45 protein-coding genes (2 of these 45 running past the window's edge) are annotated in these 57,671 nt (G+C 65.4%); 25 read left to right on the top strand and 20 right to left on the bottom strand.

Annotated elements, in window-relative coordinates; genetic code table 11:
* Both HAP48_RS36890 and HAP48_RS36885 read left to right on the top strand, forming a co-directional pair.
* On the top strand, positions 1 to 1,237 hold the 3' portion of the coding sequence (locus HAP48_RS36890; protein WP_166204685.1) for an O-antigen ligase family protein. Its footprint begins 89 nt before the window's first position; the window shows 1,237 of its 1,326 coding nt (coding positions 90-1,326); the start codon falls outside the window, past its left edge; the stop codon is at positions 1,235 to 1,237.
* Positions 1,238 to 1,256: 19 nt separating this feature from the next.
* Positions 1,257 to 1,427: a hypothetical protein gene (locus tag HAP48_RS36885; protein ID WP_166204684.1), complete on the top strand. Its 171-nt coding sequence runs from the start codon at positions 1,257 to 1,259 to the stop codon at positions 1,425 to 1,427.
* A gap of 273 nt (positions 1,428 to 1,700) precedes the next feature.
* Here HAP48_RS36885 and HAP48_RS36880 read toward each other — a convergent pair whose 3' ends face one another.
* Complete coding sequence (locus HAP48_RS36880; protein WP_166204683.1) at positions 1,701 to 2,936, bottom strand: ABC transporter substrate-binding protein; 1,236 nt, start codon at positions 2,934 to 2,936, stop codon at positions 1,701 to 1,703.
* 161 nt (positions 2,937 to 3,097) lie between these two features.
* On the opposite strand from HAP48_RS36880, the gene HAP48_RS36875 reads away from it, so the two are divergent.
* On the top strand, positions 3,098 to 5,251 hold the full coding sequence (locus tag HAP48_RS36875; RefSeq protein WP_166204682.1) for a carbamoyltransferase C-terminal domain-containing protein: 2,154 nt from the start codon (positions 3,098 to 3,100) through the stop codon (positions 5,249 to 5,251).
* Here the strand turns inward: HAP48_RS36875 and HAP48_RS36870 are convergent.
* The 5 genes from HAP48_RS36870 to HAP48_RS36850 form a co-directional block, all read right to left on the bottom strand.
* Positions 5,211 to 6,146, bottom strand: coding sequence for a DMT family transporter (locus tag HAP48_RS36870; RefSeq protein WP_166204681.1), 936 nt, complete (start codon positions 6,144 to 6,146; stop codon positions 5,211 to 5,213). The genes HAP48_RS36875 and HAP48_RS36870 overlap by 41 nt on opposite strands.
* Before the next feature lie 84 nt (positions 6,147 to 6,230).
* Positions 6,231 to 7,100, bottom strand: a complete 870-nt coding sequence (locus HAP48_RS36865; RefSeq protein ID WP_166204680.1) for an NAD(P)-dependent oxidoreductase — start codon at positions 7,098 to 7,100, stop codon at positions 6,231 to 6,233.
* Between the two features lie 3 nt (positions 7,101 to 7,103).
* Positions 7,104 to 8,235 (bottom strand): peptide chain release factor 2 gene (gene prfB, locus HAP48_RS36860; RefSeq protein WP_166204679.1). Its coding sequence is split into 2 segments (ribosomal slippage): positions 7,104 to 8,165 and positions 8,167 to 8,235, totalling 1,131 coding nucleotides; the frame shifts between segments, so codons are not numbered across the junction.
* A 106-nt stretch (positions 8,236 to 8,341) separates the two neighbouring features.
* Positions 8,342 to 10,843 carry a penicillin-binding protein 1A gene (locus HAP48_RS36855; protein WP_166204678.1) on the bottom strand — a complete coding sequence of 834 codons (2,502 nt, stop codon included), beginning with the start codon at positions 10,841 to 10,843 and terminating at the stop codon, positions 8,342 to 8,344.
* Between the two features lie 283 nt (positions 10,844 to 11,126).
* Positions 11,127 to 12,458, bottom strand: a complete 1,332-nt coding sequence (locus tag HAP48_RS36850; protein ID WP_166204677.1) for an N-acetylmuramoyl-L-alanine amidase — start codon at positions 12,456 to 12,458, stop codon at positions 11,127 to 11,129.
* Between the two features lie 705 nt (positions 12,459 to 13,163).
* Between HAP48_RS36850 and HAP48_RS36845 the strand changes: the two genes are divergently transcribed.
* Together HAP48_RS36845 and HAP48_RS36840 are read left to right on the top strand one after the other, a co-directional pair.
* Positions 13,164 to 16,385, top strand: a complete 3,222-nt coding sequence (locus HAP48_RS36845; protein ID WP_166204676.1) for an Rne/Rng family ribonuclease — start codon at positions 13,164 to 13,166, stop codon at positions 16,383 to 16,385.
* Positions 16,386 to 16,491: 106 nt separating this feature from the next.
* A complete protein-coding gene (locus HAP48_RS36840) occupies positions 16,492 to 17,724 on the top strand; it encodes an NAD(P)/FAD-dependent oxidoreductase (RefSeq protein WP_166204675.1) in 1,233 nt (410 codons plus the stop codon).
* Between the two features lie 11 nt (positions 17,725 to 17,735).
* Here the strand turns inward: HAP48_RS36840 and dctA are convergent, their stop codons facing one another.
* Positions 17,736 to 19,067: a C4-dicarboxylate transporter DctA gene (gene dctA / locus HAP48_RS36835; RefSeq protein WP_166204674.1), complete on the bottom strand. Its 1,332-nt coding sequence runs from the start codon at positions 19,065 to 19,067 to the stop codon at positions 17,736 to 17,738.
* A gap of 194 nt (positions 19,068 to 19,261) precedes the next feature.
* On the bottom strand, positions 19,262 to 20,449 hold the full coding sequence (locus tag HAP48_RS36830) for a pyridoxal phosphate-dependent aminotransferase (RefSeq protein WP_166204673.1): 1,188 nt from the start codon (positions 20,447 to 20,449) through the stop codon (positions 19,262 to 19,264).
* Positions 20,450 to 20,688: 239 nt separating this feature from the next.
* Here HAP48_RS36830 and HAP48_RS36825 point away from each other — a divergent pair, with 239 nt between their 5' ends.
* From HAP48_RS36825 to HAP48_RS36775, 11 genes are all read left to right on the top strand, one after another.
* Positions 20,689 to 22,110 carry a M48 family metalloprotease gene (locus HAP48_RS36825; RefSeq protein ID WP_166204672.1) on the top strand — a complete coding sequence of 474 codons (1,422 nt, stop codon included), beginning with the start codon at positions 20,689 to 20,691 and terminating at the stop codon, positions 22,108 to 22,110.
* Between the two features lie 86 nt (positions 22,111 to 22,196).
* Positions 22,197 to 22,964: a DsbA family protein gene (locus tag HAP48_RS36820; protein ID WP_166204671.1), complete on the top strand. Its 768-nt coding sequence runs from the start codon at positions 22,197 to 22,199 to the stop codon at positions 22,962 to 22,964.
* A gap of 134 nt (positions 22,965 to 23,098) precedes the next feature.
* Positions 23,099 to 24,061 (top strand): hypothetical protein, encoded by a 963-nt coding sequence (locus tag HAP48_RS36815; RefSeq protein WP_166204670.1) that lies wholly within the window; start codon positions 23,099 to 23,101, stop codon positions 24,059 to 24,061.
* A 126-nt stretch (positions 24,062 to 24,187) separates the two neighbouring features.
* Positions 24,188 to 25,039 (top strand): DUF1236 domain-containing protein, encoded by an 852-nt coding sequence (locus HAP48_RS36810; RefSeq protein WP_166204669.1) that lies wholly within the window; start codon positions 24,188 to 24,190, stop codon positions 25,037 to 25,039.
* A 314-nt stretch (positions 25,040 to 25,353) separates the two neighbouring features.
* Positions 25,354 to 25,839 (top strand): type II 3-dehydroquinate dehydratase, encoded by a 486-nt coding sequence (gene aroQ, locus HAP48_RS36805; RefSeq protein ID WP_166204668.1) that lies wholly within the window; start codon positions 25,354 to 25,356, stop codon positions 25,837 to 25,839.
* A gap of 52 nt (positions 25,840 to 25,891) precedes the next feature.
* The gene (gene accB / locus HAP48_RS36800) at positions 25,892 to 26,377 is read left to right on the top strand and encodes an acetyl-CoA carboxylase biotin carboxyl carrier protein (protein ID WP_166204667.1); all 486 of its coding nucleotides are present in this window, start codon (positions 25,892 to 25,894) and stop codon (positions 26,375 to 26,377) included.
* Between the two features lie 24 nt (positions 26,378 to 26,401).
* Positions 26,402 to 27,760 carry an acetyl-CoA carboxylase biotin carboxylase subunit gene (accC, locus tag HAP48_RS36795; RefSeq protein WP_166204666.1) on the top strand — a complete coding sequence of 453 codons (1,359 nt, stop codon included), beginning with the start codon at positions 26,402 to 26,404 and terminating at the stop codon, positions 27,758 to 27,760.
* A gap of 116 nt (positions 27,761 to 27,876) precedes the next feature.
* Entirely contained in the window at positions 27,877 to 29,403 is a 1,527-nt protein-coding gene (locus HAP48_RS36790; protein WP_166204665.1) for a sensor histidine kinase, read from the top strand.
* Positions 29,400 to 29,840 carry a response regulator gene (locus HAP48_RS36785; protein WP_166204664.1) on the top strand — a complete coding sequence of 147 codons (441 nt, stop codon included), beginning with the start codon at positions 29,400 to 29,402 and terminating at the stop codon, positions 29,838 to 29,840. The genes HAP48_RS36790 and HAP48_RS36785 overlap by 4 nt, the downstream gene beginning before the upstream one ends.
* Positions 29,837 to 30,928 (top strand): sensor histidine kinase, encoded by a 1,092-nt coding sequence (locus tag HAP48_RS36780; RefSeq protein WP_166204663.1) that lies wholly within the window; start codon positions 29,837 to 29,839, stop codon positions 30,926 to 30,928. Before HAP48_RS36785 ends, HAP48_RS36780 begins: the two co-directional genes overlap by 4 nt.
* A gap of 214 nt (positions 30,929 to 31,142) precedes the next feature.
* A complete protein-coding gene (locus HAP48_RS36775; RefSeq protein ID WP_166204662.1) occupies positions 31,143 to 31,826 on the top strand; it encodes a hypothetical protein in 684 nt (227 codons plus the stop codon).
* A 12-nt stretch (positions 31,827 to 31,838) separates the two neighbouring features.
* On the opposite strand, the gene HAP48_RS36770 is transcribed toward HAP48_RS36775, so the two are convergent.
* The 7 genes from HAP48_RS36770 to HAP48_RS36740 form a co-directional block, all read right to left on the bottom strand.
* Complete coding sequence (locus HAP48_RS36770; RefSeq protein ID WP_224496756.1) at positions 31,839 to 32,165, bottom strand: BA14K family protein; 327 nt, start codon at positions 32,163 to 32,165, stop codon at positions 31,839 to 31,841.
* Between the two features lie 11 nt (positions 32,166 to 32,176).
* Positions 32,177 to 32,488 (bottom strand): hypothetical protein, encoded by a 312-nt coding sequence (locus HAP48_RS36765; protein WP_166204660.1) that lies wholly within the window; start codon positions 32,486 to 32,488, stop codon positions 32,177 to 32,179.
* An 8-nt stretch (positions 32,489 to 32,496) separates the two neighbouring features.
* A complete protein-coding gene (locus HAP48_RS36760) occupies positions 32,497 to 33,969 on the bottom strand; it encodes an efflux transporter outer membrane subunit (protein ID WP_166204659.1) in 1,473 nt (490 codons plus the stop codon).
* A complete protein-coding gene (locus tag HAP48_RS36755) occupies positions 33,970 to 37,254 on the bottom strand; it encodes an efflux RND transporter permease subunit (protein ID WP_166204658.1) in 3,285 nt (1,094 codons plus the stop codon).
* A 3-nt stretch (positions 37,255 to 37,257) separates the two neighbouring features.
* The gene (locus tag HAP48_RS36750) at positions 37,258 to 40,365 is read right to left on the bottom strand and encodes an MdtB/MuxB family multidrug efflux RND transporter permease subunit (RefSeq protein WP_166204657.1); all 3,108 of its coding nucleotides are present in this window, start codon (positions 40,363 to 40,365) and stop codon (positions 37,258 to 37,260) included.
* Positions 40,362 to 41,672, bottom strand: a complete 1,311-nt coding sequence (locus HAP48_RS36745) for an MdtA/MuxA family multidrug efflux RND transporter periplasmic adaptor subunit (RefSeq protein WP_210292729.1) — start codon at positions 41,670 to 41,672, stop codon at positions 40,362 to 40,364. Before HAP48_RS36745 ends, HAP48_RS36750 begins: the two co-directional genes overlap by 4 nt.
* A 178-nt stretch (positions 41,673 to 41,850) precedes the next feature.
* Complete coding sequence (locus HAP48_RS36740) at positions 41,851 to 43,296, bottom strand: DASS family sodium-coupled anion symporter (RefSeq protein ID WP_166204656.1); 1,446 nt, start codon at positions 43,294 to 43,296, stop codon at positions 41,851 to 41,853.
* 223 nt (positions 43,297 to 43,519) lie between these two features.
* Between HAP48_RS36740 and aat the strand changes: the two genes are divergently transcribed.
* Positions 43,520 to 44,200: a leucyl/phenylalanyl-tRNA--protein transferase gene (gene aat / locus HAP48_RS36735; protein WP_166204655.1), complete on the top strand. Its 681-nt coding sequence runs from the start codon at positions 43,520 to 43,522 to the stop codon at positions 44,198 to 44,200.
* A gap of 144 nt (positions 44,201 to 44,344) precedes the next feature.
* On the opposite strand, the gene HAP48_RS36730 is transcribed toward aat, so the two are convergent.
* Positions 44,345 to 45,370 carry a DUF2155 domain-containing protein gene (locus tag HAP48_RS36730; protein ID WP_166204654.1) on the bottom strand — a complete coding sequence of 342 codons (1,026 nt, stop codon included), beginning with the start codon at positions 45,368 to 45,370 and terminating at the stop codon, positions 44,345 to 44,347.
* Between the two features lie 258 nt (positions 45,371 to 45,628).
* Between HAP48_RS36730 and HAP48_RS36725 the strand changes: the two genes are divergently transcribed.
* The 4 genes from HAP48_RS36725 (at position 45,629) to HAP48_RS36710 (ending at position 49,431) form a co-directional block, all read left to right on the top strand.
* Positions 45,629 to 46,408 carry an SDR family NAD(P)-dependent oxidoreductase gene (locus HAP48_RS36725; RefSeq protein ID WP_166204653.1) on the top strand — a complete coding sequence of 260 codons (780 nt, stop codon included), beginning with the start codon at positions 45,629 to 45,631 and terminating at the stop codon, positions 46,406 to 46,408.
* Between the two features lie 36 nt (positions 46,409 to 46,444).
* Positions 46,445 to 47,386 carry an alpha/beta hydrolase gene (locus tag HAP48_RS36720; RefSeq protein WP_166204652.1) on the top strand — a complete coding sequence of 314 codons (942 nt, stop codon included), beginning with the start codon at positions 46,445 to 46,447 and terminating at the stop codon, positions 47,384 to 47,386.
* 175 nt (positions 47,387 to 47,561) lie between these two features.
* Positions 47,562 to 48,785, top strand: a complete 1,224-nt coding sequence (locus tag HAP48_RS36715; protein WP_166204651.1) for an SLC13 family permease — start codon at positions 47,562 to 47,564, stop codon at positions 48,783 to 48,785.
* A gap of 202 nt (positions 48,786 to 48,987) precedes the next feature.
* Positions 48,988 to 49,431: a hypothetical protein gene (locus HAP48_RS36710; RefSeq protein WP_224496755.1), complete on the top strand. Its 444-nt coding sequence runs from the start codon at positions 48,988 to 48,990 to the stop codon at positions 49,429 to 49,431.
* Positions 49,432 to 50,041: 610 nt separating this feature from the next.
* Here the strand turns inward: HAP48_RS36710 and HAP48_RS36705 are convergent.
* A complete protein-coding gene (locus HAP48_RS36705) occupies positions 50,042 to 50,980 on the bottom strand; it encodes a GlxA family transcriptional regulator (protein WP_166204650.1) in 939 nt (312 codons plus the stop codon).
* A gap of 128 nt (positions 50,981 to 51,108) precedes the next feature.
* Between HAP48_RS36705 and HAP48_RS36700 the strand changes: the two genes are divergently transcribed.
* Positions 51,109 to 51,804 carry a DJ-1/PfpI family protein gene (locus HAP48_RS36700; protein ID WP_166204649.1) on the top strand — a complete coding sequence of 232 codons (696 nt, stop codon included), beginning with the start codon at positions 51,109 to 51,111 and terminating at the stop codon, positions 51,802 to 51,804.
* 45 nt (positions 51,805 to 51,849) lie between these two features.
* On the opposite strand, the gene HAP48_RS36695 is transcribed toward HAP48_RS36700, so the two are convergent.
* Both HAP48_RS36695 and HAP48_RS36690 read right to left on the bottom strand, forming a co-directional pair.
* Entirely contained in the window at positions 51,850 to 53,505 is a 1,656-nt protein-coding gene (locus HAP48_RS36695; protein WP_166204648.1) for a phospholipase D-like domain-containing protein, read from the bottom strand.
* Positions 53,506 to 54,059: 554 nt separating this feature from the next.
* Positions 54,060 to 54,470 carry an NADH:ubiquinone oxidoreductase subunit NDUFA12 gene (locus tag HAP48_RS36690; protein WP_166204647.1) on the bottom strand — a complete coding sequence of 137 codons (411 nt, stop codon included), beginning with the start codon at positions 54,468 to 54,470 and terminating at the stop codon, positions 54,060 to 54,062.
* A 267-nt stretch (positions 54,471 to 54,737) separates the two neighbouring features.
* On the opposite strand from HAP48_RS36690, the gene HAP48_RS36685 reads away from it, so the two are divergent.
* Positions 54,738 to 55,358 (top strand): BA14K family protein, encoded by a 621-nt coding sequence (locus tag HAP48_RS36685; RefSeq protein ID WP_166204646.1) that lies wholly within the window; start codon positions 54,738 to 54,740, stop codon positions 55,356 to 55,358.
* A gap of 65 nt (positions 55,359 to 55,423) precedes the next feature.
* Here HAP48_RS36685 and HAP48_RS36680 read toward each other — a convergent pair whose 3' ends face one another.
* Positions 55,424 to 56,320: a DMT family transporter gene (locus HAP48_RS36680; protein ID WP_166204645.1), complete on the bottom strand. Its 897-nt coding sequence runs from the start codon at positions 56,318 to 56,320 to the stop codon at positions 55,424 to 55,426.
* 179 nt (positions 56,321 to 56,499) lie between these two features.
* Here HAP48_RS36680 and HAP48_RS36675 point away from each other — a divergent pair, with 179 nt between their 5' ends.
* Both HAP48_RS36675 and HAP48_RS36670 read left to right on the top strand, forming a co-directional pair.
* Positions 56,500 to 56,904: a response regulator gene (locus HAP48_RS36675; protein ID WP_166204644.1), complete on the top strand. Its 405-nt coding sequence runs from the start codon at positions 56,500 to 56,502 to the stop codon at positions 56,902 to 56,904.
* Positions 56,905 to 56,923: 19 nt separating this feature from the next.
* Positions 56,924 to 57,671, top strand: partial view of a CHASE3 domain-containing protein gene (locus HAP48_RS36670; RefSeq protein WP_166204643.1) — the 5' portion only. 1,490 nt of this gene lie beyond the right edge of the window; 748 of the gene's 2,238 nt are visible here — the first part of the coding sequence; it begins with the start codon at positions 56,924 to 56,926; its stop codon lies off the right edge, out of view.

The following is a 57,671-nucleotide window of genomic DNA, read 5'->3' as shown; positions in this document are numbered from 1 at the left end:
CTATCTCCGCGCCACCGATACAATGATCGCGCTGGCCGCGGCGTCGCTGCCCTGGTCGACCACCGCGCTCGCCGTCTTCATGCTGCTGTGGCTTGTCGCGGTGCTCCCGACCGTCGACTGGGAACAATTCGTTCTCGATCTTGCGCGGCCGTCCCATGCGTTGCCGATCGCATTGGTCGCGCTCGCGCTGGTCGGCCTGGCCTGGTCGGAGGCGGACTGGACCGAACGGCTGCACGGCATCAAGCCGCTCAGCAAGCTGCTGCTGCTGCCGTTCCTGCTCGGCTACTTCCAGCGCTCGCAGCGCGGGCTCTGGGTTTTCATTGCCTTTCTGGCCTCGTGCACGCTGATGATGATCCTGTCCTGGGTCGTGCTGGCGCTGCCGCAGCTCAAGCTCGCGCACACCGCGTCCGCCGGCGTGCCGGTCAAGAACTATGTCGACCAGAGCCAGGAATTCGCGCTGTGCGCCTTCGCGCTAGCGCTGCCGGCTTTGACCGCGCTGCAGGCCCGGCAATGGCGCATCGCGGCAGGCTGCATCGCGCTGATCCTGCTGTTCCTCGCCAACATGTTCTATGTCGTCTCGGCGCGGACCGCGCTGGTCTACATGCCGGTGCTCCTGATCCTGTTCGCCTCGCTGCACCTGTCCCGGCGCGCCACGCGGCTATTGTTCGCCGCTGTCGCCGCAGCGAGCCTCGTGGTCTGGACCACCTCCCCCTATCTGCGTCAGCGCATCGCCGACGTCGGCATCGAGTATCGCGCGCACGACACCTCTGGCATCGCCTCCACCGCGCAGCGGCTGACCTATTGGCGGAAATCGTTGAAATTCATCGCCGGGGCGCCCTGGCTCGGGCACGGCACCGGCGCGATCAAGCACATGTTCACGCAGGATGCCGCCGGACAGACCGGCCTGCAGGCCGAGGTGATCAACAATCCGCACAACCAGACCTTCAATGTCGCGATCCAGTGGGGCCTTGCCGGCATCTTGTTGCTCTATGCGATGTGGACCAGCCACATCCGCCTGTTCACCGGCCGCGATCTCGTGAACCGCGATCTCGTGAGCTGGATCGGGCTTGCCGTCGTCGTGCAGAACATCACGAGCTCGCTGCTCAACTCGCATCTGTCCGATTTTCACGAAGGCTGGATGTATGTAATCGGCGTCGGCGTCGCCGGCGGCATGGCGCTGCGCGCCCGCCGACCGAAGAAGATTTTGGCGGGCAGCGCCACGGCACGCGGGCGATGAGTGCACGAGGCGCGACAACGTGAACGTGCGTACATCTTGCCGCAGCGCTTGCGGCGCTGCTCGCGCAACCGGCAAACGCTGCGGCGACAAAACCGGCCAGCAGGTCCCGGCAATCGAGGCCGCGTGGGGCGTCAACGGCGTGCAAGGCAGCGCCTGGCTGAACCTGATCCTGTCGGGATATTGCGAATAGCGCGAACGAGCCGGACGACACGGATCACCGAGTTGCCCGACGGCGCAAGCCCCCGCAGCAAAAATATTCGTGACTCACAGGCCGTCAACATATTCGGTGTCGTCCCGGGCAAGCGTAGCGCGACCCGGGACCCATAACCACAAATGCCGATTGTTGTGCGACGCTGGAACGACGAGTCCCTCAACTACATCCGCTGCGGATATGGGTCCCGGCTTTCGCCGGGACGACAGTGGTGTTTGCCGAGCCAGCGCCGGCTTCATAGCGATCAACCGCCTACCGCGTCGCCTCGTGCCCGACCTCGCCCGTGATCACGTCGCCGAACAGCTCCCACGCCTCGCCATTGAAGCGCATCAGCTGCATCTGCTCGATCGGGAAGTAGTCGTCGGGCGAGGTGTTGACCATGACGCCAGGCAGCATCAGGTCGGAGTGGAAGTTCTTCAGATTGGCGGCCTGCTTCATGACGTTCTCGCGCGTGAGATTGTCACCGCATTGCTTCAGCACCTGCGCCATGGCCTCGGCCTGCACATAGCCATAGAGGTTGTTGGCATTGCCCTTGTCGCCATCGGGATAATACTTGTCCATGAAGGCGCGCCAGTTCTGCACGGGGGGATCCTTGTCCCAGGTCGGATCGGTCGGGTCCTTCAGATAGGACGTCGAGATGATGCCCTTGGAGAATTCGAGACCGGCGGGCTTCAGCACCGAGGCGACCGAGGTCGCGGTGTTGGCGAGGAAGAACTTTGGCTTCCAGCCGAGCTCGCCGACCTTGCGGATCGCCTGCGCCGATCCCTTCGGCGCCGCCCAGGAGAAGAAGATGTCGGCGCCGGAATCGTGCAGCGCGACGATCTGCGAATCGATCGAGGGATCGGAGACCTCGTAGGACTTGTCGGCGATGATCATGCCGACCTTGTCGCCGAGTCCGTCCTTCAGGCCCTTGAACTGATCCTTGCCGGCATCGTCGTTCTGCCAGAACACTGCGATCTTGCTGTTCGGGAATTTGTCGAGGATGTATTTCGCGTAGATGCGTCCCTCGCTCTGGTAGTTGGGCTGAAAGCCCATCGTCCAGGGGAAGTTCCTGGGGTCGCCGAACTTGGTGCCGCCGGAGGCGACGAACAATTGCGGCACCTTCTTGGCATTCATGTACTTCATGATCGCCGAATTGGACGGCGTGCCGAGCGGCTGGAAGATCAGGAGCACCTCGTCGCTCTCGACCAGCTTGCGCGCCTGCTCGATCGCCTTCGGCGGCGAATAGGCATCGTCGTAGCTGATGAAGTTGATCTTGCGGCCGTTGATGCCGCCCTGGTCGTTGATCATCCGGAAGAACGCGGCCTCGGTCTTGCCGATCACGCCATAGGACGACGCCGGGCCGCTATATGGCATGATGTTGCCGATCTTGATTTCGCCATCGCTCGCACCGGGATCGTATGTCTTCTGCGCGGTGGCCGAGGTCGCGATCAGTGCGGCACTTGCGAACGCCGCGATTGCGCCAATATATCCGAGACGAGCCGGCATCGTTTTCTCCCCGATTTTTGTCGTTGGTTTTGGCGGCAAGTCTCGCAAGAGACGCATGTGCTGGCAAGCGCTGGGTTTTTCCGTTGGGCGAAACGGCATTGTTGCCTGGCGCTATTTGTGATTGAAGGTCGATCTGGGGCTCACGAGTCGAGGCGTTCTGATTGCGTAAACCGGACATTCGTACCGGTCCGCGGCATCCGCGTGTTGCGGTCGCGGGCTATGAGATCACGCGCCGCCTCGGCGAATCTGTGCTGGCGAAGCGTGGCCTGCACAAGGCCAACGGCGAGTTCGCGCAGCGCACGATCGCCTCGATCCGCGAACGGCTGCAGCGCGGCGAGACCATCTACATCGCAGGCCTCGCCTGCCCCGGCACGCACAACACCGGCGTTGCGCTGGTCGAAGTCACCCAGAAGGACGGACCGCGGCTGATCGTCAACAACGAGGAAGAGCGCTTCTCCGGCAACAAGCACACCAACGAGTTTCCGCAGCATGCGCTCGACGACATGCGCAAGGTGCTGCAGCGGATGGGCCGTGATATCGGCGACATCGCCGCCTTCGTCACGACATGGGACTATCCCGCGCTGCTGGCGACGCTGATCCGCACCTCGCTGGAGGAAGCGCCGGCGAGCCTTAAATTGCTGCGCGCCCCGATCGCGCCCGCGATCAGTCTGCGGCAGCTCGATCAGGTGCGGCGGCTGTCACGCCGGCTCGGCAGGATGTACGGGCTCGGCGAGCAATTGCCGCTGATCTGCATGCCGCATCACGACAATCACGCCTGGTACTCGTTCACGGCCTCGCCGTTCGCAGATCAGCGCGAATGCGTTGCGATCGCGGTGCTTGACGGCACCGGCGATGTTGGCTCGATCTCGCTCTATGCCGCCGAGAACGGCGAGATGAAGCAGCTCTATTGCAACGAGAGCCTGTTCGACTCGCTCGGCGCCTTCTACACGGTGATCTCGTCAAGCCAGGGCGGCTGGACCTGGCTGTCCAGCGAGGGCCGCTACATGGGCGCCGCTGCCTGGGGCGACATGAACCGCGCCACCAATCCGTATTACCAGCGCCTCAAGGCGGTGCTGCAGCTTGGGCCGGGCGGCACCGTGCGGCTCAATCGCGCGATGGCCAACTGGTATGCCGATCCCGCCGACAATCCCTATCATCAGCCGCTGATCGATATCCTGGGCCCGCCGCTGCGCCCCGACCAGCTCTGGAATCCCGACGCCGTGCTGCGCGTCGAGGACATCAATCATCGTCCCGACACCAAGGACCGGCTCGACAAGGCCGCCGCGACGCAATTGGTGTTCGAGGACGCGATGATCCACGTCATCGATCATCTCTTGCGCGTCACCGGCACCGACCGCCTGGTGCTGACCGGCGGCGTGGCGCTGAACGCGCTCGGCAACATGCGTCTGCTCGAGCATTTCGATGAAGCCTGGTTCGAGCGCGCGCAAGGGCGCAAGACGCGGCTGCACATGTGGGTGCCGCCGGTGCCCGGCGATCCCGGCGTGCCGATCGGCGCCGCCTGGCTGTTCGCCCATATGGCGGGCGCTCCGCGCGGCGCGCCGCTGTCGCACGCATTCTATTGCGGGCTGCCGCCCTCGAACGCCGATATCACGACTGCGCTCAAGAACGACGACGTCGCCTCGATGGAGATCGGCAACGTCTCGACGCCGCAAGGCCGTGACGCGATTGCCGACCTGATGGCCAGCATGGTGGCGCAAGGCGGCGTGATCGCGATCTATCAGGGCGCGGCCGAAACCGGCCCGCGCGCGCTCGGCCATCGCTCGATCCTCGCCAACCCCTGCGACCCGCATGTGCGCGAGCGGCTCAACGAGCGCGTCAAATATCGCGAGGCGATCCGGCCCTTGGCGCCGATGGCGACGCTGCAAGCCGCGCGCGATTATTTCGAGCTGGAGGACGGCGCGTCCGACGGCGACTACAACGCCTATAACTACATGGTGCTGACGGCGCATTCGAAGCCGGAGGGGCGTGCGAAGATTCCGGCGGTGGTGCATGCCGACGGCACCGGCCGCATCCAGATCGTGCGCGAGACCGACGATCCCCTCACCTATGCCTATCTGAAGGCGCTCGGCCGCCACGTTGGCGTCGAGATGTCGGTCAACACCTCGTTCAACGTCGCAGGCCCGATCGCACAGACGCCGGCGCAGGCGATCGACACGCTGCGCCGCTCCAAGGGGCTCGATGCCGTGGTGCTGGTCGCCGACGACGGCACCACCTACGCGGCCTGGCACGGCGGCGAACGCGACAGTGGCCGCTTCACGGGCTGGAATGCGGCGTGGAAGCAGGCGCGCGGCTGAACCAGCCCAGCACGCGGCCGTCGATCAGGAGCAGCGCGCTGGCGATCACGAGCGCACCGATCACCTCGCGCGGCGCGACCGGCTCGCCGAGCACGAGCGTGCCGAGCAGCATCGCGGTCACCGGGATGAGCAGCGTCACCAGCATCACATTGGTCGCGCCGGAGCGCTGCAGGATCTGAAAGAACACGATGTAAGCCAGCGTCGTCGACAACGCCGCGAGCCCGAGCACGGCAAGCCATGTGGTCGGATGCGGCATCGGCAGCAGCCACGGCCGCTCCACCACACCAGCAACGGGCGCCATCATCGCGGCCGATGCGATCATCTGGAACGTCGCCGTGCCCAGGGGCGGCACCCGCTGTGGCAGCCGCCGTCCGACCAGCGCCGCGATGCCGTAGCTGAAGGCGCCGGCGAGGCACAGCAGGATGCCGATGCCCTGCCGGCTCTCGAAGCCAAGCGCGTCGCCATGCAGGATCGCAACCCCGATCAGGCCGACCACCACGCCCGCCACGCGGCGCGCCTGCAACCGCTCCTCGCCGGCGGCCGCCATCACGATCACGGCAAACAGCGGCGTCGTCGCATTGAGGATCGAGGCGAGGCCACTCGGAATGTAGGTCTGCCCGAACACGATCAGCGAGAACGGCAGCACATTGTTGAACAGCCCCATCGCGACAAACGGCGCCCATCCGGACACGCCGCGCGGCCATTCGATCTTCGCGGCCCGCAGCAGCGGCAGCAGCAGGACGGTGCCGAGCACGACGCGGAGCAGCACCAGGGTCAGCGGCGGCAATTCGCGCAGGATCACGCTGTTGAAGAAGAACGAGCCGCCCCAGAGCACCGACAGCAGGCCCAGCAGCCCCCAGTCGCGGCTATCAATGCGGTTGTCGGCGGAAGGCATGTCGGGCACTCATCTGCACACGGACAGGTGACTAGCGCCGGCTTGCGAATATTCCCACCCGATTTCCGTGAATGGCGGCCCGGCCTATTTCGGCCGCGACACGATCTCGATCATCTGGCCTTCATCGCCATCGGGCGCGTGGGCCTTGGCCTCGCCATAGGCGGCGAGCGCGGCGCGGCTCACGGGCACGCCGGGCAACAGCGCCTCAGCGAGCCGCACCGCGTACTCCGCATCCTTGTGGCGCAGCGCCGACGTGAAGGAGGCACCGGAGAAGTTGCGGTCGATCATCCGCCTGCTATGGCGGATCACCTGCGGGCTTGCAATCGCGCCGGTCGAAAGCGCCTCGGCCACCAGCTGCATGTCGAGCCCGGCCTGCTCGGCGATCGCAACGCCCTCGGCGAGGCTCGCGATCTGCACCGCGCCGATCAGATTGTTGATCAGCTTGAACACGGTGCCGGTGCCGACCGCGCCGAAATGACGGATCGTGCTGCCGATCGGAGTGAGGAACGGTTGCGCCCGCTCGAGATCGGCGGGATCAGCCCCCACCAGCAGCGTCAGCTTGCCGGCAGCCGCCGCTTCCGGCAGGCCGGTGACGGGACAATCGATGTAGATCAGGCCGCGGCTGTGCAGCTCGCGCGCCATGTCGAGCGTGTGCTGGTAGGAGACCGTGGAGCATTCGATCGCGAGCGTGCCGGCCTTCATGGTGGCGGCGGCGCCGTCCTTGGTCAGCCAGACTGCGCGCGATGCCTCGTCGTCGGCGACCATGGTCACGACGGCATCGGCATCGATCGCGGCATCCTCCGGCGAGGTCGCCCATTGCGCGCCGCGCGCGATCAGATCCTCGGCCTTGGCCTTGCTGCGGTTCCACACCGCGACCGTGAAGCCGGCATCGAGGTAACGGCCGGCCATCCCGTGGCCCATGCGTCCCAATCCGATGAAAGCGACGCGCGGCATGGGCTAATCCACATCCTCGACGGAGCCGGGCCCGGTGCCGAAGGCACGCTGCGCCAGCGTCGCCGCCATGAATTCATCGAGATCGCCGTCGAGCACGCCGGACGTATCGGAGGTCTGCACACCCGTGCGCAAATCCTTCACCATCTGATAGGGCTGCAGCACGTAGGAGCGGATCTGGTGACCCCAGCCGATGTCGGTCTTGGCGGCCTGATCGGCGGCGGCCTGCTCCTCGCGCTTCTTCAGCTCCATTTCGTAGAGCCGCGCGCGCAACATGTCCCAGGCCTGCGCCCGGTTCTTGTGCTGGGAGCGGCCGGCCTGGCAAACCACCGCGATGCCGGTCGGGATGTGCGTCAGGCGCACCGCCGACTCGGTCTTGTTGACGTGCTGGCCGCCGGCGCCGCCCGACCGCATCGTGTCGGTGCGGACATCGGACTCCTTGATCTCGATCTTGATGCTGTCGTCGATCACGGGGAAAATCTGCACCGACGAGAACGAGGTGTGCCGCCGCGCGTTGGAATCGAACGGCGAGATCCGCACCAGGCGATGCACGCCGGCTTCCGTCTTCAGCCAGCCATAGGCGTTGTGGCCGGAGATCTGGATGGTGGCGGATTTGATGCCGGCCTCTTCGCCCTGCGACTCCTCGAGAAACTCGATCTTGAAACCGTGCTTCTCCGCCCAGCGCGTGTACATGCGCAGCAGCATCTGCGCCCAGTCCTGGCTTTCGGTGCCGCCGGCGCCGGCATGGACTTCGAGATAAGAATCGAACTTGTCGGCCTCGCCCGAGAGCAGCGCTTCCAGCTCGCGCCGGGCGACCTCTTTCTTGAGGTCCTTGAGTGCCTTCTCGGCCTCAGCAACCACGGCCGCATCGTTCTCGGCCTCGCCGAGCTCGATCATGCCGACCTGATCCTCGAGCTCGCGCTCGACCTTGCCGATGCCCGAGAGCGCGTCCTCCAATGAGGTGCGCTCCTGCATCAGCCGCTGGGCCTTCTGGGGATCGTTCCAGAGATTGGGGTCTTCAGCGAGCTTGTTCAGCTCAGCGAGGCGTGCCGTCGATTGATCGACGTCAAAGATGCCTCCTCAGCAGCCCGACTGACTGCTTGATCTCTTCAACAAGGCGTTCGATTTCCGCGCGCATGGTCTTTCAGGTGTTGGTAAAAAAGCTTGCCGGGGGTGTAGCGGCCGGCGCTGCAAAGCGCAATCGGCTTGGCCGTGCTATACCGGCGATTTGGGCAAAGAGTCCATTAATACAGCCCACCGGTTCCCGGACGCATGAAGAAGCCGCCATCCGGCTGTCCACCACTCTGCGACGGCTGGGGGCCGGGACCGGGTCCGCGGCCGTCGGCATCGGCGACACCGATGACCGAGTAATTGTCCGGCGGCGCAGTGCCCGGCTTGAAGGCCTCGAGGATGGTGTTGCCGCTATCGCCGGGACCGGCCCGCATGCCGGTCTTGGCGTCGACGCGGATCAGCTTGATGCCGGCGGGAACCTTGAACGGCGTCGGCGGCTTGTCGGCGAGCGCAAGCTTGAGGAAGTCGCGCGCGATTGGCGCTGCGACGTGGCCGCCGGTGGCGGCGCGGCCGAGATTGCGCGGCTTGTCGTAGCCCATGTAGACGCCGACCGCGAGATCCGGCGAGAAGCCGACGAACCAGACGTCCTTCTCGTCGTTGGTGGTGCCGGTCTTGCCGGCGATCGGCTTGCCGACCTCCTTCACGACGGTAGCGGTGCCGCGCTGGACCACGCCTTCCATCATTTCGGTGATCTGGTAGGCGGTCATCGGGTCGAGCACTTGCTCCCGGCGGTCGACGAGTTGCGGCTCCGGCTGGCTCTTCCAGCCGCCGGGCGCGTCGCAGCCGCGGCATTCGCGGGTGTCGTGCTTGAAGATAGTGTGACCGTAGCGGTCCTGGATGCGATCGATCAGCGTCGGCTTCACGCGACGGCCGCCATTGGCGAACATCGAATACGCGGTGACCATGCGCATGACGGTCGTTTCACCGGCACCGAGCGCATACGACAGATAGTTCGGCAATTCGTCATAGACGCCGAAACGTTTGGCGTACTCGCCGACCAGGGGCATGCCGATGTCCTGCGCGAGGCGTACCGTCACGGTGTTGAGCGAGCGCTGCAGCGCGTTGCGCAGCGTGGTCGGGCCGTAATACTTGCCGGTCGAATAGTTTTCCGGGCGCCACACGCCGGCGCCCTGCCCTTGATCGATCTCGATCGGCGCATCGATCACGGTGGTCGACGGCGTGTAGCCGTTGTCCAGCGCCGACGAGTAGACAATCGGCTTGAACGACGATCCGGGCTGCCTGTAGGCCTGCGTCGCGCGATTGAACTGGCTCTGGTCGAACGAGAAGCCGCCGACCATCGCGAGCACGCGGCCGGTCCACGGATCCATCGCCACCATCGCGCCGGAGACTTCGGGCAATTGCCGCAGGCGGTACTGGCCTTCGACCGCCGTGCCCTCCTTGGTCACCAGCGGATCGGCATAGATCACGTCGCCCGGCTGCAGCACCTGCGAAACCGCCGTCGGCGCCTTGCCCTTGGCCTTGGCCCAGCGCACGCCGTCGATCGTGATGATGCCGGTCTGCCGCTCCTTGTTGACCGCGCCGCCGAGTTCGCGGCCCGGCTGGAAGCCGATCCGCGCCGACTGGTCGCTGGTCTCCAGCACCACCGCCATGCGCCATGGCGAGATGTCGGAGAGCGATTTGACGTCGGCAAGCTTGACGCCCCAGTCGCCCGACACATCGAGCTTGTGGAGCGCGCCGCGCCAGCCCTGCGCCTCATCGTAATTGACGAGACCCGCCACCATGGTCTTGCGCGCCATCACCTGGATCTTGGGATCCAGCGTGGTGCGGACCGACAGCCCGCCCTCGTAGAGTTTCTTTTCGCCGTAGCGCTCGAAGATGTCGCGGCGAACCTCCTCGGCGAAATATTCGCCGGCGAAGATATGCGCGCCATTGGAACGGCTGGTGACGACGAGCGGGTCCTTGCGCGCCTTGTCGGCGTCGGCCTGCTTGATCCAGCCGTTCTCCAGCAGGCGGTCGATCACATAGTTGCGGCGCTCGATCGCGCGGTCGCGGTTGCGCACCGGATGCAGCGCGGCCGGCGCCTTCGGCAGCGCCGCGAGATAGGACGCCTCCGCGATCGTCAGCTCATTGACAGATTTGTCGAAATAGACCAGCGACGCGGCCGCGATGCCGTACGCACCGAGCCCGAGATAGATTTCATTCAGATAGAGTTCGAGGATGCGGTCCTTGGAATAGGCGCGCTCGATACGCATCGCCAGCAAGGCTTCCTTGATCTTGCGGGCGAACGACACTTCGTTGGTCAGCAGGAAGTTCTTCGCGACCTGCTGGGTGATGGTCGAGGCGCCCTGCGGGCGACGGTTCGAGCCGTAGTTCTGCGCATACAGGATCGCGGCTCGCGCCATGCCCTGATAGTCGATGCCGCCGTGCTCGTAGAAGCTCTTGTCTTCGGCGGCGAGGAACGCGTTGATCACGAGCTTCGGCACCGCCTGGATCGGCAGATAGAGCCGGCGCTCCTTGGAATATTCGCCGAGCAGCGCACCGTCGGTGGCGTGCACGCGGGTCATCACCGGCGGCTCGTAATCCTGGAGCTGCGAGTAGTCGGGCAGATCCTTGGAGAAATGCCAGATCGCGCCGGCGACGGCTGCGACACCAACCAGGAACACAACGGTTCCGGCGGCGAACAAGAAACCCATGAACCGCACGAGCAGGCGCATTATCGACGTTCCGTTCCTACCCTCCGGCGCTCAGTCGTCGGGAGCGCCTGTCCAAAAGTGCGAAAGCCTCACACAACAAAGCCTCGCACAACGAAGGCTCAAACAACGAGGCCTTACACAACGAAGCCTTGGCCCAGCGAGCCGCCTTGCGCACGCGAATATACAAGAGCCGCCGGACAATATCGTCGATTCTGCGGGCCTGCGGTCCATTGTCTATACCGTCGCCGCTGTGGCCAAACTAGGGCTTCCCGGCAACGCAACCGGGCTTTTCAGGCGGCCAGTTTCACTTTGCCGGTCCGGCGGTTGCCAGCCGTTTGGCGAAGAACGCGTCGATCGCCTGGGCCATCGCGCCAACCGCCTTGTTCCGCCAGGTCTCGGAGACCAGGTGCTCGAGGTCGCCCTTGTTGGAGACGTAGCCGATCTCGACCAGCACGGACGGCACGTCGGGGGCCTTCAGCACCCGGAAGCCGGCCGACTTGAGCGGATGCTTGTGCATCCGCACCGAGGTCTTCATCTCGTCCATCAGGAGACGGGCGAAGCGGTTGGAGAAGGTCTTGGTTTCGCGCTGTGCGAGGTCGATCAGGATGTCGGCGACCTCGGTCGGCTCGTCCGTCAGGTTCACGCCGGCGATAGCGTCGGCCTTGTTTTCCGCCTCGGCGAGCCGCTCGGCCTCGGCGTCGGAAGCCTTGTCCGACACCGTGTAGATCGTGGCGCCCTGGGCATCGCCCTCGCGGCGCGGGAGAGCGTCGGCATGAATCGAGACGAACAGCGCCGCCGACTGGGTTCGGGCGATCTTCACCCGGTCATTCAGCGGAATGAAGGTGTCGTCGGACCGGGTCATGACCACCCGGTACTTGCCGGACTTCTCGATCCGGTCGCGCAGGGCAAGGCCAAAGCCCAGCACCAGGTTCTTCTCCGTCTCGCCGCCGGACTGGGTGCCGTTATCGATGCCACCGTGACCGGGATCGATCACGATCAGCGGACGGGGATCGGTGACCGCGACCGGCGGCAGCGCCGCTGTCGTGACCGGCGGAACCGTGACGGTGTTGCTGCTGGTGTTGGCATCGGAAATCGCCGGCTTCAGTTCGGGCCGGCTCTCCGGAGCAGGCGGCTGCACGAACGCGGTGCGGTCGACCGCTTCGAAGTCCAGCACCAGCCGCGGCGGCTGGCCATTGGCGGCATCGAGCACGTAGGAATTGGCGATCTTCACGGGCCCGGCCAAGTCGAACACGATTCGGGAGCCGCCCGGCATCACGAGCCCATAGCGGAATGCCTTCACCAGTCCCCGCCCCGCCGAGCCGGTGCCGGCCGCGAGCTGGAAATTGACCTGCGGGATGTCGACCACGACGCGGTAAGGGTCGGCCAGCGGAAAGGCGCGAAACTCGATCTTGCGGTCGAGGTCGAGGATGAATCGGGTCTGCTTGTCGTCGCCGGCGAGCCTGGCACCGGACGCGACCGGGAAATTCGGGGCCGCGGGAGCACTGGCGGCCGGGGCAGCCGGGCCGCCCTGCGGTCCCTCGGCGGCGCTCGGAGCGCTGGCTACGGCAAACACCAATGCTGCGGCGCACAACAGCCCGCATCCCAGAAAAACAAGGTGATTTGCACGGCTCGCCACCCGATTCGGAGCCTCCTGACTGCTTCTTACCGCATTAGAACCGGACGGTTAATCGCACCCTAATGACGCCCAGGCGAAAAGAACCGAGTGTTGCGGCGGCGTGACGCTTCCCTTGCACGCGGCTGTCAATCCACGTATGTACGGGGTGCTGACGGCTAGTACTCCCGGTTGTGTCGCGTTCAGCCTCCCGGTGCAGCGGTGGAACCTTCCAGATCGAAGATCCCGCCGTGTTTTTCCGGTCCCTCCCCAGCCAGCGCCGCGCGCGGCTGACATGGAGTGGCGGAATTGAGCCCGAGCGGCGTCCGGTCCCAGGCACACTCCCTCGCCAGAGGGACGGTTTGAGACACGGCATAACCGATTATCCGGTCCCTTGGGGCCTCGATATGCGATGGCCGGCAGGCGCTTCGGCGCCAGGCGGGGTCTTCAGCAAAAGATACGGCGGTATTTCTCGCCGCCAACATGTTTAGACGGGCCGACGCTTAATGCGCCAGACTGTATTGCCGACCAGGATCCCCCGAATGATCGCGCTGAAGCGAGGTGAAAACTTCGCCCGTCGCATCATCCCGGTGGGTTCCCGTCCGGCGCTGCGCCGCGAGACGCGTTTTGGCCTTCCCCTCACCCCCGAATCAGGTGGACCGTCGCGTCACCGGGCGGCGCTACTTGCGCGCGCCATGATCCGCGCCCGCCGCCGCCAAGAGCTCCAAAATGCCCAACAAGATGTTGATCGATGCCACCCACCCGGAAGAGACCCGGGTCGTCGTGGTCCGTGGCAATCGCGTCGAAGAGTTTGATTTCGAGACCGCTCAGCGCAAGCAGCTGCGCGGCAACATTTACCTCGCCAAGGTCACGCGCGTAGAGCCGTCGCTTCAGGCCGCCTTCATCGAGTATGGCGGCAACCGGCACGGCTTCCTGGCCTTCAGCGAAATCCATCCCGACTACTACCAGATCCCGGTCGCCGACCGTCAGGCGCTGATCGAGGCCGACGAGCGCGCTCATCGCGAGGCCGAGGAAGAGCACGAGAACCGCGGCCATCGCCGCCGGTCGCGTCACCGCAACGCCCGTCGCCGCGGCCATGGCGAGCGCGTCCAGAGCGAGGTGATCGAGGGCGCTGGCGACGCGCAGGCGCAGCCGGCCAATGAGGCTCACGAACACCACGCCGATGCCGAGCATCATGACCATGATACCGGGCATCACGATCATGGCGTGATCGCCCATGAAGATCACGAGCATGATGCGCATGATCATGCCCATCACGAGGAGCATGAGCACCACGACCATGATCACGAGCATCACCATGCTCATGGTCACGACGATCACGATCATGACCGCCACGACCACGATCATGAGCACGATCACGACCACGCTCCGGCAGTGAGCGAGGCGCCGGCCGCCGACACCCAGTCCGACCCCGTGGTCGCGGCGGTCGAAGCGTCGGCTGCGTCTGCCGCGCCTGAGGTCGTCGAGACGGTCGAGGTCAATCATGAGCCTGACCGGGCCCATCAGGAACAGGTCGAAGAGAACGCCGCGCATGCCGACGACGCTCCGCATATCGCTGCGGACGAAGTTCACGCCACCGCGGATGAGCACGCGGGCGCCGAATACGCCCCGTTGACTGATGCGACCGCGTCCGAGGCCCGGCATGGCGACGAGGCCGGCGAAGATGACGACGAGGACGACGGCGAGGAAGGCGAGGAAGAGGATGTCGTCGAGTCCGTCGGCGGCGACGACGTGCTCGAGGAGGTTCCGGAGCGCGCATTCCGCCCGCGCCGCCAGTACAAGATCCAGGAAGTGATCAAGCGCCGGCAGGTGATGCTGGTGCAGGTCGTCAAGGAAGAGCGCGGCAACAAGGGCGCCGCGCTGACCACCTATCTGTCGCTCGCCGGCCGTTACGCCGTCTTGATGCCCAACACCGCGCGCGGCGGCGGCATCAGCCGCAAGATCACCTCCGCCCAGGACCGCTCGCGACTGAAGGAAGTGGTGCAGGATCTCGACGTGCCCGAGGGCATGGGGATCATCCTGCGCACCGCCGGCGCCTCCCGCAGCAAACCCGAGATCAAGCGCGACTTCGAGTACCTGATCCGGATGTGGGAAACGGTGCGCGACCTGACGCTGAAGTCGCAGGCGCCGACGCTGGTCTACGAGGAAGGCTCGCTGATCAAGCGCTCGCTGCGCGACCTCTACAACAAGGAGATCGACGAGATCCAGGTGGCGGGCGAAGCCGGCTACCGCGAAGCGCGCGATTTCATGAAGATGCTGATGCCGGCCAACGTGCGCGCGGTGAAGCAGTATCGCGACGGCCAGCCGCTGTTCTCGCGCATGGGCGTCGAAAGCCAGCTCGACGCGATGTTCTCGCCAACCGTGCAACTGCGCTCCGGCGGCTACATCGTCATCAACCAGACCGAGGCGCTGGTCTCGATCGACGTCAACTCCGGCCGCGCCACGCGCGAGCACCATATCGAGGACACCGCGCTCAAGACCAACCTGGAAGCGGCGGAAGAAGTCGCGCGTCAATTGCGTCTGCGCGATCTCGCGGGCCTGATCGTCATCGACTTCATCGACATGGACGAGAAGCGCAACAACCGCGCGGTCGAGCGCAAGCTGTCCGACTGCCTGCGCCAGGATCGCGCGCGGATCCAGGTCGGCCGCATCTCGCATTTCGGCCTGCTGGAAATGTCGCGCCAGCGCATCCGCGCCAGCGTGCTCGAAAGCTCGACCGAGCCCTGCCCGCAATGCGGCGGAAGCGGTCACGTCCGCTCGGTCTCGTCGGTGGCGCTGCAGCTGCTGCGCGGCATCGAGGAAATCCTGATGAAGGGCGCTACCCACAATCTGGTGGTCCGCACCCGCACCGACGTCGCGCTCTACGTGCTCAACCACAAGCGCGGCCATCTGCGCGACCTCGAAGACTCCTTCCGGGTCTCGCTGTCGATCGTCGCCGACGCCACGGTGCACGGCCAGCAATCCTACATCATCGATCGCGGCGAGCAGGTGCATACGCTCGAGGCCGCCAAGGCGCTGCTGGCCGCGCAGGCCGCCGCCGCGCCGGCCCAGGCGGATGAGGTCGACGACGAGGAAGAGCTGCTCGAATACGAGACCGAGACCGACGAGACCGAAGGCCTTGCCGATGAGCAGACCGCCGGCGAGGAAGCCTCTGCCGCCGAGGGCGAAGGCGACGGTCAGCGCCGCAAGCGCCGCCGCCGGCGCCGCGGCCGCGGTGGTGCCAACGAAGCGCGCGAGGGCGCTCCGCCGCCGCGCGAGGACGGCGATCTGATGCACGTCCTGCCCGAGGGCACCGAGGCGGTTGCCGCGCAGGACGCCGAGGGTGACGAGGACGAAGGCGACGAAGCGCAGGGCGCAGCCCGCGATGACCAGTCCGCAAGTGAGGCCGGCAACGGCGATCGCCGCCCGCGCCGCCGCGGACGTCGTGGCGGCCGCCGCCGGCGCGGCAGCGGACCGGATGACGGTCTCGCTGGATCGATCGCCGACGAGCTGAGCCCTGCCGCAGCGCCGGAGGCCGCCGACGCGGTCGCCGATTTCGATAGCCATGACGCGGAGCCGGCTCCCGCGCTCGCGCAGCCCGAGCTGTTCGCCCAGCCGCAGGAATGGCAGCCGACCGAGGCTGCACCTGTCGAGGCTGCACCTGTCGAGGCCGTTGCGGCTCCCGCGCCGGAGGCTGCTGCCGCAGCCGCCGAGGACGCGGCCGCCGAAAGCGACCGCGCGCAGCGGCGCCGTTCGACGGTGCGCGAAAAGGTCAGCTTCGCGTCGAGCCCGCAGCCTGAAACACCAGCGCACGCGCTGGCTCAGAGCCCAGCTGAGGAAGCCGCCCCTGAGCCTGCAGCCGTTGCCCAGGAGGCGGCACCGGCCGCTACGGCCGAGGGTCCGGCCCGCAAGGGCTGGTGGTCGCGCCGCTTCGGCGGCGGCGGCAACTAGCGCTCCCTGGAAGTCAAAACGCCCGGTTCACGCCGGGCGTTTTTATTGGACAGGCAAACCGTTCGTCAGGCGCCGGCGTGACGGAGCCTGACGGAGACGGATCCGAATGCAAAGCGCGATCGTTCTTGGTGGCGGCATGGTGGGCGTCAGCACGGCGCTGCATCTGCAGCGGCGCGGCTGGGCGGTCACGCTCGTCGACCGCAAGGAACCGGGCCGGGAAACCAGCTACGGCAACGCCGGGATCATTCAAAGCGAGGCCGTGCGGCCCTATCCGATGCCGCGCGATCCCGCCACGCTCGCCCGGATCGCGATGGGACGCACCAACGACGTACGCTATCGGTTGGCGTCGCTGCCGCAGCACGCGGGTCCCCTGCTGCGCTACTGGTGGAACTCGACGCCCGAGCGGCACCGCGAGGCCACCATCGCCTGGGCGCGCCTGATCGCTTACGCCACACCGGAGCACGACACGCTGATCCGCGAGGCGCATGCCGACAATCTGATCCGCCGCGCCGGCTATCGCCTGCTGCATCGCGACCCGGCGGCGCTCGAGCAGGCGATCGCAGTCGCCGAAGAGAATCAGCGTGACTTCGGCGTGAAGTTTCGCGTGCTTGACGGCAGCGAGCTCGCCCGGGCGGAGCCCCTGCTGCGCGACGACCTGCCCGGCGCCATTCACTGGCTCGAGCCGTGGACCGTGTCGGACCCCGGCGGTCTGGTCTCGGCCTATGCCGGACTGTTCGAGCGTCTCGGCGGGACATTGCTGCGCGGCGATGCGCAGACATTGACCGAGACGGCGTCCGGCTGGTCGGTCGACACGAACAGCGGCCGGATCGATGCCGCCCACGTCGTGGTCACGCTCGGGCCGTGGTCACCGCAATTGCTGCGCAAGTTCGGCTACCGGATCCCGCTGGTGCGCAAGCGCGGCTACCACATGCACTACCAGGGCGGCCGCTCGCTTGACCTGCCGCTAGTCGATACCGCGAATGGCTACGCTATGGCGCCGATGGCGAAGGGAATCCGCATCACCACCGGCGCGGAGCTGACCAGTCCGGACGCGCCGGCCACGCCGATCCAGCTTGGCCACGCCGAAACGGCGGCGCGGCAGTTGCTCGAGATCGGCAGCCGCGTCGAGCCCGAGCCCTGGTTCGGCACCCGCCCCTGCACCACCGACATGCTGCCAGTGCTGGGGCCGGCGCCGCGCCATCGCGGGCTGTGGGTGAATTTCGGCCACGGCCATCAGGGCTTCACCCTCGGCCCCGCGACGGCGCGCGTGCTCGCCGAAACGATGAACGGCGAGGCATCCGCCGTGGATACCTCGCCGTATCGGCTGGACCGGTTCTGATTCCGAACGAATTAATCCGTCGTCAGCGCGGTCTCCAGGTCGGTCGGGTCGATCTGTCTGGCGAGATTGGCATTGAGCTTGTCGCGGTCGAGCTCGCCCTCCCACCAGGCGATGATCACACAGGCGACGCCGTTGCCGCACAGATTGGTCAGCGCGCGGCACTCGCTCATGAACTTGTCGATGCCGAGCACGATCGCCATGCCCGGCACCAGCCGCGGATCGACCACCGCCAGCGTCGCCGCCAGCGTGATGAAGCCCGCGCCGGTGATGCCGGAGGCCCCCTTCGAGGTCAGCATCGCCACGATCAGGATCGTGATCTGCTGGCTGAAGCTGAGATCGAAGCCGAGCGCCTGCGCGATGAACAGCGTCGCCAGCGTCATATAGATGTTGGTGCCGTCGAGGTTGAACGAGTAGCCCGTGGGCACCACGAGGCCGACGACCGACTTCGAGCAGCCGAGCCGTTCGAGCTTCTCCATCAATGACGGCAGCGCGCTTTCGGACGACGAGGTGCCGAGCACGATCAACAGCTCGTCCTTGATGTAGGCCAGAAACTTGAAGATCGAGAACCCGGCGGTCCGCGCGATCATGCCGAGCACCACGAACACGAACAGCGCGGCGGTCAGATAGAACGTCGCGATCAGCCCCATCAGGTTGAGGATCGCGCCGGTGCCGAACTTGCCGATGGTGAAGGCCATTGCGCCGAACGCGCCGATCGGCGCCGCCCGCATCACGATCGAGATGACGCCGAACACCGCATGCGCGGCGTCGTCGATGAACGAGCGGATGGTGTGGCCGCGCTCGCCCAGCCCCATGAGCGCGAAGCCGAACAGCACCGAGAACAGCAGCACCTGCAGGATTTCGCCCTGCGCGAATGCGCCCACCACGGTATCCGGAATGATATGCAGCACGAAGTCGACGCTCTTCTGCGCCTCCGCCTGCTTGGCATAACCGGCGACCGCCTGCGCATTCGCCGCCGCATTGCCGAAGCCCGCGCCCGGCTTCACCAGATTGCCGACCAGCAAGCCGAGCACCAGCGCGAAGGTCGAGACCACCTCGAAATAGACCAGCGCCTTGACGCCGATGCGGCCGACCTTCTTGGCATCCTGGATATGGGCAATGCCCGACACCACGGTGCAGAAGATGATCGGCGCGATCACCATCTTGATCAGCTTGATGAAGCCGTCGCCGAGCGCCTTGATCCACTCGTTGGTGGCAAGGGCGGGCCAGAACGCGCCGACCAGCGCGCCGAGCACGATCGCGATCAGGACCTGGACATAGAGAATCTTGTACCACGGCTTGCCGGCGCTCGCCGGCGCAGCCGTGGCAACGGTTGCCGTTGCCATGTGTCACTCCCCCTCAGAAATGGCGGAAATAGCCAAGATCAACTTGGCGGTTGAAGTCAAACTGGAAACTGTGTGGACGCTGCCGCTTATCCGCGACGATCTGCCGCGCACCGCGCAGCCGAAATCATGGCGCCGGGCTGCGAAACCGATTTGGCTGACAAGACGAACTCCGGAAGGCTCTTGAAGATTTCGGGCTATTTAAGCCAACGCGCGATCCGCGCAACTGCTTCCTGCATCTCCGCCGCCGAGCGCGCATAGGAAAAACGGATGAAGGCGCGGCCGTGGATCGGATCGAAATCGACGCCGGGGGTCGCCGCGACATGCGCCTTCTCCAGCATCTCGCTGGCGAAGGCGAAACTGTCGGAGGTGAAGCCGGAGACGTCGGCATAGAGATAGAACGCGCCGTCGGCGGGCAGGAATTTGGTCAGCCCGGCTTTCGGCAGGCCCTCGATCAGGATGCGGCGGTTCTCCTGGTAGCCACGCTTGATCGCCTCCATCTCCTCGCGGCCTTCGAACGCCGCTTCGGCTGCGATCTGCGACAAGGTCGGCACCGAGATCGACAGGTTCTGCTGCAGCCGTTCGATCGGCCGCACCAGCACCTCGGGCACCACCATCCAGCCGACGCGCCAGCCGGTCATGCAGAAGTATTTCGAGAACGAATTGATCACCAGCGCGTTCGGCGACAGCTCCGCGGCCGTCACCGCCGGAAATGCGTAGTCGAGGCCGTGATAGATCTCGTCGGAGATGAAGCGGATGCCGGCGCTGTCGGCGGCCGCCATCAGGCTCGACAGCGCCTCGCGCGACATCATGGTGCCGGTCGGGTTGGCGGGACTGCCGACCAGCACGCCCTTCAGCGGCGCCCTGCGATGGGCGGCGAGCAGCGCCTCCCCGGTCAGCGCATGGCGGGTGTCGCCGGAGGTTTCGATCAGCACCGGCTCGCAGCCGAGCGCGGTCAGGATGTGCCGGTACGGCGGATAACCCGGCACGGTGACCGCGACCCGGTCGCCCGGCTCGAACATCGCGAGAAACGCCAGGATGAATCCGCCCGACGAGCCCGTGGTGACGATGATGCGCTCGGCGTCGACCGCGCAGCCATACGTGTCGCGGTAATGCCGCGCGATGCGCGCGCGCAGCGAGGGGATGCCGAGCGCGGAGGTGTAGTCGATCCGCCCCCCGGCAAGCGCGGCCTGCGCGGCCGCGATCGCCGGCTTCGGAGCGCCCTCGGCGGGCTGCCCCACCTCCATGTGGATGACATGGCCGCCCGCCGCCTCGATTCGCGCGGCAGCCGCCATCACGTCCATCACCATGAACGGCGGAACATCGCTCCGGCCGGACGCTGTCAAAAGGCTGCTCACACGGTCTCTCGCTGTCGCTTCACGCATGGTTTTCTGCTATTGCACGGCCGCTGCCGAATTCAGGTTCCCACACCGACTGCCGCCCCAGACTGGCCGCATTCGGTGGCTCCTTATAACGTTTTCAGGCCAAGTGAATAGGCCAAGTGCATACCCGGTTCGCGTGAAGAAGAACTGCAAAAACAACAGACTGCGCCGCGCGCCTGATCCGGTCGGGCCCGGAACCGGGCTTCGCCCCGGCGCGGCCAGCCATCGCCGGTAAATCGCCCATGCTGTTCCGCTTCGCGCTTCGCACCAGAACCTTTCAGCCGACTGCATTCAAGCTGACCGCATTACTGACCGCGGTCGCGCTCGCGATCGGTCCTACCGTCCCTGCGCAGGCCCAGCAGAAGGGCCCGCCGGTGCTGCGCGACACCGAGTCCGAGCAGCTGTTGCGCGAATATACGCGGCCGATCCTGCGCGCCGCTGGTCTGGAGAAGCAGAACATCCAGATCGTCATCATCAACGAAAGCTCGTTCAACGCCTTCGTCGCCGACGGCCGCCGCATCTTCGTCAATTACGGAGCGCTGCTGCAATCGGAGACGCCGAACCAGATTATCGGCGTGCTGGCGCATGAGACCGGCCATCTGGCCGGCGGCCATCTCGCCAAGATGCGCGAGCAGCTGGCACAGGCGCAGACCCAGATGATCATCGCGATGCTGCTCGGCGTTGGCGCGCTGGCCGCGGGTGCTGCGGGCGGCGGCGGCGGCAGCGGCCTCTCCAGCGCCGGTGCCGCCGCGATCTCGGCGCCGCAGTCGGTCATTCAGCGCACGCTGCTGTCCTATCAGCGCCAGCAGGAAGAAAACGCCGACCGCGCCGGCGTCAGATTCCTGACCGCGACCGGCCAGTCGGCCCGGGGCATGTACGAGACGTTCAAGCGCTTCACCGATGAGAGCCTGTTCGCCTCACGCGGCGCCGACCCCTATCTGCAGTCGCACCCGATGCCGGTCGACCGCGTCTCGGCGCTGGAGGAACTGGCGCGCTCGAGCCCCTATTGGGACAAGAAGGACGATCCGGCGCTGCAGCTGCGCCACGACATGATGCGCGCCAAGATCTCGGGCTTCATGGAGCGGCAGGACACGGTCTACCGCCGCTATCCGCTGTCCAACACCAGCCTGCCGGCGCGCTATGCGCGCGCCATCACGACCTATCTGCACGGCGATCTGCGTTCGGCGATCGCGCAGATCGACGGCTTGATCCAGGTGCAGCCCAACAATCCCTATTTCTACGAATTGCGCGGTCAGGCGCTGCTCGAAGGCGGCCGGCCCGCTGAGGCGATCGCGCCGCTGCGCCGCGCGGTGCAGCTCTCCGGCAATTCGCCGCTGATCGAGATGCTGCTCGGCCAAGCGCTGGTCGCTTCCGACAACAAGGCCACCACCGACGAGGCGATCAACATGCTGCGTGCCGCGGTGGCGCGCGAGCCCGAGGCGCCGATCGGCTATACCCAGCTCGCGATGGCCTATGGCCGCAAGGGCGACTATGCCCAGGCCGACCTTGCCTCGGCGCAGGCCGCCTATCTGCGCGGCGACAACAAGACCGCCCGCGAGCTGGCGTCGCGCGCCAAGACGCGGTTCGCGATCGGCACGCCCGGCTGGGTCAAAGCTGACGACATTGTGAGCGCCAAGCCCATGCCGGGTCAGAAAAACAACTAGAAATAAACCGTAGTTCCATACAACGATCACCGAAACCGGCTCACGGCCCCGCCGCATTTTGGGCCACCTCGAACAAGGATTTTGTCATGCCAGCGCTTCGTTTTCTTGCTCCTGCCCTGCTCGCGCTCGGCATCTGTGCCGCGCCGCTGTCGGCGTCCGCGCAGAGCTTCAACGACACCCAGCGCGGCGACATCGAGACCATCGTGCGCAACTATCTGATCGCGCACCCCGAGGTGCTCGAGGAGGCGATGAACGAGCTGAGCAAGCGGCAGGCCGCCGCCGAAGCCGAGAAGCATGAGCAGAGCGTCGCCAAGAACGCCGACACCATCTTCAATTCGCCGCGCGGCGTCTTCCTCGGCAACAAGGACGGCGACGTCACCTTCGTCGAGTTCTTCGATTACAATTGCGGCTACTGCAAGCGCGCGATGTCCGACATGATGGATTTGATGAAGGCGGATCCGAAGCTGAAGGTGGTGCTGAAGGAATTCCCGGTGCTGAGCCAGGGCTCGGTCGAGGCCGCGCAGGTCGCGGTCGCGGTGCGCATGCAGGATCCGACCGGCAAGAAGTATCTCGACTTCCACCAGAAGCTGCTGGGCGGCCGCGGCGCCGCCGACAAGGCGCGCGCGCTGGCGGTCGCCAAGGAGGTCGGTCTCGACATGACCAAGCTCGAGAAGGACATGGCGAGCCCCGAAGTGAAGGCGACCATCGAGGAGAATTTCCGCCTCGCCGAATCCATGGGCATGAACGGTACGCCGAGCTACGTGATCGGCAAGCAGGTCGTGATCGGCGCGGTCGGCGTCGACAATCTCAAGGAAAAGATCGGCATCGCCCGCTGCGGCAAGGCGACCTGCTGATCGCGCTTTCGCCAGCGCTCATTCGCTCAACGAAATCCGGCTGCCAGGCAGCCGGATTTTTTTATTGCCGGCACCGAACCGCCTCCGCGCTCGCCGCAACCAAGGGCCGTCACCAACAACGAAGGCCGCGCGCGATGCCTCTGGCCCCGCCAACCCTTGCTCTACCAACCCTTGCTCCACCAACCCTCGGCTACGACCTCACGCTGCTGAAGACGGCGCCGCCGCGCGGCACCGAGCACGATCACGGCTGGTGCTACGGCTTGCCGCCTGGCATTCGCACCGAGCGATGGCCGCTCAGTCCGCATGACGGCTTTCCGATGCAGCACTGCTTCACGCTGCGCATTCCCGTGCAATATCGTACCAAGGGCGACGCCTATGTTGCGCTCGCGATGTTCGCCGACCAGCAATATGACGAGCCCGACGAGATCGATGCGGTCGCGCAATATCTCGCCGCGGAGACGATCGAGCGTCCGGCCGATCCCCATCTGCTGCCGTACTTCGCCTATCGGCAGCACCGTCATCCGATGGAGTTTCGGATGAAGGACATCATCGACCATAATTTCGCGGCGATCTGGCTCACGGATGCCGAGTTCATAGGACCGCTGTGCCGGCCGCCAAAGCTGGCCGGCAATCCATTGCTGGAAGCCAATGCGCCACCGCGCTGGCTCGAGAACGGCGCGGCGCGCACGGCGTTCGATGCGCAGGTCGGCCGCACCACAAGCGTCGACGAGTTGGAGAAGAGATACTGGTACCGCCTGTTCGGCCGTGTCCCCGAGACCGGGCACCACGCCTTCGGCATTGCGCTTGCGCCTCGCGACAACGATCCCAATGTCGGCAAGCCGCCGCGCGATCATCTGCTGCACAAGGGCGCGCTCGGCGACTACATCGCGCCGTACGGCGAAGATGGCAAGGCGCGCGGCCTCGAGCGGTTGCACGGCCGCAACCATCTCGGCGGCACGATGTTTCCGAATCAATGGACGCCGAAATTCAGCGCGACCTATCTCGAGATCGAGGAGCATTTCGGCGGTTTCAATTTCGGCGGCGGCAACGGCCAGCTCGATCTTGCGAGCATGGAGTTCGACTGGGCCTGCGGTTGAAACGCGCGTTTGTTCATCGCGCATTCACACAACAAACAAACCGCGGGGAACCGCAAATCAACAGGAACATCGCACATCCTCTCCCGTTGTCGGCGCGGGCAATGCTAAAATACGAGGAGGACTACGATGTCTAACCGCTTTCTGATTTCGGTCGCCGCAGCGGCTCTGATCGCCGGCACCGGTTTCGCGAACGCACAGGGCGCCGGCGGCGCCAACAAGGAGACCGGGGCCGGTGGTGGTGCGACCACGCAGCACAGCGCACCGTCCGGGGGCGCGTCTTCGGGCACCATGCAGCGCGATACAGGCGGCATGAAGGGTTCCGAGCATTCCACGACCGGTGAATCCCCGAGCACCAAGGGTGCGGAGTCCGACAAGTCCGGCCCCGCCACCAAGGGTGCGCAGGACAACACGCAGAAGTCGAAGAGCATGAGCTCCGAGAACGACGCGACCAAGAGCTCCAAGGAAGGCTCGAAGGACATGAAGGCCGAGGGCCGCGACAAGAGCGGCAACATGAAGGCCGAGGAGCATGACAAGAGCGGCAAGATGAACGCGGAAAGCCGTGACGGCCGCGATCGCAACAACGCCGCCGACAGCCGCGACAAGAGCGGCGCCACGACCAACCAGAACGCTCAGACCAAGAGCCCGGCGGATACCAACCGCACGCAGACCAACGACACCAGCCGCACGCAGACCACGACTGGTAACGCGGCAACGTCGGCAACCGCGGCTCCGCCGGCCGAGAAGCGCACCCAGATCTCGACCGCGATCAAGTCGGAGAAGGTCACCGAGGTCACCAACGTGAACTTCAACGTGTCGGTCGGCACCCGCGTCCCGGCCGACGTTCGCTTCTACCCGGTGCCGGAGCGGGTCGTGACGATCTACCCGCAGTGGCGCGGTTACGAGTTCATCCTGGTTCACGGCCGCTACATCATCGTGCAGCCGGAGACCCACGAGATCGTCTACATCATCGAGGGCTAAGCCGGCCTCGGTGCGAGGGCGCCATCAAAGGGCCTTCGCCCATTCTCGACCCCGCCCCCCTTCGGGGCGGGGTTTTGCGTCCTGGCACGGCCCCTCGCGGCAGTGGATGGCTGCCGGGGAGCGCCAGCGGAAGCCGCTTTCCGCGAGATTTGGTTAATCAGCAATTTCAGTATGTTACGGCAGCTACCTGACAGGGTGGAGGAAGCCGTTGAAGACGTTCCGACTTCACCTAAAGACTTCCCCTGCGCCCGGTTGTTACCTATAACCCGGCCCACTCCACCCCTTGTCGGAACCCTTTGGCCGGAACCCCTGGAATGGCTGCTGCCGGAACGATCTATGTGCTGAACGGCCCGAACCTCAATCTGCTGGGGACGCGCGAGCCGGAGACCTACGGCCACGCCACCCTCGCCGACGTCGAGAAGCTGTGCGCGGACACCGCACGCCAGTTCGGACTTGCCGCCGACTGCCGGCAGTCCAACCGCGAGGGTGAACTGATCGACCTCATCCATGAGGCCCACGCCAAAAAGGCGGTCGGCATCATCATCAATGCCGGCGGTTACTCCCATACCTCGATCGCGCTGCATGACGCGCTGGTTGCGGTCAAGATTCCCGCCGTCGAAGTCCATGTCAGCAACATCCACGCCCGCGAGAGCTTCCGGCACCACTCGTTCACTGCTAAAGCCGCGTTCGCGTCGCTCTGCGGCTTCGGCATCGATGGCTACCGGCTTGCGATCATCGGCCTCGCCACCAAGATTGGTGCCAAGATCGGCACCAAGACCGATGCCAAGGCAAAGGCTTAATCGTCACTCCTGACGTCCCCCGTCATCAGACAGAGATTTTGGATCAAACAACATGGCGCGCCAGCCAGACGACAAATCAGCGGCAAAATCCAAGAGCGACGACAGCGCGCTCATTCGCGAGCTCGCACTGCTGCTCGCGGAGACCAATCTGACCGAGATCGAGATCGAGCGTGCCGGCCTGCGCGTCCGCGTCGCACGCAATATCAGCATCGCGGCATCCGTGCCCGCTGCCATGAATGCGGTTGCCGCACCGGCCGCCATGTCCGTGCCGGTGGCCGCGGCTGCGACCGATCTCGCCAAGCACCCGGGCGCCGTGCCTTCGCCGATGGTCGGCACCGCCTATTGGGCGCCCGAGCCGGGCGCCAAGCCGTTCATTGAAGTCGGCACCAAGGTCTCGGCCGGCCAGACGCTTCTGATCATCGAGGCGATGAAGACGATGAACCAGATCCCGTCGCCGCGCGCGGGCACCGTGACGCAAATTCTCATCGAGGACGGCCAGCCGGTCGAATTCGGCGAGCCGCTCGTCATCATTGAATAGCTTTCGTCAACACCAGGCGCTGCGATGTTTGACAAGATCCTCATAGCCAATCGCGGCGAGATCGCGCTTCGCGTGCTGCGCGCCTGCAAGGAGCTCGGCATCTCGACGGTGGCGGTGCATTCCACCGCCGACGCCGACGCCATGCATGTGCGGCTCGCCGACGAGAGCGTGTGCATCGGTCCACCGCCGTCGAAGGATTCCTATCTCAACGTGCCAGCGCTGCTCGCAGCTTGCGAGATCACCGGCGCCGACGCCGTGCATCCGGGCTACGGCTTCCTGTCCGAGAACGCGCGCTTCGCCGAGATCCTCGCCGACCACAATCTGGGCTTCATCGGACCGAAGGCCGAGCACATCCGCCTGATGGGCGACAAGATCGAAGCCAAGAAGACCGCCAAGCGCCTCGGCATTCCCGTGGTGCCCGGCTCCGACGGCGCGGTGACGGCGGACGACGACGCCATGGCGATCGCCAAGGAGATCGGCTTCCCGGTGCTGGTGAAGGCGGCTGCCGGCGGCGGCGGGCGCGGCATGAAGGTCGCTCACAGCGAGGCCGACCTCGCGCTCGCGCTCTCGACCGCGGCCAACGAGGCCAAATCGGCGTTCGGCGACGCCTCGGTCTATCTGGAGAAATACCTGCAGAAGCCGCGCCACATCGAGATCCAGATTCTCGGCGACGGCCGCGGCGGCGCCATCCATCTCGGCGAGCGCGACTGCTCGCTGCAGCGGCGTCACCAGAAGGTCTGGGAGGAAGGCCCCTCGCCGGTGCTCGCGGCGGCCGCGCGCGCCAGGATCGGCGAGACCTGCGCCAAGGCGATGCGGGACATGAAGTATCTCGGCGTCGGCACCATCGAATTCCTCTACGAGGACGGCGAGTTCTATTTCATCGAAATGAACACGCGCATCCAGGTCGAGCATCCCGTCACCGAAAGCATCACCGATATCGATCTGGTGCTGGAGCAGATCCGGATTGCGGCCGGCGGCGACCTTCCGGCCAAGCAGAGCGACATCGCGATCATCGGCCACGCCATCGAGTGCCGCATCAATGCGGAGAACCCGGAGACCTTCCGTCCCTCGCCGGGACGGATCACCCAATACCATCCGCCGGGCGGCCTCGGCGTGCGAATCGATTCCGCCGTCTACCAGGGTTACGTGATCCCGCCCTATTACGACTCGCTGGTCGGCAAGCTGATCGTGCACGGCAAGACCCGCGGCGAGTGCCTGATGCGACTGCGCCGTGCGCTGGACGAGATGGTGGTCGACGGCATCGAGACGACGCTGCCGCTGTTCCGCGCATTGGTGCGCGAGCCCGACATCATCGAAGGCGACTACCACATTCACTGGCTGGAGCAGTACCTCGCCGGCCAGCCATCGGACGCCCCGAAATAGTTCGGAACTCCGTGGAACCCAGCGCCCTGTTCAAACGTAATTAAGGGGTTATTGGCTTTCCACGGGGACGCATTGAATCCCACTCCCAAGAATTCCACTCCCGAGACGAGAGCGCCGTGACACCGGTTTCACGACGCAGGTCCACGCTGCAGATCCTGCTGCTTTCGGCGGGATTTTTCGTGCTGGTCGCGATCAGCGTGGCTTCAGTCATCCTCGTCAATAAGGCGCGCGAGGACAACGCCTGGGTGGTCCACACCGTCGAGGTCGAAAGCCAGGTCGCCAACCTGCTGGTCGACATCAGGCGCGCGGAAAGTGCGACCAGGGCTTATCTGCTAACGTCGGCACCACAGTACCTGGCCGAGTACCAGTCCGCTGCAGCGGGAATACCGTCCGCGCTCAATCATCTCCAGATGATGACCGTCGACAATCCGGCGCAGGTCGCCAATGCCGCGAAGCTCAAGGCCGCGGTCGAGCAACGGCTGGCCGAGTTCGCGCTCAGCATCGAGCGCGTCAAGAACAACGACACCGCGACCAGCATCGACATCCTGCGCAAGGGAACACCGAGCGATGCGGTGGAGGCGATCGCCAGGATCGGCCGCGACTTGCGCACCGAGGAGGATCGCTTGCTGGCGATGCGCACCTCGACCGCAGACAGGACCCAGGTGCTGGCCTCCTCCGTCACGATCGCAGGCTCCTGCATGGTGCTGGCACTCGCCGCCCTCTCGCTCGTGCTGCTGCGGCAATCCTCGCGGGCCCGTAACGAGGCCGAGGCCAGGCTGCGCGACAGCAACGTCAATCTTGAAACCATCGTCGACGAGCGCACCGCGGACCTGCGCGAGGCCAACGAGGAGATCCAGCGCTTCGCCTACATCGTCAGCCATGATTTGCGTTCGCCGCTGGTCAACATCATGGGATTCACCAGCGAGCTGGAGGAATTGCGCGGCGACATCTTCAAGCGCATCGCCACGCTCAATCGCACCGCGTCGCTGGCGCCGGCGATGGAAGACGCCACCGACGTGGCCGAGCCCGAGCTCGAAGGTTCCGACAAGCAGCTATCCGACGATTTCAATGAGTCGCTCGGCTTCATCAAATCGTCGATCGCCAAGATGGACCGCCTGATCAGTGCGATCCTCAACCTCACCCGCGAGGGCCGCCGCGAGTTCAAGCCCGAACGGATCGATCTTCGCGAGTTGATCGACGGCATCGTCAAGACGGTCGCTCACCAGGCTGTCGAGGCCAATGCCACCGTCAAGGTCGGCGCGCTGCCCAACCTCGTCAGCGACCGCCTCGCGCTGGAGCAGATCTTCTCCAACCTGATCGACAACGCGCTCAAGTACCTCAGGAACGGTGTCCCCGGCGAGATCTCGATCGAGGGCCGCACCAAGCTGGGCTTCGCGATCTTCGAGGTCACCGACAACGGCCGCGGCATCGATCCGAAGGATCATCAGCGCATTTTCGACCTGTTCCGCCGCGCCGGAACCCAGGACAAGCCCGGTCAGGGCATCGGACTTGCCCATGTCCGCGCACTTGTGCGCAGACTGGGCGGCACCATGTCGGTAGCATCGGAACTTCACAACGGCAGCACGTTCACCGTGACACTGCCTATCAATTGGTCAGGCAAGCACCGGGATAAAGAATCATGAGCGATCCAGTCACCATCATCATGATCGAGGACGACGAGGGCCATGCCCGCCTGATTGAGCGCAATATCCGGCGCTCAGGTGTCAACAATGAGATCGTCCCGTTCACCAACGGTACAGAGGCCATCAACTACCTGTTCGGCAAGGATGGCAGCGCGGTCGAGCGCAAGGGCCAAGCCCTGCTCATCCTGCTTGATCTCAATCTGCCTGACACGAGCGGCATCGATATTCTGCGGCGGGTCAAGGAGAACAAGTATCTCAAGGCGACGCCGGTGGTCGTGCTGACCACGACCGACGACTCCCAGGAGATCAAGCGTTGCTACGAACTCGGTTGCAACGTCTACATCACCAAGCCGGTGAACTACGAAAGCTTTGCCAACGCCATTCGCCAGCTTGGCCTGTTCTTTTCCGTGATTCAGGTGCCACCTGCTTCGATATGACCAGCGCAACGCCGACACTGCTCTATATCGATGACGACGCGGCGCTGGCGCGCCTGGTCGACCGCGGCCTGACGCGCGCGGGCTTCAAGGTCGTGCACGCCGCAAGCGGCCAGCAAGGCCTCGACCGGCTCGCTCAGGGCGGCATCGACGTCGTCGCGCTCGACCAGGTCATGCCTGGCCTCGATGGGCTGGAAACGCTGGAGCAGATCCTCAAGATCGCGGACGCGCCGCCGGTGGTGTTCGTCACCGCCTCGCAGGATTCGGCGATCGCGGTCACCGCGCTGAAGGCCGGCGCGGCCGACTATCTGGTCAAGGACGCGAGGGGCGATTTCATTCCTCTGCTCCAGGTCGCGGTGAACGGCGCGATCCGGCAGGCCGCGATCCAGAAGGCGCGCGACGAGGCCGAGGCCGAGGTCCACGCCTCGCGCGACCGCTACGCCGCGCTCGCCGCCGAGCGCGAGGTTCTGTTGCGCGAGGTCAATCATCGCGTCGGCAATTCGCTGCAGATCATCGCATCGCTGCTGCATCTGCAGGCCAATTCCGCGAGCCAGCAGGACGTCAAGGCGGCGCTCACCAACGCCATGGGCCGCGTCGCCGCGGTCGCGCAGGTGCACCGTCGCCTCTATACCTCGCACGACTTCAAGACGGTGATGCTCAACCAGTATCTCGAGGCGCTGCTCGAGGATCTCAGGCGATCGGCCGAGGGCAACAAGATGTCGCGGCTGACGCTGAAGGCCGCCCCGATCGAGATCGACCCCGACCGCGCGGTCGCGATCGGCATCATCGTCAACGAGCTGGTGATGAATGCCGTGAAATACGCCTATCCCGACGGCGCCGGCCCGATCCATGTCGAGCTGAAGCCGCAGGCCGAGGATTTGCAGCTTGCGATCAGCGATGACGGCGTCGGCTTTTCCGATATGGCCGACCCGCGCGGTACCGGCATGGGCCAGCGCATCGTCACCGCAATGGCCGCCAAGCTCGACGCCAGCGTCGAGCGCGACCCGAACCACCAGGGCACCCGCTTCGTGCTGCGGTTCGCCCGCGTCAGCCCGGCGCTGGCGAAATCGACAAGCGCCGCCGCGAGTTAAAGCGTTTTCGAGCGAAGTGGATACCGGTTCGCGTGAAGAAAACGCGTCGAACAGAGAGCCGGAGCCTGCGGCGAATTCGATCGATTTGTCGCGTTGGCGTTAAGGGCTGCGTCATCCTGTTGTTCGATCGGAATGTCACCCTTCCGCCGTATTAAGAAACAAATCGACGTTGATTGCGAAAATCCCGCCACCAGCTTGGCAGGAGGCGCTACCCATGTTCGGGCGCAGGATCACCTTCGGGAAGAAGCAGCACACCCTTGGCGAACTCCAGGAATTGATGCGTCCGACACCTGACGCGGATGGCGTGACGCGGGTCTTTCCCAAGGAGATCTGGGACGATCCGAAGGTCGGTGCGATGCTGCGCGATCTCGGCTTCAACCCCGACGATCCGCGCAATATCAGAAAGACGGCGGAAGACTACATCGCGATGTTCGCCGCGGCGAAAAAGCGGCTCGATGAACGCTCTGAAGCCTTCAACCGCGACATGACCACCCGCTACGGCTACTGCCGCGCCGTCCCCTTCCTGGTGATCGACCACACCATCTGGGACGGCGAGGATGGCGCCTTCCTCTATGCGAGCATGAACCTGATCGGCTTCGACGACTGGAACGTGCTGATGTTGGCGGCAGATGAGCGCACCAGGCAAATGTGCGGCATCGCCGGCCATCCCGGCACCGTGCCTGCCGTCACCGACGTCGTGGCCAAGCACGTGACCGCATGGAAGGCGCGCCACGAGGCGGCGCTGGAATTATACGGCGTCACGGCCACAGGCGGCGAAGGCGGCATCACGCGCGAACAATATGAGACGGAGAAGGACACGCTGCGCCAGGAAATCGTCGACAAGGTCGGCTGGATGAAGCCGCGCATCATCGACGAGCTTGTGCGCATTCAGGGCTAAGACACCCGCCTCTCAATCCTGCCTGTCGCGGTGCCGCCGCGTCCGGTACGGGCGGCAGTCCTGACACGGCGCGCCAAAGATCACCTGCGACGGATACGGCCGCGCAGAGTGCCACGGCGTCGAGCCGAACAGGCCCGCCGCCCCGAACCCTGCGCTGAAGGGATCGGCGGCGAAGCTGCCCGGAAAATAGCCGTTGCTGCGGAAATCGCGGTCGTCGTCGCGGCCGTCGAAATACGCCCCGCCGGTGCTGCCATAGCGCAGCGGCCGCTCCTGTGCCGATGTCGCGGCCGCGCTGAGCGCGATGGCGGCGCAGGCGATCAGTCCTCTCATGGCAATCATGGCCAAAGCCCTCATGGCGGATTGGTGCCCCAATCGCCCTTCCAGGCGATCAGGCGTCCCTTGCCGAATTGCAGATAGAGCCCGTCGCTGCGCCGCGACAGCACGCTGCCCCTGACATTGGGCAGCGCGACGAACAATTCATTGCCCGGCGTGCCGCGAACGTAATTCAGGGGAACGCCCAGCGACTGGCTGGCCTGGTCGGCGTTCATGCCGAAGGCAAGCGGAACGCTGTTCGGCGCACGTTGCTGTGCGCGGGCTGCGCCGAGCGGCGCGCCCAGCGCGATGACGAGGGTGACGATGACGAGTGTGACGAACCGCTGCATGACCGACCTCACTGCACCGCCGCCGCCAGCGTGCCGGCGGGCGTCCAGCCCCCGCCGAGCGCCTGGAACAGGCTGCTCGCCGCCAGCAGCTTGTTGAGCCTCACCGTGACCAGGTTCAGTTCAGCAGTAAACAGCGTCTGCTGCGTCTGCAGCACGGTGATGAGATTGACCGTGCCACCGCGCAGCTGCGTTTCCGAGACCTCGAACGCCTTGCGTGAGCTCGCCACCACATCGGACTGCAGGCGCTCCTGCAGCGTGTACTTCTGCAGCGCGATCAGCGCCTTCTCGACATCCGCGAAGGCCGACAGCACCGCCTTGCGATAGGCCTGCAGATTTTGCAGTTGCTGGCCCTTGGCGAGCTTCAGCTGGCTTTCGAGCAGGAAGCCGTCGAACAGCGGCTGCGTCAGCCCGGCCGCGAGCGTGTAGTACCAGGCGCCCGGAGCAAACAGCGAGGCGAGCGCCGCGCTCTGGAAGCCGGTGGTGCCGGTCAACTGGATCTGCGGGAAGAACGCCGCGCGCGCCGCGTCGACGCTGAAATTGGAGGACGCGAGCTGCGCCTCGGCTTCGCGGACGTCAGGCCGCTGATAGAGCAGCTCCGACGGCATTCCCGGCGTCACGCGCGGCACCGCGATCTGCGTGGTAGAGCCGCCGCGCACCGTGAAATTGGCCGGCGCGCGCGCCACCAGCACGGCGAGCGCCGCGATGTTCTGCCCGACCGTCACCTCGAGCGGCGGGATCGCCGCGCGCTGCGTCGCGACCAGCGCCTCCTGCTGCGACAGATCGAGCTGCGAGGCGGTGCCGCCGGCGAATTGCGACTTAATCAATGCAAGAATGCGCTCGGCCGCCGCCAGATTGCGGCGGGTGACCTTGATCTGGTCCTGCGCCGCCAGCACCTGGAAATAGGTATTGGCCACCGTTGCCATCGTGGTCAGCGCGACCACCTCGCGATTGTAGCGGGAGACGGTGGCGCTCTCCTCCGACGCCGCCAGCGTGGCGCGGTTCTTGCCCCAGAAATCCACGATATAGCTCGCGCTGAGCCCCAGGCTGTATTGCGAGAACGTCCCGCTGCTGCCAAGCGACGAACTCGATCCCGTCGCCAGCTTTTCGCGCTCCGCATTCGCCGATCCCGAGACCGACGGCAGCAGCGCGGCGCCGGAGACGCCGACCTGGGCATCGGCCTGCACGATCTGGGCGATCGCCACCGCGATGTCGAGATTGTAGAGCTGCGCGGACTCCATCAGCCCGGTCAGCTCGGGCGAGCGGAAGCCCCGCCACCAGGCCAGCGCCGGAACCGCCGCGTCGGCATCGCCCTTGGCGGCGGAGCGATAGCTCGCCGGCACTTCGAGACTGAGCTCCGGCTTCTCCGCCCCGGGAATGCAGCCGGACAGACCAAGGCTGAGGCCGCCGAACGCCGCCACGCGCAGCAACCGGACCGGTTTCCGCAACACCTGAAGATTTCGCAAAGCTGCAACTGTCGGCATTTACTCGCCCGGTTGAAGTGAGGAGCCCGGCATCCGCACGGCGCCGCCGCGGCGGACGCGCTGGGCCCACAAGCGGAACCGATCGAGATAGAGATAGATGACCGGGGTCGTATAGAGAGTCAGGACCTGGCTCAGGAGCAGTCCGCCGACGATGGCGATGCCAAGCGGCTGCCGCAGCTCGCCGCCGTCGCCCATGCCGATGGCGAGCGGCACCGCCCCGAGCAGCGCGGCCATCGTCGTCATCATGATCGGTCGGAAGCGCAGCAGGCAGGCCTCTCTGATCGCTTCGAGCGGCTCCAGCCCGCGCTTGCGTTCCGCCTCCAGCGCAAAGTCGATCATCATGATGGCGTTCTTCTTCACAATGCCGATCAGCAGAATGACGCCGATCAGCGCCATGATACTGAACTCGGTCTTGAATGCCATCAGCGCCAGCAAGGCGCGCACACCTGCGGAGGGCAATGTCGACAGGATTGTCAGCGGATGGACGAAGCTTTCGTAGAGCACGCCCAGCACGATGTAGATCGTCACCAGCGCTGCCAGGATCAGGAATGGCTGGTTGGCGAGCGAATCCTGGAACGCCTTCGCAGAGCCCTGGAAGGTGCCGCGGATCGTGGCCGGGACGCCGATCCGGTTCATGGTCGCCTCGATGCTTCCGACCGCGGTGCTCAGCGACACGTTTGGCGGCAGGTTGAACGAGATCGTGTTGGCGACCAGGAGGCCCTGGTGATTGACCGCAAGCGGCGTCGCGCCCTCTTTGAAGGCGGCGACGTCCGACAGCGGGATCATGGTCTCGCTGCTGGTAGAGACGGCCGAACCGGTCGAGGCCACGCCCTTCCCGGTCGACCCGATCGAATTGGTGGCCTGATTGCGTGCGGCCTGGGCATTGGCCGAATTGGCGGCGCTTGAGGTCCCCGGCGCCGCCACCGTGCCCGCCACCGCGTTGGTGGCCTGCGAGCCGCCGACCGATCCGCCCGACGTGCTGATATAAACGTCCTTTAGCGTCTGCGGGTTCTGCCAGTAGCGCGGCGCGACCTCCATGATGACGTGGTACTGGTTGCGCGCGACATAGATCGTCGACACCTGGCGCTGGCCGAAGGCGTCGTAGAGGGTGTTGTCGATCTGGCTGACCGTGATGCCGAGCCGCGCCGCGGCGTCGCGGTCGATCACGAGATCGGATTCCAGGCCCTTGTTCTGCTGGTCGCTGTTGACGTCGGCAAGATTCGGATCGCGCTGCAGGGCCGCCGCGATCTTCGGCGTCCATTCATTGAGCTCCTCCAGCGTCGATCCCTGCAGCGTGTACTGGTATTGCGCGTTGGACTGCCGTCCGCCGACCCTGATGTCCTGCACCGCCTGCAGGAACAGGCTCGCACCGGGCACCACCGACATCTCACGTCGCAGCCGCGAGATCACGCCGTCGGCGCCGATCTTGCGCTGGTCGAGCGGACGCAGCGAGACGAACACGAAGCCGGAATTGGTTTGCCCTCCGCCGGTGAAGCCGACCACCGTCTCCACCGCCGGATCGCGCTTGATGATGCCGACGAACTGGGCGAGCTTCTGCTGCATCAGCTGGAACGAGACGCTCTGGTCGGCCTGGATCGAGCCGACCAGCCGCCCGGTATCCTGCTGCGGAAAGAAGCCCTTCGGGATCACATCGTAGAGATAGAAATTGAGGCCGAACACCGCCGCCAGGATCAGCATCACCGACAGCGGATGCGCCAGCGCCGCAGTCAGCGTCCTGCGGTAGAAATTCAGCATCGCCTCGAAGAAGCGCTCGCTGGCCCAATAGAGCCGCCCGTGGCCGCCTTTGTCCGGCTTGAGCAGCACGGCACACATCATCGGCGTGGTCGAGAGCGAGACCGCGAGCGAGATCAGGATCGAGATCGAGATCGTCATCGCGAATTCGCGGAACAGCCGGCCGACGATGCCTTGCATCAGCAGGATCGGGATGAACACCGCGATCAGCGAGACGCTCATCGACAGCACCGTGAAGCCGACCTCGTTGGCGCCCTTCAACGCCGCCTCGAGCGGGCTCAAGCCGTCCTCGATGTAGCGCGTGACGTTCTCCAGCACGACGATGGCATCGTCGACCACGAAGCCGGTCGCAACCGTCAGCGCCATCAGGGACAGATTGTCGAGGCTGTAGCCGAACAGGTACATCGCCCCGAAGGTCGCAACCAGCGACACCGAGACCGCCACGACGGGAATGAATGTGGCGCGCGCACTGCGCAGGAACGCGAACACCACGATGATGACCAGCAGTACAGCCAGCACGAGAGTTCGCTCGACGTCCCTGAGCGAGGTGCGGATGGTGGTCGAGCGGTCCACCGCAAGGCCGATGTCGATCGCCGGCGAAATCGAGGCTTGCAGCTGCGGCATCAGCCCCTTCACCAGGTCGACGGTACTGATGATGTTGGCGTTCGGCTGGCGGTAGAGGATGAGCAGCACCGCAGGCTTGCCGTTGGCGAGCCCGGCGTTGCGCAAATTCTCGACGCCGTCGGTCACCTCGCCGACGTCGGAGACGCGGACCGGCGCGCCATTGCGGTAGGCCACGATCAGCGGCTTGTAGTCGTCGGCCTTGTTGGCCTGGTCGTTGGCGTAGACCTGGTAGCGCTGGTCGCCGACATCGATGCCGCCCTTGGGGCTGTGGGCGTTGGCACTCGACAGCGCCGCCCGGACGTCCTCCAGCCCGATGCCGTATTTGTAGAGCGCCTGCGGGATCAAATCGACGCGGACGGCTGGCAGCGAGCTGCCGCCCACCACGACCTCGCCGATGCCCTCGACTTGCGACAGCTTCTGCGCCAGCACCGTGGACGCGGCATCGTAGAGAGCGCCGCGCGTCAGCGTGTCCGATGTCAGGGTCAGGATCAGGATCGGCGCGTCGGCCGGATTGACCTTGCGGTAGGTCGGATTGCTGCGCAGGCTGGTCGGCAGATCGGCCCGCGCCGCGTTGATCGCGGCCTGCACGTCGCGCGCCGCGCCGTCGATGTCACGATTGAGGTTGAACTGCAGCGTGATCCGGGTCTGGCCGACCGAGCTCGACGAGGTCATCTCGCTGACGTCGGCGATTTGGCCGAGATGGCGCTCCAGCGGGCTGGCGACCGTGGTCGCGACGTCCTGCGGGCTGGCGCCGGGCAGCGTCGCCTGCACGGAGATGGTCGGAAAATCCACCTGCGGCAGCGGCGACACCGGCAGCTTGAAGAACGCGACAATGCCGGCGGCCGCAAGTCCGAAGGTCAACAGCGTGGTTGCGACCGGCCGGCGGATGAAGGGCGTTGACGGATCCATGGCTCAGCGCGACCCGCTCGCCTCACCGACCTCGTCCGACCGCCCGGCAAACCGCAGCGCGAGGCGATCGAACCACAGATAGATCACCGGCGTCGTGAACAACGTCAGCAGCTGACTGAGCAAGAGGCCGCCGACGATGGAGATGCCGAGCGGATGTCGCAGCTCGGAGCCGGCACCGCTGCCGAGCATCAGCGGCAGCGCGCCGAGCACTGCGGCCATCGTCGTCATGATGATCGGCCGGAACCGCAACAGGCAGGCCTGGTAGATCGCCTCGCGCGGCGGCTTGCCCTCGTTGCGCTCGGCATCGAGCGCGAAGTCGATCATCATGATCGCGTTCTTCTTCACGATACCGATCAAGAGGATGATGCCGATGATCGCAATGATCGTGAGATCCTGCCCGGCCATCATCAGCGCCAGCAACGCGCCGATGCCGGCCGAGGGCAGCGTGGAGAGGATGGTCAGCGGATGGATGAAGCTCTCATAGAGCACGCCGAGCACGATATAGACCGTGATGATCGCGGCCAGAATCAGAAACAGCTGATTTGAGAGCGACGACTGGAACGCCAGCGCCGCGCCCTGGAAGCTCGTGATCATGCCGAGCGGCTGGTTGATGTCGGCCTGCGCCTGCTTGATCGCGGTCACCGCGCCGCCGAGCGAGGCGCCCGGCGCTAGGTTGAACGACACGGTCGCCGAGGGGAATTGGCCGAGATGCGAGACCTGCAGCGGCGCGGTCTCGACCCGCATCTTGGCCATCACCGACAGCGGCACCGGCGTCGAGCCCACCGATGACGGCAGATAGATCGACGACAGCGAGTCCAGCGAATTCTGCAGCGACGGGTCGGCCTCCAGGATCACGCGATACTGGTTCGAATTGGTGAACACGGTGGAGACGATGCGCTGGCCGTAGGAATCGTACAGCGCATTGTCGATGGTGGCCGGCGTGATGCCGAACCGCGCGGCCTGGTCGCGGTCGATGTCCACGAACACCGAGAGCCCCTGTGCCGAGATGTCGCTGGTGACGTCGCTCAGTTCAGGCAATTCCCTGAGCTTGTCGACCAGCTTCGGCGTCCATTCCGCGAGCTCGTTCGGATCGGCGTCCTGCAGGATGAACTGATACTGCGTCCGGCTCACCGTGCCCTCGATGGTGAGGTCCTGGACCGGCTGCATGTAGAGCGTGATGCCGGTCAGCGCGGCCGTGCTGGCCTTGATCCGGTCCATGATCGTCGCGACGCCGGCCTTGCGCTGCTCATGCGGCTTCAGATTGATCAGGATACGGCCGCTGTTGAGCGTGGTGTTGGTGCCGTCGACGCCTATGAAGGACGACAGGCTTTCCACGTCCGGATCCTTCAGGATCGCGCTGGCGAGCCGCTGCTGCCGCTCGGCCATCGCCGCATAGGAGACCGATTGCGGCGCCTCCGAGATCGCCTGGATCACGCCGGTGTCCTGCAGCGGAAAGAACCCCTTGGGGATCACGATGTAGAGCAGCGCGGTCAGCCCGAAGGTGGCGAGCGCGACCAACAGCACCAGCGTCTGGCGATCCAGCACCCAGTTGAGCATCCGGGCATAGATCGCGATGACGTAATCGAACCCTTCCCGGCTGAGCCGCTGGAAGGTGTTCTCGCGTGTCATGCTTTCCGGCTTCAGGAGCTTGGCGCAGGCCATCGGCACCAATGTCAGCGACACCACGGCGGAGATCAGGATCGTGACCGACAGCGTGATCGCGAATTCGCGGAACAGGCGGCCGACGACGTCGCCCATGAACAGCAGCGGGATCAACACCGCGATCAGCGACACCGTCAGCGAGATGATGGTGAAGCCGATCTGCTCGGAGCCGCGCAGCGCCGCCTCGAGCGGCGTTTCGCCCTCCTCGATGTAGCGCGAGATGTTCTCGATCACGACAATGGCGTCGTCGACCACGAAGCCGGTCGCGATCGTCAGCGCCATCAGCGACAGATTGTTCAGGCTGAAGCCGAACAGATACATCGCCCCGAGCGTGCCGACCAGCGACAGCGGCACCGACAGGCTCGGGATCAGCGTGGCGCGGGTCGAGCGCAGGAACACGAAGATGACCAGCACGACCAGCACCACCGCGAGCGACAGTTCATACTCGACATCGCGGACCGAGGCCCGGATCGTGATGGTCCGGTCGGTCAGGATGTTGAGGTCGATCGCGGCCGGCAGCGTGGCCTGGAGCTGCGGCAGCAGCGCCTTGATGCCCTGGACCACCGAGATGACGTTGGCGCCGGGCTGGCGCTGGATGTTGAGGATGATCGCCGGCGTCTCGTTCATCCAGGCGCCGAGCTTGTCGTTCTGCGCGCCGTCGATGACATTGCCGACGTCGCTGAGGCGGACCGGCGAGCCGTTCTTGTAGGCGATGATCAACGACCGATAGTCGCTGGCGTTGCGGATCTGGTCGTTGGCGTTGATCGTGTAGGCGCGCATCGCGCCGTCGAAATTGCCCTTCGGCGTGTTGACATTGGCGTTGCCGAGCGTGGTGCGGAGATCGTCGATGTTCAGCCCATAGGCCGCGAGCTTGCGGATGTCGGCCTGGATGCGCACCGCGGGCCGCTGGCCGCCGCTGATGCTGACGAGGCCGACGCCGGGCAGCTGCGAGATCTTCTGCGCCAGCCGCGTGTCGACGAAATCGTTGACCTGCGTCAGCGGCATGGTCTTCGAGGTCAGGCCGAGCGTCAGGATCGGCGCGTCGGCCGGGTTGACCTTGGCGTAGATCGGCGGCGCCGGAAGGTCCGACGGCAACAGATTGCCCGCGGCATTGATCGCGGCCTGCACCTCCTGCTCGGCGACGTCGAGCGAGATCGACAGGCCGAACTGCAGCGTGATCACCGACGAGCCGGCCGAGCTTACCGAGCTCATCTGGTTCAGGTTCGGCATCTGGCCGAACTGCACCTCGAGCGGCGCCGTCACCGACGAGGTCATCACGTCGGGGCTCGCGCCCGGATAGAAGGTCTGCACCTGGATGGTCGGATAGTCGACCTCCGGCAGCGCCGCGACGGGGAGGAATCTGAACGCCAGCATGCCCGACAGCATGATGGCGATCATCATCAGGGTCGTCGCCACCGGCCGCAGGATGAATGGCCGAGACGGGTTCATTTCGTCTGCCCGTCCTCGGAACGCTTGCGGTGGCCGCCTCCCGCCTTGTCGGGTTCGGCGCCGCCCTCTCCCTTCGCCGCGCCGTTCGGGCCGCCTTTGGCCGCAGCGGCTGGGTTGGCGGCATCGGCGGCGGAGCGCACGATCACCTTGGCGCCCTCGCGCAGCTTGTCGGCGCCGTCGATCACGATGTGGTCGCCGGGCACAAGCCCGGAGAGCACCTCGACCCGGTCGCCGTCGGTGACGCCGAGCTTGACCGGGCGCACCGAGACCGTGCTGTCGGCGTTGACGAGATAGACGAAGGTGCCGGGGACGCCGCGCTGGATGCCGGCGGTCGGCATCGTGGTGGCGTCCTTGTGGGTATCGAGCAGCAGGCGGATGTTGACGAACTGGTTCGGATACAGCGTGCGCTTGTCGTTCTCGAACTGGGCGCGCAGCTTGATGGTGCCGGTGGTGGCGTCGATCTGGCTGTCGAAGGTCTGCAGCGATCCCTCGGCGAGCTTGTTGGCGCCGCTGCGGTCATAGGCCGCCGTCGGCAGCACGGCGCCTTCCTTCATGCGCTTGGCGACCGCCTGCAGATTGTCCTCCGGCAGCGTGAACAGCACGCTGATCGGCTCGAGCTGCGTGATCACGACGAGGCCGTTGGTGTCGCCCGGCGTCACATAGTTGCCGAGGTCGACCTGGCGCAGGCCGACGCGTCCGTTGATCGGCGACACGATGTGGCAGTATTGCAAATTCACCTCGGCCGACTTCACCGAGGCACGATCGGCTTCGACCGTTCCCTGATACTGCGCGACCAGTGCGACCTGGGTATCGAGCGTCTGGTGCGGCACCGCGTTCTGCGTGGCGAGGTTCTGGTAGCGGGTGAGATCGACCTGGGCGCCCTTTAGCTGCGCCTCGTCGCGCGCCAGAGTGCCCTTGGCCTGCGCCAGCGTCGCCTCATAGGGCCGCGAATCGATCTCGGCGATCAGGTCGCCCTTCTTGACCTCGTCGCCCTCCTTGAAATCGATCTTCATCAAGTAGCCGCTGATCTGGCTCCTGATCGTCACGGTGGCGAGCGACGTCACGGTGCCCAGCGCATTGAGGCTGACGCCGATATCGCCCTTGCCGACCGTCTCCGGCACGATCGACATCGGCCCGGCATTGCGGCCGCCGCCGGCCTGTTGCGGCGGGCTTTGCTGCCGCGTCCACCAGACGATGCCGGCAAGCACCGCCAGCACCAGACATCCGGTCAGAATCCCTCGGCCGCGCGACGTTCGCCTGACCGGCTCGGGCGCGATGATCGACGGGTCTTTTATGTGCTGGTCCATAACTTGCCCACGAAGAAACACGAAAGAGCTCGCGCGGCTCTATGTGTCCCCTGAGATCCACGCGCGCCACATTCGGGAAGCATTCTGATCGCTTCCGCCAGACAAAGCGCGTTAAGAATCGGAAAGGAAAGTCCCTCCTTCCCGGTCGGCCGCTGTTTCCCGTTGGATTGTGGCTATTTTACCCGATCGTTTGTAACCAGGGCAACACGATCAGCAACAATCCGGCAAAGTAGATCGCGCCGAAGATCAGCCCGAATTTCCAGAAGTCGCCTTTGCCGATATAGCCGCTGCCGTAATACATCGGCGCCGGTCCCGTGGCGTAGGGCGAGATCACGCCCATCAGCCCGAGCGAATAGACGCACAGCAGCATCAGGGTCTGCACCGAGAGGCCGGGAATACTGGAGCCGACGGCGAGCACCACCGGCAGCACGGCGGCGGCGTGCGAGGTGATGCTCGAGAAGAAGTAATGGATCCAGAAGAAGAACGAGACCAGCAGGATCATTCCGACGAACGGCGACATCCCGGCAAGCGGCTTCGCGTAGCCCTCGGCCACCCATTTGATGAAGCCGATTTCGTTGAGGCCCGATGACAGCGTGAGCAGCGAGGTGAAATAGAAAAACACCTCCCACGCGCTCTTCTCGGCGACGATGTCCTCGAACGCAATCACTCCGGTAAGCAGCATCAGGGAGATGACGACGAACACCACCGTGGTCGCGTTGATGAAGTTCGAGCCGAGCAGCGGCACGTTGATATTGGGATTGGAGCCGCAGATCCACAGGAACATCGCGAGCAGCACCAGCACCGCCATGATCCATTCGTGCCGCGACGGCGGGCCCATCTTGGTGAGCTCGCCCTCGCTCCATGTCACGATCTCCGGGCTCTCCTTGATCTCGGGCCGGCAGATCGCGTAGCTCAATAGCGGCACCAGCAGCAGCAGAAGGATACCGAGCGGCGCGAAGCCGATGAACCATTGCGACCAGCCGACCTCGATATTGACCAGTTTCTTGGCGATCGAGAGCGCGGCGGCGTTCGGCGCGAGTGCAGTGAGAAACAGCGAGCTGGTAACGGCCGTGGTGGCAAACGCCGTCCACATCACGAAGGTGCCGATCTTGCCCGCGGTCGGACCGGGCTCGGAGCCGTAGATGCGCGGGATGTTGCTGACGATCGGATAGATCGTGCCGCCGGAGCGCGCGGTGTTGGAGGGCGTTGCCGGCGCCAGCACGAGATCGGAGAACGCCACCGCATAGCCGAGCCCGATGGTGCGGCGGCCGAGCCCCCGCACCAAGAGCAGCGCCAGCCGGCGGCCGAGCCCGCTCTTGCGATAGCCGATCGAGAACACGAAGGCGCCGACGATCAGCCACACCGTGCTCTCGGAAAAGCCGCCGAGCATCCAGCGCAGCGACTTGTTCGGATCGGGCTCGACGTAACCGCCGACGCCGGCGACCGTCAGGCCGATCAGGCCGACCGCGCCGACCGGCATCGATTCAAGGATCAGCCCGGTGATCACGGCGGCGAATACCGCGAAATAGTGCCACTGGTTGGCGTTCAGCCCGGCCGGCACCGGGACCAGATAAATCACCAGCCAGACCAGCAACGGCGCAAATGTCCGCCATGACCACTTCATGCAGCGTCCCCCTCAGCTGTGTCGATTGTCGGGCGTGCAACCGCCATGTCCCGGACGGCGCCGCCATCTTTTTGTTGCAATGTAGCACGGTCGCGCAGTCCGTCTCGGGAAACTGCGGCCGAACGGCGCGGCTTGTGGAGGAACCGGCGCGTCTCGTCAACACCGTGCGACACCCGAGGGGCCCCCATCGCAAGACCACGCACGCTTTGCTATTCTCGTGACCATGACGTCACGTGACTCCGCTTCCTCCGAAATCACGCCCGAGGTGCTGCTGCGCGCCTATGCTTGCGGCATCTTCCCGATGGCGGAGAGCGCCGACGACCCGACCCTGTTCTGGGTCGAGCCGGAATTGCGCGGCGTGATTCCATTCGATGGCTTCCGTATCGCCTCCCGCCTGGCGCGCACCGTGCGCTCGGATGTGTTCACGGTCACCGTCGATACCGCGTTCAAGGCGGTGATCGCCGGTTGCGCGGCACCGCAGCCCGGCCGCGACGACACCTGGATCAACAAGCGCATCCGCGATCTCTATCTCGGACTGCACGCGTCAGGCCATTGCCACAGCGTCGAGGTCTGGCAGGACGACAATTTGGTCGGCGGGCTTTATGGCGTCAGCCTTGGCCGCGCCTTCTTCGGCGAGAGCATGTTCCACACCACACGCGATGCGTCGAAGGTCGCACTGGTGCATCTGGTGGCACGGCTGATCGCGGGCGGGTTCGATCTGCTCGACACGCAATATGTGACCGAGCATTTGAAGACGTTCGGCGCGATCGAGATCTCGCGGCGCCGCTATCGCGCGCTGCTCGACAAGGCGATCAGTGGCGCGCCGGCGGATTTCGGCAAGCTCGACGCGACGCAACCGGTGAAGGGCGAGCAGGCGCTGGCGATCATCGCGGCGCGCAATTAAGGGCTCGTGTTCCGGACGCAGAGCAGCGTGTAACGCTGCTCCGCAGAGCCGGGACCCATCTCACACATTCCCATCGGAAGCATAGGCCCCGGCCCAGCAGCGGATCACTTCGCGCTGCGCTGCGTCCGGGGCACGAGACCGCGTCTAGTTTCCGAACAAGCCGCCGAACAAACCGCCCGGCCGCTGCTGCTGGGGCGGCGGAGGTGGCGGCTGCTGCTGGTATTGCGGCAACGGCTGCGGCGGCGGACGCGGCGCGGCCTGCTTCGGCGGCGCGCGCTTCTGGGCCGGCGGCGGTGGCGGCGTCGGTGCCTTCGGCGGGTCGGGCGCGGCGGTCACAATGGTCTGGTCCGGCCCTTTGCAGTCGGTCAGCCAGATGTCGTAGATCGGATGCTCGACACCATGCAGGCCGGGGCTTGCCGCGAACATCCAGCCCGAGAAGATCCGCTTCACCTCGCCCTGCAGCGTGATCTCGTCGACCTCGACGAAGGCGTCGGTGTTGGCGGCTTCGGTCGACGGCCGCGTGTAGCAGGCATCGGTCTTCACCCGCAGCGCGCCGAACTGCACGGTCTCACCGATTTCCTCGTCGAAATTGATGATGCGGCCGGTGATCTTGTCGAGGCCGGAGAAGCTCGCCTTCTTGTTAGTGATCTTGGTCGAGGGCGGCTCCTGGACCACCTCGTCGCCCGGCTGCAGCGCCGCCGGCGTCTGCGGCGGGGTGCCCTGTGGAGCCCCCTGTGGCGTGCCCTTGGGTTGACGTTGCCCCGGCGGCAGGCCGGGCAAGGGATTTGCGCCGGGCGGCGTATTGGCAACGGCAGGACCGCCGGGCTGCGGCGGCTGCACGGCAACGCCGGGCTGGGTGCCCGGCGGAGCGACCGTGGTGCCGGGCGGCGGCGCCAAAGGCTGCGACTGCACACTGCCGGGCGGCGGAACCGCCTGCCCTGGCGGCAACGCCCGCGGCTGCGTCGGCAGCAGGCGGCCACGCGGCAATTCCGGCACTTCCTCGTCGTCGTCGCTGGGTGGCTGCACCTGACCGCGCGGAATCGAGCCGGGCGGACGCGGCGCGGGATCGGAAAAAATCGTTCCGATCTGCGCGCGCGCAGGCGGCGCAAGCGAGATGGTTGAGGCGGCAACCAAGGCCGCAAAGCCAGTCAGGGCAATGGTTCGAAGCATCTCGCGCGGCTTTAAAAGGCGAATCGGGCTCGCGACATTGTACCTTGATATCGGCCGCTCGCAGGGCACCGGTTAACACGCCAAATAGGGCGGGGAAAGGGCGGGTCCGGCGCCCTCCCCGGCGCTCTGGTCAGCCACCGGTCAGACACTGGTAAGCCCCGGGGACACGTGGGATAGTCGGCACGCAAAAGCCGCGCGGCGACGCGCGAAAATCAGGAAAATCCGGATCGAACCGGACCAGCCAGAGGAAACCCAGACATGTCCGATCGCATCAGGCTCGACGGCCGGGTCGCCGTCGTCACCGGGGCTGCCGGCGTCATCGGAACCGCCACGCTTCATCTGCTCGCCGAACGGGGGTCGCGGATTGTCGCAGTCGACCGCAAGGAGGCCGATCTGTCGGCGGCCATCAAGGAGCTGCCAGCCTCGGCCGAGGCGCTGGCGATCGCAGCCGACGTCACCGACGAAAGCGAGGTCAAGGAGTATGTCCGCGCCGCCGTCGACCGCTTCGGCACCATCGACGCCTTCTACAACAACGCCGGCATCGAGGGCGACATCAAGCCGATCCCGGAATATTCGCTGGAGAGCTTTCGCCGGGTGCTCGACGTCAATGTCGTCGGCGTCTTCCTCGGCATGAAATACGTGCTGCCCGTGATGCTGAAGCAGAACAAGGGCAGCATCATCAACACCGCCTCGATCGCGGGCCTGATGGGATCGCCGATGATCGCGGTCTATAGCGCGAGCAAGCACGCGGTGATCGGACTGACCAAGAGCGCGGCCGCCGAATGCACCGGCACCGGCGTGCGCGTCAATTGCGTCTGTCCCGGCATGATCGACAGCCGCATGCTGAGCACCATCGTGCAGGGCCGCTCCGGCGGCAACGCGCCGCCGCCTGTCGAGAAGATCGTCGACCGCATCCCGGCGCGCCGGCTTGGACTCGCGAGCGAGGTCGCCTCCATCGTCGCGTTCCTTGCCTCCGACGAGGCGAGCTACGTCTCCGGCTCCGCCTACACCGTCGACGGCGGCCGCACCGCCGCCTGACGCTTCAGTCCAGCATCACAAGAAGGTTTGTCGTCCATGCCCGTCGTTCTCGATCCCGATGCCGCCGCCGTCTACAAGGCCTTCCAGGAGGCTGGCCGCCCCGCCTATGAGACGCTGACCGCACCGGAAGCGCGCGAATATTACCGTGCCGCCCGCGTCGTCTCCAATCCCGAGCCGCCGGCGCTTGAATCCAGCAAGCCGCTTTCGATCCCGGCGCCGCACGGCATCATCCCGGCGCGCGTCTACACGCCGAAGACACTGCGCAAGACCGACGGGCTGGCGCCGTGCCTGGTGTTCTTCCATGGCGGCGGCTGGGTGATCGGCGATCTCGATACCCATGAGGTGGCCTGCCAGAAGCTCGCCCATGAGGGCGAACTGATCGTGATCTCGGTCGATTATCGGCTGGCACCCGAGCACCGCTTCCCCGCCGCGGTCGATGACGCCGTCACCGCGACCCGATGGGTCGCCGCCAATGCAAAGAGCCTCGGCATCGACGCCGCGCGGCTGATCGTCGGCGGCGACAGCGCCGGCGGCAATCTTGCGGCCGTGGTCGCCCTCACCGCCCGCGACGGCGGACCAAAACTCGCCGCCCAGCTGCTGATCTATCCTGCGACGGAGTTTTCGCGAAAGCATCCCTCGCATCGCGAGCCCGAGACCAGCATCCTCCTGACGCATTCGGTGATCGGCTGGTTCGCCAACCACTATCTCGGCGGGGCCGACGGCAGCGACTGGCGCGTCTCGCCGGCGCGCGCGAACAGCTTTGCCGGACTGCCGCCGGCCTATGTGCTGACCGCCGGCGCCGATCCGTTGCGCGACGAAGGCGACGAATACGCGAAATTCCTCAAAGACGCCGGCGTGCCCGTCACCTACCGGCATTTCCCCGGCCAATTCCATGGCTTCTTCACCATGGGCAAACTGCTCAATCAGGCCAACATCGCGGTGTCAGAGATCAGCACCTGGCTGAAGACGCTGGGCTGACGGCGGCCCGGCGAGTGGCCAACCGGATCGGGGCGACGTGGTCTCGTGCCCCGATCGTGGCTCGAAGCGGCGAGCCCAGCTTGCGGCGCTCGCGCGCCTTGCAGTTCCCCGCGTCGCGCGATAGTGCGGCCACACGCGCGTCACGCCGCCGGGCACTCCAGCCATCGAGATCGTCTTGTTCACGCCTGTCCTCGCCTACGGTATCCCGCTCGATTTCATCCTGTTCGCGCTGACGCTGCTCGGCGTCGCGATCTTCCATCACCACACGCTAGCGGTGGCGTTGACGGGCCTGGCGGCGATCGTCGCCTACAAGCTCTTGTTCGCGGGCTTCGCGAAGTTCGGCGCCGGCCTGCCCGGCCTCGTCCACCACATGGAGCACGATTGGGTGGGGCTCTCGAACCTGTTCCTGCTGCTGATGGGCTTTGCGCTGCTGTCGCGCCATTTCGAGGAGAGCCGCATCCCCGACGAGATGCCGGCGCTGCTGCCCGATGACTGGAAGGGTGGGCTGATCCTGCTCGTGATGGTGTTCGTGCTGTCGGCCTTCCTCGACAACATCGCGGCCGCGCTGATCGGCGGCACCGTCGCCCGCCACGTGTTCCGCGGCCGCGTCCATATCGGCTATCTCGCCGCCATCGTTGCCGCATCGAACGCGGGCGGCTCCGGCAGCGTCGTCGGCGACACCACGACGACGATGATGTGGATCGACGGCGTCAGCCCGCTCACCGTCGTCGATGCCTATGTCGCCGCCATCGTCGCAATGCTGGTGTTTGCGGTGCCGGCCTCGCTGCAGCAGCACCGCTTCTCCCCGATCGTGAAGGACGCACCGTCCGGCCTGAAAGTCGACTGGGCGCGGGTCGCGATCGTCGCGATCATCCTGCTCGCTGCGCTCGCGGCCAATGTGACAGCCAATCTGAAATTCCCCGCGCTGCTCAATGCGCTGCCGGTGCTCGGCCTCGCCGTCTGGGCCGCGATCCTGCTGACCTCGCTGCTGCGCCGCCCGGACTGGTCGGTGATGCCAGAAACGTTGAAAGGCACCGTGTTCCTGCTGGCGCTGGTGACGGCGGCCTCGATGATGCCGGTCGAGGAGCTGCCCACGGCATCATGGCAGACCGCGCTCGGGCTCGGCTTCGTCTCGGCCGTGTTCGACAACATTCCGCTGACGGCGCTGGCGCTGAAGCAAGGCGGCTACGACTGGGGCTTTCTCGCCTACGCGGTCGGATTTGGCGGGTCGATGGTCTGGTTCGGTTCGTCCGCCGGCGTCGCGGTCTCCAACATGTATCCGGAAGCCAAGTCGGTGGTCCGATGGATCACCCAGGGCTGGCCGATCATGGCGGCCTATGTCGTCGGCTTCTTCGTGATGCTGGCCCTGCTCGGCTGGCACCCCGACGCGCCGCATTGAGCTCGCCGGCTCCGCCCTACCCCGCCCGCGCCGCCCGGCGCGGCGATTGCGGCGGCTGGCCGCAGGCGCGCGGCGGTTCGCCAACCTGCTCTCGCCAATGTGGAATTTGGCATGCTGCGTTGCACAATGGACTTGCGTCAAACTTGTGGAAAAGCGAGACAAATCCGTTGACATTGCTAAACTCCGTTTGTCGTAACAACTTATGGAGCGTCGCATGAGTGTTAGTGCAGAAGTCCTCGCCCGCGCCCCGCTGGAACAGTTGCAGGGCGAAGTCGACACGATGAATTCGCATCGACCACGCAGCAACGTTCGGCCTCTCTCACCGATGCCGGACTACGTCGAGCACCGCAACGGCGTCAACGAGGTGGGCAAGCTGTCGGCCGAGGCGGTGGTGCGCGAATACGAAGCGGCGGTGAAAGAGATCGAGGCCCTTGGAACGGAACTGCAATTGGCCGCCAAGAACTGCGAGGCAATGGTGGCAGGCGTCCATGACATGATCGCAGAAATCAAGGAATTCGCCGCAGGTTACCGCGATCAGGGCAAGCGCTTTTTCCTGCAGATCGAGGCCGTCGCGTTGATGACCACGGAGGTCAGGGATACCTGCGAAGCACTCAAGAAGAAGATCGCGACCGACACATTGAGCTAGCGATATTTCGGCTGGGGCACGTTTCGTGCTCCGCGTATTCGTGGAATTCTGTGATCGTGGGCTGATCCTGCGTGAGGTGGCTGCGCTATTCCGGCGCGGCGGAACCGCTAGTTCTGTTTAAAATTAAGTCGTTCAACATCTTGCCCCGCTTCGGCGGGGCTTTTGTGCTGCGAGGGCAATCTCTGCGCGCGGCGAGTCCTCGAACGGACCGGACCGCCGCCGATGACCGATTTAACGCGCGTCAGGTGCACGTTCGGCCAAGTCCGTTGCCGGAGGCAAAGCGGATATCGCGGACCAGCGGTCGTTAAAATCCTTGGCCGGGAGCGTGTCCGTGCCGGAGACGGCAATTCCGTCGGTCCGGGACGCGTGCGACCTCATCGTAGCCGCGGTTGCAGTGACAGCCAGCAGGGCGACAGCCACGAACCCAGTAATCGTTCGATGCTTTGTCATTTAGAACCTCCTCGGGTCCCCAATGCCCACTTGAGGTAAGTCACGGGAACCTTCGCGCCGGTTCATCAGTGCAAAAATATCATGGATCGTGTGAGATCGGACAACGAGCTTGTCCCAAACGCAAAATTGCCTCTGCCGGCAGCGCCGATGAATTTGGCGACTACCCCACCCGCGCGGCCCGGCGCAGCGATTGCGGCGGCTGGCCGAAGGCGCGGATGAAGGCGCGGCGCATCCGCTCGGGATCGCGGAAGCCGGTGATCTCTGCGACGCGCTCGATCGCCTCGCCCGACGACTGCACGCGCTGCCGCGCCACCTCGATCCTGAGCCGCTCGACCGCTTTCGACGGCGTGGTGCCGGTCTCGGCGATGAAGGCGCGGGTGAAATGCCGCGAGCTCATCCCGGCCTTGTCGGCGAGATCCTCGACCGTCAGCGGCGCGTCGAGATGCTCGCGCGCCCAGGCGAGCAGCGGTCCGAACCGTCCGTTCGGTGTCTTCAACTCCAGCAGCGAGGAAAACTGCGACTGCCCGCCGCTGCGCCGATGATACAGCACGAGATGCCGCGCGGTGTTCTGCGCGATCTCGTCGCCGTAATCCTCCGTGATCATCGCGAGCGCGAGATCGACGCCGGCGGTGATGCCGGCCGAGCTCCAGATATTGCCGTCGCGGACGAAGATCTGGTCCGGCTCGAGCTTGATCTTCGGATAGGTCTTCACGAAATGCGGCGTGCGCTGCCAATGCGTGGTGGCGCGGCGACCGTCGAGCAGGCCCGCTTCGGCCAGCACATAGGCGCCCGAGCAGACGCTGGCGACCCGAATGCCGCGGTCCGCCATCCGCCGCACGAATGACAGCGTGGTCGGACAGGTCGCCGCTCCGCCCACGCCCATGCCGCCCGAAATGATCAGCGTGGTGATCGCCGCCGACGGCTTGAGTCCACGCGCCAGCATCTCGACGCCGGACGAAGAGCGCACCGGCCCCGCCTTCATCGCGATCGTCCTGATCGCCGGCGCGTTGTCGGAAAGGCGCGCGGCGATCTCGAAGGCCGCGATCGGGCCGGCCGCGTCGAGCAGCTGGAAGTCCGGAAAGATCAGGATGCCGATCATCGCCAAATCCTCGCAAGCGGCGTTACGTTCTGAATGGCCTTACGTCTTAAAATGAGGGAAATACGCCATTTTGGACGGAAGGCCATCATGGCATCATGGTTCCGTCAAGCGCTAATTGGAGGCCTCCGATGTCCGACCCCCTGCAGATTGGATTGCTCATCTTCCCGAAAGTGACCCAGCTCGATTTCACCGGCCCGCTGCAGGTGTTTTCGGCCGTCCCCGGCGCCAAGGTTCATCTGATCTGGAAACGGATCGAACCCGTTCCGACCGATTCCGTCATGGTGCTCACGCCGACCATGACGTTTGCCGATTGCCCGCAACTCGACGTGATCTGCGTGCCCGGCGGGGCCGGCACCAACGACATGGTCGGCGACGAGGAGATGCTCGCCTTCCTGCGCAAGCAGGCCGCCGGTGCGAAATACGTCACCTCGGTCTGCACGGGATCGCTGGTGCTCGGCGCGGCCGGCCTGCTCAAAGGCTATCGCGCGACCACGCATTGGAGCGCGATCGATTTCCTGGCCGGCTTCGGCGCGATCCCGACCCGGACGCGGGTCTGCGTCGACCGCAACCGCTTCACCGGCGGCGGCGTCACGGCCGGAATCGATTTCGCGCTGACGCTGGTGTCGGAGCTGGTCGACCGCAAGGCCGCGGAAGCGATCCAGCTTGGGATCGAATACAATCCCGCACCACCCTTCAATGCCGGCTCGCCCGACACCGCGCCGGCCGAGATCCTCGCGCTCGTGAAGGATCGGATCGCGCCGTCGCAGACCCGCCGCACCGAAAAGATGAATCGTGCCGCGGCGAATTTGGCGCAGACGGGATAGCCGGCCTGCATGGACGCGGCGCGTGGCGCCGCGCCGATGCCCGGCTTACCTGCTTAATCTCGCAAAATAGCGGCGCCGCACCGACCGCTCCGTCGTGCCAAAATAATCCCGCCACCAGTCGCCGAGCTCGAGCGGTTTCGGCGGCTTGTTGGCGTCGCGCCATTTCAGGGACTCCCGAAACGCGTGATGGCTGTACAGGCGCATGTACTCGCCGAAATAAATATCAGCGATCCGCCTGTTGCCGCGCACCACGATCATGTTCTCGTCATTGTTGGTGGTCGACGCATCGCTGAAATTGGCCGAGCCCGCCACCACGATCGGATCGTCGGAAAGCGGGTCGACCAGCATGAACTTGTCGTGAACGTAGCGCACGTTTGAATTCAACCCGCTCAGCTTCTCCTTGAGCCAGCCATCGATCGCGGTGGTCCTGATGAAGTCTCCGATCGCGAAGGTGTTCTCGGGCATATTCCTCAGCCGCTGGATGTCCTGCTCTTCCTTCTTCTTGTCCGGTCCCTCCTTCATCGGACGGGTTGCCTTCTCCAATAGCGCCATTCGAAATGGCGCGCGGGAGGTTCGATAGACTTCCTTGAAGAGCTTGTTGATCCCGAATGCGAACGTCATGAACAGCGCATGGTCCGCGCTCGCGGCGAGTTTTGCGTAGTATTGCAACGCCTCGAGGCCGTTGCGCGGGCTGAAGATCACCGACGTTCCCTTCGGCGGCGGCAGCTTCGGCACCTTGGTGATCTCCTCCACCCGGTCGCGCGCCTCGGGCGTATCCGGGTCTTCAGCCAGCATGTTCCAGTAAGTCAGGTAGCGCTCGGCGACCGCGGGGTCCTCGACGAGGTGACCGACGTTGGAATGGCCGAAGATGCCGCCGCTCGAGAAATTCGTCCCGCCCGTCCAGACCGAACGCGCCTTGTTTCCTTTCATCTTCACGATGAACTTGTTGTGCGAGATGTAGGATTTGCCGTTCTTGCGCGGCGTGCAGAATGCCCCGATCCCGGTGTCCTTGATGGCCTTGGTGTTGTTCTTGCCAGGCTTGGCCTTCCGCTTGTCGAACACCACCTTGACGTCGACGCCGCGGCGCTTGGCCTTCTTGAGCAGCTTGAGAAAGGGCTCGTAGTGAAATTCATAGGCGGCAATGCGCAACCTGTCGCCGCGGCCGCATGACTCCACATAGCCTTCGAGCGCCTCGTAGAGCCCGCGCGACAACCAGATGAATGCCTGGTTGTTGGGGACCTTGTCCGGGGCGCGATTGCCGAAGCGGCGGGCGTATTCCTGCGAGGCGGCGACGCCGCGATTGAAATAGACGTCCTGATCGCCGCCCTCCGGGCTTTCCGTCGTGATATCGACGGAGGTCTCGGCAAAGATCTTCAGATCCGTTGGCGTCCCCTTGAGCGCTGCGATCGTGTAGGTGTAGTCGTGCCCGGGCTTGGCGCTGTAATCGCTCCATTGAAAGCTCTGGATCGGCTGGTCCTTCGTTGAGTAGGTCGCGCCCGCCGGAAATCCCGGGTCGGTTTCCGCGAACGCCTTCATGCCTTCGAGGTATTTGGCTTCGTCTTCCGTGTGATCCACGCGATGGATGGAAAAGCCCTTGAGGCCGTTGCATGATCGCTGCGGCAGATCGAATCCCAGCATCACGACATAGGTCCCGGCGACGGCGTGAAGCTTGAGGCCCTTGGTCGTCTTGGTGACGCGCATGGCAATCTCCGGCGAAAATCGAACAAACAATCTCTTCGTGTGAACGATAATTTCACAACGTCGGCGAGAATTGGCTATCCGGGAAGAGGACAAAACAGCGCGGGACCATGCCGGCGGGGCGCCGGCGCGCCGATCATGCAAAGCGGCCGGTCACGCGCCAACCGGTTGCGCGCAAAGAACCAGTTACGCGCAAAGAAAAAGGCCGCCCAGTTTCCCGGGCGGCCCTTCCTGTCTCACGGTAGCCTCACATTTGCGGGCGATTTCAGGACATCTGTACCGGGGGCCTATCTCCCGGCCGCATCCAACTCGGAGGCCGCTGCTTATCGGGACAGTCGCGATCTGGAGCCCGATCCGACGCGATGGTTTCCCATCTCCGTAAGATGGCTTCATTGAGCCGCGAACTCGTGCGCGGCGCAAGCGGACATGTTCGGCTGCCGCCGCTCTGTCCCCGCTGTTACCGTTTTCCACAGGCGCGAACTTGCGCTGCCACGGCACGCGTGCGGTGCACGCGCGGCGTTACACAGATGCACGTCCGAAACGGCAATGCGTGAAGGTCAGCTTCCCGGCGTCCAGGCGTGGTAATCGCCGGTCGCCTTGGGGCGGCGGCCGCTCGCCAACGTCGAGCCGGACGGACGATAGGCCTGCGCGGTGCCGGTCATGTTGGCGAGATGCGGCTTCTCCCATTCCCGCGCCGTGTAGGTCTCTTCGGTCGGGGGCACGTCGACGGTGTGATGCAACCAGCCGTGCCAGCCCGCCGGGATGCGGGACGCTTCGGCGTAGCCGTTATAGACCACCCAGCGCCGCTCGAAATTAAGCGTCGGGTCGATCTCGCCGCCCTTGGTGCGATAGTAGCGATTGCCCTGCTCGTCCTCGCCGACCAGCTCGCCGAATCGCGAGGTCCACAATTGCGTGCCAAAGGTCTGGCCGTTCCACCAGGTGAAGAATTTCAGCAGGAATTGTTTCATGCGCGGCCGGTCGTCGGTTCGAGGCAGTCAGGCTCTGATGCCACCTCAATCCCCAAATGTCCAGCCGTCGCCAAGGTACCCGCGCACTCCCCGAACGGAGCCGATCACGAACCCGTTTGGCGACCAAATGACGCGGTCACGGGCGGTTTTGTTCAGCCACCATACATGCGTCGCCTGCCAAGCAAAGATGACGCACAATCAATGTGGAACGCAGGAACGTCCGACCGCAGAAATGGTTAGACATCACCTGTTTTAATGGAGTTCAAAATGATCAATCTGAAGGTTTTGAGCACTGCCGCGGCGCTGGCGCTTGCGCTGCCGATGGTGATGCCGACCGTCTCGTTCGCGCAGTCTGGTGCACAGATGGGCGCTATGGGCGGCGGTGGCGCGCGTGGCGGTGGCGGTGGCGGCGGTGGTGGCCACATCGGCGGTGGTGGCGGTGGCGGCGGCCATATTGGCGGCGGCGGCTTCGGCGGCGGTCGTGGCGCGGCCATGGGAGCCGGCCCGCGCGTTGGCGGCGGCGGCCAGTGGGCTGGCGGCGGCGGTGGCGGTGGCCGCCAGTGGGCTGGCGGTGGCGGCGGTCGCTGGCATGGCGGTGGTGGCGGTTGGCACGGCGGCTATCGCCGAGGCGGCGGCTACTGGCCGGGCGCGGTTGCCGGTGCAGTGGTCGGCGGCGCGCTCGCCTCGGGCGCGTATTACGGCTCCGGCTACGGTTATGGCCCCGGTTACTACGATGACAGCTACGGCTATTACGATGAACCGTCTGTCGCCGTCGAAGCCGTGCCGGGTGGCGGCGATGCCAGCTACTGCGCGCAGCGCTACAAGTCCTACGATCCGGCCTCGGGCACCTATCTCGGCTATGACGGCCAGCGGCACCCCTGCCCGTAACCGCAGTCTGAATTCCAGCTAGCGAAGGGCGGCGGCAACGCCGCCCTTTTTCATGTGCGCAAAGTTCACGTGCGCAAGGCCACCGCGACGGCTGCGAACGTCACCACCAGCGCCGCGATATCGCTGGTGCTGAGCGGCTCGCGCAGCATCGCCGCTGCCGCCAATACGCCGACGACCGGCACCAGCAGCGTGCCGATCGACGCGGTTGCCGCCGGCAGCCGCGCCAGCGCGGCGAACCAGCAGACATAGCAAAGGCAGAACTGGATCAGCGTCATGTAGATCATCGACGCCCAGCCGAACCGCGACAGCGCCGCCAGTTGCGGTTGCTCGATCACGACGCCGATGATCGCGATCGGCACGCAGCCGATCCCAAGCTGCCAGGCCGCGAGCGACAATGGCGGCATCGCGAGCTTGAAGGACTTGGTCAGCACGGTGCCAAGCCCGACACAGACCGCGCCCGCGAGCGCGAACAGAATGCCCGGCAACTTGCCGAGGCTTGCGTCGAGACCGCCGCCGCCGATCAGCGCTGCGATGCCGGCGAGCGCCACCGCAAGCGAAAGCGCGCGCGGCAGCGACACCCGCTCGCCGAGCACCGGCCAGGCCACCAGCGCGACCCACACCGGGATCGTGATCCCGAGCACGGCCGCCTCGCTGGCCCGCAGCCAGATCAGCGCCAGCCCCATCGAGGCGACCCAGCCGCCGATCGAAAGCGTCGAGACCAGGGCAAGCCGCCACCACATGCCCGGCGGAACGCGCAGTGTCTGCCCCCGCGCGACCGCCATCAGACCGAGCGCGAGCGCGCCGACCACGCCGCACAGCCCGCGCGAGCACAACGGCGGCCACTCGCTCAGCAGAAATTTCATGATCGGGAAGTTGAGTCCCCAGCCGGTCGAGGCTACCACCAGGAATGCGAGCCCAAGCGGTGACAGCGGAGCGCGGCCGGCGGCTGGAACTGCGGTCATGGACCTGTCGTAAAGGGAATGGACAAATACAAGTGATGTGTCAGGGCTAGCTTGAAATCAGCTTGTCAGCAAACAGCATATGCATTCTATGATACAGACTTTCCGTCGCGGTTCCGCCTTAATCGGCAAACGGGCCAAGCGAGTCGCCGGCACGCGAGGCCATAGCAAGAGGATGCATCGTGCCGAGCGTTCTCGTGGTCGATGACGACCCGATGGTGTGCGTTGCCATCGAGGTCTGTTTGCAGCGCCAGGGCTTCGAGGTCATCGTCGCCGACGGCGGTGAGGCCGGCATGCGCGCGCTGGAGAACGGCGCGTTCGACGTGATGCTGGTCGACGTCTTCATGCCGCATATGCGGGGCTTCGAGGCGATCCGGATCTTCCACGAACGCGCCCCCGATATTCCTGTGATCGCGATGTCCGGCTACGCTTTCGCCAATGCCGACCGCGCGCCGGACTTCCTGCGGATGACGATCGAGCTCGGTGCGTCCGCCTGCCTGCGCAAGCCGTTTACCCCGCAGGCGCTGATTGCCGCCGTGAACGAATGTCTGGCGAAGTACACTCCTTCCGCTCGTCTTTCGAAGTAATTGCTCGTACTAATCGTCGATGGCTTCCCAACGTCTCATCCTCGGCAGCGGCCTTGCGATCCTTCTCGTCATCAGCGCGGCGTCGATCGGGCTTGACGTCAGGGCGCGCAGCGAGATCGATTCGGTCGAGCGCACGCTCAGCATCCTCAAGCGCATTTCGGATGCGCGGGCGCTGCCGCGCAGCGTCGAAAGCGCGGCACGCGGCTTCGCGCTGACCGGCGACGCCTCCTTCGCCGACGAATTCCGTGAGCAGAGCACAGCCCTCACCGCCGCCTTCGACGGCCTGATGGCCGCGGTGAAGTCGGCCCCCGACGAGGCGCAGCTGATCACGGGCGCCAGGGCAGACGTCAAGCGCGCCATCGCGCTCGGCGCCGAACTGATCCGCTTGCGCAACGCGGGCGACACCGCCGGCGCCGCCGCGCTGATCTCCGCGGGCGAGAGCCGCGCGCTGATGGACAGGGTTGGAGCGGCACTCGACCGCCTGGTGACCGAAGAGCGCCGCCTGCTCGGGATTCGCACCGGACAGTCGAAGACAAACGGACGGCTGCTGCTGGCGATCGACCTCGCCGGCGTGGTGCTGATCCTGCTGCTTGCGGTCGCGCTGACGCTCGCGGCCCGCCGCGCCAGCCGCGAACTGCAGGGCGCGCTCTCTGCCACCAAGGCCACCAATTTGTCGCTCGAGGGCAAGGTCGCCGAACGCACCAAGGATCTCGGCGCCGCGCTCGAAGGGCTGCGCCGCTCCACCTCGGTGATGGAAACCACCTTCC

It is taken from the genome of Bradyrhizobium septentrionale (assembly GCF_011516645.4).
Taxonomy (GTDB): domain Bacteria; phylum Pseudomonadota; class Alphaproteobacteria; order Rhizobiales; family Xanthobacteraceae; genus Bradyrhizobium; species Bradyrhizobium septentrionale.
This window is presented reverse-complemented; position numbering and strand designations above follow the sequence as displayed.

Bases quoted from the DNA above. Each gene is read 5' to 3' on its own strand.
- HAP48_RS36880 (WP_166204683.1), bottom strand. From the start codon at position 2,936: ATGCCGGCTCGTCTCGGATATATTGGCGCAATCGCGGCGTTCGCAAGT.
- HAP48_RS36870 (WP_166204681.1), bottom strand. From the start codon at position 6,146: ATGCCTTCCGCCGACAACCGCATTGATAGCCGCGACTGGGGGCTGCTG.
- HAP48_RS36865 (WP_166204680.1), bottom strand. From the start codon at position 7,100: ATGCCGCGCGTCGCTTTCATCGGATTGGGACGCATGGGCCACGGGATG.
- HAP48_RS36855 (WP_166204678.1), bottom strand. From the start codon at position 10,843: ATGCGCCTGCTCGTGCGGTTCATGGGTTTCTTGTTCGCCGCCGGAACC.
- HAP48_RS36845 (WP_166204676.1), top strand. From the start codon at position 13,164: ATGCCCAACAAGATGTTGATCGATGCCACCCACCCGGAAGAGACCCGG.
- HAP48_RS36840 (WP_166204675.1), top strand. From the start codon at position 16,492: ATGCAAAGCGCGATCGTTCTTGGTGGCGGCATGGTGGGCGTCAGCACG.
- dctA (WP_166204674.1), bottom strand. From the start codon at position 19,067: ATGGCAACGGCAACCGTTGCCACGGCTGCGCCGGCGAGCGCCGGCAAG.
- HAP48_RS36830 (WP_166204673.1), bottom strand. From the start codon at position 20,449: ATGCGTGAAGCGACAGCGAGAGACCGTGTGAGCAGCCTTTTGACAGCG.
- HAP48_RS36825 (WP_166204672.1), top strand. From the start codon at position 20,689: ATGCTGTTCCGCTTCGCGCTTCGCACCAGAACCTTTCAGCCGACTGCA.
- HAP48_RS36820 (WP_166204671.1), top strand. From the start codon at position 22,197: ATGCCAGCGCTTCGTTTTCTTGCTCCTGCCCTGCTCGCGCTCGGCATC.
- HAP48_RS36815 (WP_166204670.1), top strand. From the start codon at position 23,099: ATGCCTCTGGCCCCGCCAACCCTTGCTCTACCAACCCTTGCTCCACCA.
- HAP48_RS36810 (WP_166204669.1), top strand. From the start codon at position 24,188: ATGTCTAACCGCTTTCTGATTTCGGTCGCCGCAGCGGCTCTGATCGCC.
- aroQ (WP_166204668.1), top strand. From the start codon at position 25,354: ATGGCTGCTGCCGGAACGATCTATGTGCTGAACGGCCCGAACCTCAAT.
- accB (WP_166204667.1), top strand. From the start codon at position 25,892: ATGGCGCGCCAGCCAGACGACAAATCAGCGGCAAAATCCAAGAGCGAC.
- accC (WP_166204666.1), top strand. From the start codon at position 26,402: ATGTTTGACAAGATCCTCATAGCCAATCGCGGCGAGATCGCGCTTCGC.
- HAP48_RS36785 (WP_166204664.1), top strand. From the start codon at position 29,400: ATGAGCGATCCAGTCACCATCATCATGATCGAGGACGACGAGGGCCAT.
- HAP48_RS36780 (WP_166204663.1), top strand. From the start codon at position 29,837: ATGACCAGCGCAACGCCGACACTGCTCTATATCGATGACGACGCGGCG.
- HAP48_RS36775 (WP_166204662.1), top strand. From the start codon at position 31,143: ATGTTCGGGCGCAGGATCACCTTCGGGAAGAAGCAGCACACCCTTGGC.
- HAP48_RS36770 (WP_224496756.1), bottom strand. From the start codon at position 32,165: ATGATTGCCATGAGAGGACTGATCGCCTGCGCCGCCATCGCGCTCAGC.
- HAP48_RS36765 (WP_166204660.1), bottom strand. From the start codon at position 32,488: ATGCAGCGGTTCGTCACACTCGTCATCGTCACCCTCGTCATCGCGCTG.
- HAP48_RS36760 (WP_166204659.1), bottom strand. From the start codon at position 33,969: ATGCCGACAGTTGCAGCTTTGCGAAATCTTCAGGTGTTGCGGAAACCG.
- HAP48_RS36755 (WP_166204658.1), bottom strand. From the start codon at position 37,254: ATGGATCCGTCAACGCCCTTCATCCGCCGGCCGGTCGCAACCACGCTG.
- HAP48_RS36750 (WP_166204657.1), bottom strand. From the start codon at position 40,365: ATGAACCCGTCTCGGCCATTCATCCTGCGGCCGGTGGCGACGACCCTG.
- HAP48_RS36745 (WP_210292729.1), bottom strand. From the start codon at position 41,672: ATGGACCAGCACATAAAAGACCCGTCGATCATCGCGCCCGAGCCGGTC.
- HAP48_RS36740 (WP_166204656.1), bottom strand. From the start codon at position 43,296: ATGAAGTGGTCATGGCGGACATTTGCGCCGTTGCTGGTCTGGCTGGTG.
- aat (WP_166204655.1), top strand. From the start codon at position 43,520: ATGACGTCACGTGACTCCGCTTCCTCCGAAATCACGCCCGAGGTGCTG.
- HAP48_RS36730 (WP_166204654.1), bottom strand. From the start codon at position 45,370: ATGCTTCGAACCATTGCCCTGACTGGCTTTGCGGCCTTGGTTGCCGCC.
- HAP48_RS36725 (WP_166204653.1), top strand. From the start codon at position 45,629: ATGTCCGATCGCATCAGGCTCGACGGCCGGGTCGCCGTCGTCACCGGG.
- HAP48_RS36720 (WP_166204652.1), top strand. From the start codon at position 46,445: ATGCCCGTCGTTCTCGATCCCGATGCCGCCGCCGTCTACAAGGCCTTC.
- HAP48_RS36710 (WP_224496755.1), top strand. From the start codon at position 48,988: ATGGAGCGTCGCATGAGTGTTAGTGCAGAAGTCCTCGCCCGCGCCCCG.
- HAP48_RS36705 (WP_166204650.1), bottom strand. From the start codon at position 50,980: ATGATCGGCATCCTGATCTTTCCGGACTTCCAGCTGCTCGACGCGGCC.
- HAP48_RS36700 (WP_166204649.1), top strand. From the start codon at position 51,109: ATGTCCGACCCCCTGCAGATTGGATTGCTCATCTTCCCGAAAGTGACC.
- HAP48_RS36695 (WP_166204648.1), bottom strand. From the start codon at position 53,505: ATGCGCGTCACCAAGACGACCAAGGGCCTCAAGCTTCACGCCGTCGCC.
- HAP48_RS36690 (WP_166204647.1), bottom strand. From the start codon at position 54,470: ATGAAACAATTCCTGCTGAAATTCTTCACCTGGTGGAACGGCCAGACC.
- HAP48_RS36685 (WP_166204646.1), top strand. From the start codon at position 54,738: ATGATCAATCTGAAGGTTTTGAGCACTGCCGCGGCGCTGGCGCTTGCG.
- HAP48_RS36680 (WP_166204645.1), bottom strand. From the start codon at position 56,320: ATGACCGCAGTTCCAGCCGCCGGCCGCGCTCCGCTGTCACCGCTTGGG.